Annotated in this window: 40 protein-coding genes and 3 pseudogenes; 19 read left to right on the top strand and 24 right to left on the bottom strand. The window is 61.7% G+C overall.

Annotated elements, in window-relative coordinates:
- Positions 1-177 precede the first annotated feature (177 nt).
- A complete protein-coding gene (locus ABE423_RS12640; protein WP_346486242.1) occupies positions 178-2,541 on the bottom strand; it encodes a DUF3772 domain-containing protein in 2,364 nt (787 codons plus the stop codon).
- 147 nt (positions 2,542-2,688) lie between these two features.
- Complete coding sequence (locus ABE423_RS12635) at positions 2,689-2,937, bottom strand: hypothetical protein (protein ID WP_006399378.1); 249 nt, start codon at positions 2,935-2,937, stop codon at positions 2,689-2,691.
- A gap of 182 nt (positions 2,938-3,119) precedes the next feature.
- Between ABE423_RS12635 and ABE423_RS12630 the strand changes: the two genes are divergently transcribed.
- The 3 genes from ABE423_RS12630 to ABE423_RS12620 all read left to right on the top strand — a co-directional run bounded on the left by ABE423_RS12630 (position 3,120) and on the right by ABE423_RS12620 (position 5,445).
- Positions 3,120-3,614 (top strand): lipocalin family protein, encoded by a 495-nt coding sequence (locus tag ABE423_RS12630; RefSeq protein ID WP_285301785.1) that lies wholly within the window; start codon positions 3,120-3,122, stop codon positions 3,612-3,614.
- Between the two features lie 13 nt (positions 3,615-3,627).
- Positions 3,628-4,836 carry an FAD-dependent oxidoreductase gene (locus ABE423_RS12625; protein ID WP_346486239.1) on the top strand — a complete coding sequence of 403 codons (1,209 nt, stop codon included), beginning with the start codon at positions 3,628-3,630 and terminating at the stop codon, positions 4,834-4,836.
- A 126-nt stretch (positions 4,837-4,962) separates the two neighbouring features.
- Entirely contained in the window at positions 4,963-5,445 is a 483-nt protein-coding gene (locus ABE423_RS12620) for a hypothetical protein (RefSeq protein ID WP_049400799.1), read from the top strand.
- 128 nt (positions 5,446-5,573) lie between these two features.
- Here ABE423_RS12620 and ABE423_RS12615 read toward each other — a convergent pair whose 3' ends face one another.
- Positions 5,574-6,008 (bottom strand): PepSY domain-containing protein, encoded by a 435-nt coding sequence (locus ABE423_RS12615; protein WP_125894255.1) that lies wholly within the window; start codon positions 6,006-6,008, stop codon positions 5,574-5,576.
- A gap of 151 nt (positions 6,009-6,159) precedes the next feature.
- On the opposite strand from ABE423_RS12615, the gene ABE423_RS12610 reads away from it, so the two are divergent.
- Genes ABE423_RS12610 through ABE423_RS12600 form a run of 3 tightly spaced genes read left to right on the top strand, consistent with a single transcriptional unit; the run spans position 6,160 to position 8,425 of the window.
- Positions 6,160-6,450, top strand: coding sequence for a PepSY domain-containing protein (locus ABE423_RS12610; protein ID WP_005411366.1), 291 nt, complete (start codon positions 6,160-6,162; stop codon positions 6,448-6,450).
- Positions 6,450-7,109 (top strand): response regulator transcription factor, encoded by a 660-nt coding sequence (locus ABE423_RS12605; protein WP_125894258.1) that lies wholly within the window; start codon positions 6,450-6,452, stop codon positions 7,107-7,109. Before ABE423_RS12610 ends, ABE423_RS12605 begins: the two co-directional genes overlap by 1 nt.
- Entirely contained in the window at positions 7,106-8,425 is a 1,320-nt protein-coding gene (locus ABE423_RS12600; RefSeq protein WP_125894260.1) for a HAMP domain-containing sensor histidine kinase, read from the top strand. The genes ABE423_RS12605 and ABE423_RS12600 overlap by 4 nt, the downstream gene beginning before the upstream one ends.
- A gap of 163 nt (positions 8,426-8,588) precedes the next feature.
- Here the strand turns inward: ABE423_RS12600 and ABE423_RS12595 are convergent, their stop codons facing one another.
- Positions 8,589-8,909, bottom strand: coding sequence for a DUF6122 family protein (locus tag ABE423_RS12595; RefSeq protein WP_019661547.1), 321 nt, complete (start codon positions 8,907-8,909; stop codon positions 8,589-8,591).
- Positions 8,910-8,952: 43 nt separating this feature from the next.
- A complete protein-coding gene (gene speA, locus ABE423_RS12590; RefSeq protein WP_012512349.1) occupies positions 8,953-10,842 on the bottom strand; it encodes an arginine decarboxylase in 1,890 nt (629 codons plus the stop codon).
- 191 nt (positions 10,843-11,033) lie between these two features.
- Here speA and speE point away from each other — a divergent pair, with 191 nt between their 5' ends.
- Positions 11,034-11,885 (top strand): polyamine aminopropyltransferase, encoded by an 852-nt coding sequence (speE, locus tag ABE423_RS12585; protein WP_032127130.1) that lies wholly within the window; start codon positions 11,034-11,036, stop codon positions 11,883-11,885.
- A 113-nt stretch (positions 11,886-11,998) separates the two neighbouring features.
- Here the strand turns inward: speE and ABE423_RS12580 are convergent, their stop codons facing one another.
- Positions 11,999-12,904: an aspartyl/asparaginyl beta-hydroxylase domain-containing protein gene (locus ABE423_RS12580; RefSeq protein WP_024957655.1), complete on the bottom strand. Its 906-nt coding sequence runs from the start codon at positions 12,902-12,904 to the stop codon at positions 11,999-12,001.
- Positions 12,905-13,340: 436 nt separating this feature from the next.
- Between ABE423_RS12580 and ABE423_RS12575 the strand changes: the two genes are divergently transcribed.
- Positions 13,341-14,000 (top strand): RIO1 family regulatory kinase/ATPase, encoded by a 660-nt coding sequence (locus ABE423_RS12575; protein WP_125894262.1) that lies wholly within the window; start codon positions 13,341-13,343, stop codon positions 13,998-14,000.
- Between the two features lie 132 nt (positions 14,001-14,132).
- On the opposite strand, the gene ABE423_RS12570 is transcribed toward ABE423_RS12575, so the two are convergent.
- Positions 14,133-14,471 (bottom strand): P-II family nitrogen regulator, encoded by a 339-nt coding sequence (locus ABE423_RS12570; protein ID WP_005411374.1) that lies wholly within the window; start codon positions 14,469-14,471, stop codon positions 14,133-14,135.
- Between the two features lie 155 nt (positions 14,472-14,626).
- Between ABE423_RS12570 and ABE423_RS12565 the strand changes: the two genes are divergently transcribed.
- Together ABE423_RS12565 and arr are read left to right on the top strand one after the other, a co-directional pair.
- Complete coding sequence (locus ABE423_RS12565) at positions 14,627-14,878, top strand: accessory factor UbiK family protein (protein ID WP_049421110.1); 252 nt, start codon at positions 14,627-14,629, stop codon at positions 14,876-14,878.
- A gap of 126 nt (positions 14,879-15,004) precedes the next feature.
- Positions 15,005-15,439 carry an NAD(+)--rifampin ADP-ribosyltransferase gene (gene arr / locus ABE423_RS12560; RefSeq protein ID WP_125894264.1) on the top strand — a complete coding sequence of 145 codons (435 nt, stop codon included), beginning with the start codon at positions 15,005-15,007 and terminating at the stop codon, positions 15,437-15,439.
- Positions 15,440-15,700: 261 nt separating this feature from the next.
- Here the strand turns inward: arr and ABE423_RS12555 are convergent, their stop codons facing one another.
- Both ABE423_RS12555 and ABE423_RS12550 read right to left on the bottom strand, forming a co-directional pair.
- Entirely contained in the window at positions 15,701-16,078 is a 378-nt protein-coding gene (locus tag ABE423_RS12555; protein ID WP_125894266.1) for a hypothetical protein, read from the bottom strand.
- 75 nt (positions 16,079-16,153) lie between these two features.
- The gene (locus ABE423_RS12550; protein WP_125894268.1) at positions 16,154-16,756 is read right to left on the bottom strand and encodes a DUF998 domain-containing protein; all 603 of its coding nucleotides are present in this window, start codon (positions 16,754-16,756) and stop codon (positions 16,154-16,156) included.
- 255 nt (positions 16,757-17,011) lie between these two features.
- Between ABE423_RS12550 and ABE423_RS12545 the strand changes: the two genes are divergently transcribed.
- The 5 genes and pseudogenes from ABE423_RS12545 to ABE423_RS12525 all read left to right on the top strand — a co-directional run.
- The gene (locus tag ABE423_RS12545) at positions 17,012-17,872 is read left to right on the top strand and encodes an OST-HTH/LOTUS domain-containing protein (RefSeq protein ID WP_293792092.1); all 861 of its coding nucleotides are present in this window, start codon (positions 17,012-17,014) and stop codon (positions 17,870-17,872) included.
- A gap of 474 nt (positions 17,873-18,346) precedes the next feature.
- Positions 18,347-18,703 carry a hypothetical protein gene (locus tag ABE423_RS12540; protein ID WP_125894272.1) on the top strand — a complete coding sequence of 119 codons (357 nt, stop codon included), beginning with the start codon at positions 18,347-18,349 and terminating at the stop codon, positions 18,701-18,703.
- 200 nt (positions 18,704-18,903) lie between these two features.
- Positions 18,904-19,566: a DUF1629 domain-containing protein gene (locus tag ABE423_RS12535; protein WP_071227692.1), complete on the top strand. Its 663-nt coding sequence runs from the start codon at positions 18,904-18,906 to the stop codon at positions 19,564-19,566.
- Positions 19,567-19,607: 41 nt separating this feature from the next.
- A complete protein-coding gene (locus ABE423_RS12530; RefSeq protein ID WP_125894274.1) occupies positions 19,608-22,283 on the top strand; it encodes an XVIPCD domain-containing protein in 2,676 nt (891 codons plus the stop codon).
- 206 nt (positions 22,284-22,489) lie between these two features.
- Positions 22,490-22,702: pseudogene (locus ABE423_RS12525) on the top strand (magnesium chelatase domain-containing protein); the annotation flags it as partial.
- A gap of 57 nt (positions 22,703-22,759) precedes the next feature.
- Here the strand turns inward: ABE423_RS12525 and ABE423_RS12520 are convergent.
- The 5 genes from ABE423_RS12520 to ABE423_RS12500 form a co-directional block, all read right to left on the bottom strand.
- The gene (locus ABE423_RS12520) at positions 22,760-23,974 is read right to left on the bottom strand and encodes an FtsX-like permease family protein (protein WP_125894276.1); all 1,215 of its coding nucleotides are present in this window, start codon (positions 23,972-23,974) and stop codon (positions 22,760-22,762) included.
- An 11-nt stretch (positions 23,975-23,985) separates the two neighbouring features.
- Positions 23,986-25,305, bottom strand: coding sequence for an ABC transporter permease (locus tag ABE423_RS12515; protein ID WP_125894278.1), 1,320 nt, complete (start codon positions 25,303-25,305; stop codon positions 23,986-23,988).
- Between the two features lie 55 nt (positions 25,306-25,360).
- Positions 25,361-26,965, bottom strand: a complete 1,605-nt coding sequence (locus ABE423_RS12510) for an ABC transporter ATP-binding protein (protein WP_125894280.1) — start codon at positions 26,963-26,965, stop codon at positions 25,361-25,363.
- The gene (lanKC, locus tag ABE423_RS12505; RefSeq protein WP_346486230.1) at positions 26,962-29,703 is read right to left on the bottom strand and encodes a class III lanthionine synthetase LanKC; all 2,742 of its coding nucleotides are present in this window, start codon (positions 29,701-29,703) and stop codon (positions 26,962-26,964) included. The genes ABE423_RS12510 and lanKC overlap by 4 nt, the downstream gene beginning before the upstream one ends.
- Before the next feature lie 657 nt (positions 29,704-30,360).
- Entirely contained in the window at positions 30,361-30,483 is a 123-nt protein-coding gene (locus tag ABE423_RS12500; protein WP_221740460.1) for a class III lanthipeptide, read from the bottom strand.
- 1,064 nt (positions 30,484-31,547) lie between these two features.
- On the opposite strand from ABE423_RS12500, the pseudogene ABE423_RS12495 reads away from it, so the two are divergent.
- A pseudogene (locus ABE423_RS12495) lies at positions 31,548-32,183 on the top strand (magnesium chelatase domain-containing protein); the annotation flags it as partial.
- Positions 32,184-33,013: 830 nt separating this feature from the next.
- Here ABE423_RS12495 and ABE423_RS12490 read toward each other — a convergent pair.
- The 4 genes from ABE423_RS12490 to ABE423_RS12475 form a co-directional block, all read right to left on the bottom strand.
- Complete coding sequence (locus ABE423_RS12490; RefSeq protein ID WP_346486228.1) at positions 33,014-33,970, bottom strand: reverse transcriptase family protein; 957 nt, start codon at positions 33,968-33,970, stop codon at positions 33,014-33,016.
- A complete protein-coding gene (locus tag ABE423_RS12485) occupies positions 33,948-34,241 on the bottom strand; it encodes a helix-turn-helix transcriptional regulator (RefSeq protein ID WP_065197327.1) in 294 nt (97 codons plus the stop codon). Before ABE423_RS12485 ends, ABE423_RS12490 begins: the two co-directional genes overlap by 23 nt.
- 51 nt (positions 34,242-34,292) lie before the next feature.
- On the bottom strand, positions 34,293-34,526 hold the full coding sequence (locus ABE423_RS12480; protein WP_346486226.1) for a hypothetical protein: 234 nt from the start codon (positions 34,524-34,526) through the stop codon (positions 34,293-34,295).
- 826 nt (positions 34,527-35,352) lie between these two features.
- The gene (locus ABE423_RS12475; protein WP_346486224.1) at positions 35,353-36,399 is read right to left on the bottom strand and encodes an ImmA/IrrE family metallo-endopeptidase; all 1,047 of its coding nucleotides are present in this window, start codon (positions 36,397-36,399) and stop codon (positions 35,353-35,355) included.
- A 279-nt stretch (positions 36,400-36,678) separates the two neighbouring features.
- Between ABE423_RS12475 and ABE423_RS12470 the strand changes: the two genes are divergently transcribed.
- Positions 36,679-37,251 (top strand): recombinase family protein, encoded by a 573-nt coding sequence (locus tag ABE423_RS12470; RefSeq protein WP_346486222.1) that lies wholly within the window; start codon positions 36,679-36,681, stop codon positions 37,249-37,251.
- On the opposite strand, the gene ABE423_RS12465 is transcribed toward ABE423_RS12470, so the two are convergent.
- The 3 genes from ABE423_RS12465 to ABE423_RS12455 form a co-directional block, all read right to left on the bottom strand.
- Positions 37,248-37,949 (bottom strand): hypothetical protein, encoded by a 702-nt coding sequence (locus ABE423_RS12465; RefSeq protein WP_346486220.1) that lies wholly within the window; start codon positions 37,947-37,949, stop codon positions 37,248-37,250. The two genes, ABE423_RS12470 and ABE423_RS12465, sit on opposite strands and share 4 nt — an antisense overlap.
- A 10-nt stretch (positions 37,950-37,959) precedes the next feature.
- Complete coding sequence (locus ABE423_RS12460; RefSeq protein WP_346486218.1) at positions 37,960-38,301, bottom strand: helix-turn-helix transcriptional regulator; 342 nt, start codon at positions 38,299-38,301, stop codon at positions 37,960-37,962.
- A 1,052-nt stretch (positions 38,302-39,353) separates the two neighbouring features.
- Complete coding sequence (locus tag ABE423_RS12455; protein ID WP_346486243.1) at positions 39,354-40,943, bottom strand: recombinase family protein; 1,590 nt, start codon at positions 40,941-40,943, stop codon at positions 39,354-39,356.
- On the opposite strand from ABE423_RS12455, the pseudogene ABE423_RS12450 reads away from it, so the two are divergent.
- Positions 40,863-41,891, top strand: a pseudogene (locus ABE423_RS12450) (ATP-binding protein); the annotation flags it as partial. The gene ABE423_RS12455 and the pseudogene ABE423_RS12450 sit on opposite strands and share 81 nt — an antisense overlap.
- 221 nt (positions 41,892-42,112) lie before the next feature.
- Here the strand turns inward: ABE423_RS12450 and ABE423_RS12445 are convergent.
- The 3 genes from ABE423_RS12445 to yidA all read right to left on the bottom strand — a co-directional run bounded on the left by ABE423_RS12445 (position 42,113) and on the right by yidA (position 46,110).
- Complete coding sequence (locus tag ABE423_RS12445; RefSeq protein WP_121504208.1) at positions 42,113-42,499, bottom strand: hypothetical protein; 387 nt, start codon at positions 42,497-42,499, stop codon at positions 42,113-42,115.
- A 119-nt stretch (positions 42,500-42,618) separates the two neighbouring features.
- Positions 42,619-44,937, bottom strand: a complete 2,319-nt coding sequence (locus ABE423_RS12440) for a TonB-dependent receptor (protein ID WP_346486216.1) — start codon at positions 44,935-44,937, stop codon at positions 42,619-42,621.
- A 339-nt stretch (positions 44,938-45,276) separates the two neighbouring features.
- Positions 45,277-46,110, bottom strand: a complete 834-nt coding sequence (gene yidA / locus ABE423_RS12435) for a sugar-phosphatase (RefSeq protein WP_032127107.1) — start codon at positions 46,108-46,110, stop codon at positions 45,277-45,279.
- A 149-nt stretch (positions 46,111-46,259) separates the two neighbouring features.
- Here yidA and ABE423_RS12430 point away from each other — a divergent pair, with 149 nt between their 5' ends.
- Positions 46,260-46,922, top strand: coding sequence for an exopolysaccharide biosynthesis protein (locus ABE423_RS12430; RefSeq protein WP_346486214.1), 663 nt, complete (start codon positions 46,260-46,262; stop codon positions 46,920-46,922).
- Positions 46,923-47,022: the final 100 nt, after the last annotated feature.

Below are 47,022 nucleotides of genomic sequence, written 5' to 3'. Positions count from 1 at the left end.
GTCGGAGTGCGGGGTGTCAGCCGCATGGATGCGGCTGCCAAGCCTCCATGGATGGATTTACGGCGTCCCCGCACTCCGACACCGTCCCGCCAAACCACGGAATGCACGCTGTTGCTGTTGCCTTTGCTCCGGCTTGTAGCGGGTGCAGGGCGCAGCCCTGCAAAGAAAGCCCTACTCCTACGGATCGCGGGTGATGTGGATGTCGGTCGGGGTCGACAGCGGGATGTTCCGCTCCGCCAGGATCTGCAGCAGGCTGAAGTACAGATCGCTGCGGGTCGCATACACCTGCCGCGGGCTGGCCACGTACGCGAAGCTGTTGATGGTGATCTGGCCACCGGCAATGCTGTCGATGTAGACCGTCGGGGCCGGCTGCTTCAGCACGTTGGTGTGCGCGGTATACGCATCCAGCAGCGCCTGACGCAGGCTGCCGACATCGGTGCTGGGCGGCACCGCGAACTGGATCTGGATGCGGCCCTGGTTGTTGCCCATCGTCATGTTGCGCACAGTCTTGGTGACCAGCTCGGAGTTGGGCACGATCAGGGTGGACTTGTCGCCTACCTGGATCTCGGTCGAACGCAGGCTGATGCGGCGGATGTCGCCCTCCTGGTCGCCCAGCTTCACCCAGTCGCCGATCTTCACAGGACGCTCGGCCAGCAGGATCAGGCCGGAGACGAAGTTCTGTGTGATCACCTGCAAGCCGAAACCAATACCCACTGACAACGCACTGACGAGCAGCGCCAGCTTGGTCAGCTCCAGCCCCATCGCCGTCAACGCCCAGATCACGGCGAGGATGATGCCGACGTAGCGGGCGACGGTACTGACCGAATTGCGTGCGCCCAGGTCCAGTTCGGTCTTGGGCAGATAGGTATCGGTCAGCCAGCGCTGCACCAGCTGGGTGATCGCCAGGCCGGCCAGCAGCACCACAACCGCCAGCACAATCTGCATCGGCTTCAGGGTGGTTCCACCCAACGGAATGCCCGTGGTGAGCAGCGAAGAGAAGCGTTCCACCACCGCGCCGATGTTGCCAAACGGTGCCACCAGCGCCAGCAATGTGATCAGCACGACGATGGTGCGCAGGGCTGCAGAGAGCAGCACGCCGGCCTGCTCCAGCCGCGACACGCTCAGGCCGGTACTGAGCAGGATGGTCTGACCCACCTTGCTGTCGGCGTTGAGCATCCACGTGCTCAAGTCATCGACGAACTTGAACAGCAGCGTCGCCGCCAGCACCACGATGCTGCCGCCGATCAGCTGCTGGTTCACGAATTTGGCGAAGTTCAGGTAGCCCATCAACGTCGCGACGATGGCGGCCACCACCGCGACATTGCCCGCCACGCGCGCCAGCACCAGCCAGCTGCTGCGGCGCACCGGAGTGGCAGCGCCCACGCCATCGGCCTGCGCCTCCAGCTTGGCCTCGGCCTCGGCGGTCTGCCGGCGATGCAGGCGCGCCAGGGTCACCAGCATGGCCATGATCAGGCCCAGGTAAGTCAGCGCAATCAGGCCATCCAGCGCCACCGTGGTGACATCGCTGGTACGCGTGGCCTGATCGAGGGCCACCAGCACCGTGCTCAGCCAGGCAAGCGCCGCCGCGCCCCACGCGTACTTGCGCAGCTTGAGCGCGGCGGTGTCATCCAGATTCAGCAACCGCCACGACGGCCGCTTGGGAACCAGCATGCAGGCGCTGAGTGCCGCAATGAACGCAGCGCGGAACGTTGCGGTCTCCAGCCCGTCGGCCACCACCTGCAGGCGCGGCGCAATCGCATTGATGGCATCCAGCGCCGTCATCAGCACCACCACGGCATAGCCGGGCAGCAGCGTGCCCACCAGCAGCAGCCACATGGCCAGGCCGGAGCGCCGCAGGCGGCCATCGGGCGCACGCTCGGACGCGGCAAAGCGGCGACCCAGCCGGCGCAGCCACAACCGCAGCGGGAACATCATCACCAGTGCAGCCAGCAGGCCCAGCAGCGGCGTGCCCCAGCCATTGGCCCGGACGCCAGCGACGAACGTATCGCGCCCCTGCTCGGCCAACGGCGCGACGCGTGCGATATCGATCGGCAGGCGTTCGGCCACCTTGCTCCACAGTGCTGGAGACAACGGCGAGGCGACCTTCTTCCCCATGTCTTCGGCGCGTTGTGCAGTGCGCTGCTGGTCGATGTCGGCTGCCAGCTGCTGGGCACGCACGGCACTGGTCTTGGCCTGCGCTAAGGACGCGGCCAGTCCGTCGCGTTGTTTGTTGATGCTGCGCCGTTGCGCCGCCAGTTCGGGCGGCTCGGTGGTGCCCTCGGCAGGCGTGCCCAGCTGCGCCAGTTGTTCGTCGAGGCGGACGAGCTGTGGCTGCAGCTCCTTTTCCAGCGCCTCGGCGTCACGCCGTACCTGCGAGGCATTCTCGGACAGCATCGCCAGCGTCTCGATGGCAGCCGCATCACCACGCTTGCGGTCGACCTCCTTCAGCTTCGCATCGATATCTGCCAGCTGCTGCTTCGGCGTGGGCTCATCATCCTGTGCCAGCACCGGCGCGGACAGCAGGAGGGCAGTGCACAGCATCAGAACCCACCAGGGCCCCCGTGCACGGATCGATCGCAGGAAAGAAGACAAGCCAGCCACACCGGTTCGCGCGGACCACCGCGCCTGCGCGCGACTATACGGCAGAGCCGGTCAAGGGCGGATGGGTGGCCCCGGCAGCGTCGAGCATCAGTACTTCAGGCGCAGCTCTTCCACCGTGGGCTGCTGCAGCGCGTACCAGTCCTGGAACTCTTCCTCGGTGATTTCATCGGGCGCATACACCGCCACCGGGTGCCAGTCGTGGTCGGTCGGCAGCGGTTGGCGCGGGCCGGCACGCAGGCTGTAGGCCACGCCTTCGTAGTCGACCAGGTCATCGACCTGCGGCCACTGTTCGCGTGCGAACGCGGATTCACTCTTCAACAGGATCACCTGGTACATCGGCACCTCCACCTCGGTTGGATCAGGAAAACACGGCGCTGGCAGCAGGATACCGCCACGCCGGTGACAACGGGCGCTCCGCCGGGGCGACGGAACGTTCTGGACACGGCCATCGCCCCGGCTTCACCCGCCCATGGCAAGGCCATCGGCATCGTGGAGGCCCACCCCTGCCACGACCACCGATGACCGAGCACCCGCCGCTGAAGACCGTCGCCGACCTCAAACTGCCCCGCTACCTGGGCACCTGGTACGAGATCGCGCGCCTGCCGATGCGCCACGAGCCGGAAGGCTGCACCGACGTGTCGGCGCACTACACCCTGCTCGACAACGGCAACGTCGGCGTCACCAACCGCTGCCGTATGGACGGCGAGGTCGAGGAAGCCACCGGCGAGGCCTGCGCCGTCGACAACGACAGCGCGCGCCTGGAGGTGAGCTTCCTGCCCAAGGGCCTGCGCTGGCTGCCGTTCGCCAAGGGCGACTACTGGGTGATCCAGGTCGCGCCGGACTACAGCGTGGCACTGGTCGGCAGCCCCGATCGCAAGTACCTGTGGCTGCTGGCCCGCGAACCGCAGCTGGACGCTACCGTGCAGGACCATTATCTGGCGGCGGCCCGCCTGCAGGGCTTCGATCTGTCCGAACTGATCCAGACCCCCCATACCGGCCGTCCCACCGCCTGAGCAGCACACGGCTATGGACCTGAAGAGCGGTTACCCCTGGTGGGCGGTACGCAATGGATTGATCCAGGCGTTTCCGCCATTGGAAAAGGACCTGCGCTGCGACGTGCTGGTGGTCGGTGGCGGCATCACCGGTGCGCTGATCGCAGACGAGCTGTCCCATCACGGCCACGAGGTTGCAGTGATCGAACAGCGCGACATCGGCTGGGGCAGCACCGCTGCCAGCACCGCGTTGCTGCAGTACGAGATCGATACCCATCTGCTGGAACTGGCGCAGCGCCATGGTCAGGACGCCGCCGCGCTTGCCTATCGGGCGTGTGCCGAGGCGATTCCGGCCCTGGGCGACGTGGCTCGCGGCCTGAAAGACGTTGATTTCCAGCGCATGGACAGCCTGTACCTGGCCAGCCGCCATCGCGACGTGCCGCGCCTGATGGCCGAAGGTGAGGCACGGCGCGGAATCGGCCTGGATGCCCGCTGGCTGGGCCCGGAGGCACTGCGGAAGCGCTTCGACGTGGACGCCGGCGGTGCCCTGCTCACGCGCCAGGCGGCGCGGGTCGATCCCTATCGCCTGACCTATGCGCTGCTGCAACGCGTGCGCCGGCGCGGCGGCAATGTGCATGACCGTACGGTACTGCACACGCTCACGCCCAGCGCGCGCGGGGTAACCGCCCTCACCGAGGACGGCGCCACGATCCACGCCCGCCACGTGGTGCTGGCAATGGGCTATGCCAACCAACGCTGGCTGCATCAGCGCGTCGCACGCAACCGCAGCAGCTATGCCTTCATCACCGACCCGATCGATGCGGACGTGCTGGGCCGGCTGCGCAACACGATGGTGTGGGAGAGCGCACGCCCGTACCTCTACCTGCGCGCCACCGGCGACCGCCGCCTGCTGGTGGGCGGGCTGGACGACGCCATCGACATCCCCGCCCGCCGCGATAGGCGCGTAGAGCGCAAGGCCGACAAGCTGATGAAACAGCTCCAGCACTGGTTCCCGCGGCTGGATCCGGTGCCCGCCTTCTCCTGGGCCGGCACCTTCGCCGAAACCGCCGACGGCCTGCCTTTCTTCGGCCCGCACGATCAGTGGGGGCCACGGGTGCATTTCGCCATGGCCTACGGCGGCAACGGCATCACTTATTCGATGATCGGCGCCCAGCTGCTGCGGGCCCGGATCGAGCGGCGCAGGCATGCGCTGGAAGGGCTGTTCGGGTTCGGGCGGCTGTGACCTGCAGCCAGGCATGGCCTGGCTCTACCCCAATCCGGCGCCGACAGGCATCATTCAAGCAACCCCTGCTAGCGTCGGCCTGTACCGCCGCGTGTTGCGTGGCCACCTGTCCGCTGGAGCGCCGTCATGATCCGCCCCCTGACCCTGCTGCTGTGCCTGGCCCTGCCGGGAACCGTGCTGGCCCAGTCCGCCGCTGGCGCCACCGCGCCGCAGGCCGCCGGCCTGGACCTGACGCTGCCGCAGGCGCCGATGCGCTACCTCAACGACCCGGCCCTGCAGCAGGACCCGCCGGGCACGTACTACGGTGACAAGAGCGGCCCGCGCGTGCACGACGACGCGAAGATAGCCGACGTCACCGACGACAAGGTCAAAGTGTCCGGCAGCTTCACCACCGGCATCGGCTATTCCAAGAACGGTGGCAACAGCCACTACAACGCCGCCACGCTGAACCTGAGCAAGAACTACACCACCGATGAGGGCAAGACCCACGGGGTCAACGTCAACATCCACGTGAGCGAAGGCAAGGGCCCGGGCTTCTACGGCCCGTACGGCGGCTACTACGGCCGCGGCCCGGGCTACTGGGATTACCCGCCGCCGTTTGGCTGGTAAGCGCCGCGTCGGGCCTGGGCCGACCAAGGTCGGCCGCTACCGCTGCACGTGTCCGGTAGGTGTCGACCTTGGTCGACACGCTTTCTCCCCGTGTGCCGGCCAGCGGCCGGCACCTACCGGCACGCGAATCAATCCAGCCAGCCATCGCGCTCGCTGTGCAGGATGCGGCCGTCATAGCCGCTCAGGCGCACCTCCACTTTCTGGTTGCGGGCATTGCGGGCTTCCAGCGACCAGGTCGCACCATCGCGTTCCAGCGAATGGATCTCGCGCAGGCCATGCGCCTGTGCCCGTGCCAGCACCTGCTCGGTGGTCAACAGCGCGCGGCCGCTGTGCTCGTCGAAGATCTCGCCGGTCTTGGGGTCAACGTAGACCTCGCTGAAGCGGCCATCGGCGCGGCTCACGTCAGCCTCCCACAGACCATCATCGCGTTCGATCTCGTGGATCTGGGTGTAGCCGGCCTTGCGCAGGGTCTGTTCGACCTGGGCCATGCCCAGCGGTGCAGCCTGTGCGGCCGGTGCGATGGCCAGCAGAGCAACAGTGGCGAGGGTGAGCGACTTCAACATGGGGGTTCTCCTGTTCGTGTTCGTGGCCGGACCATCCCGGCAGCGCCACAATGCCCCCCGTGGTTAACAGCTCCTTAGCCGGCACTGTTAGCCAGCTGTTAGTCACCCCCTCCACACTCGCGCCTGTTCCTACAGCCCTCCCTGCGCCCCGATGCTCTCCACCCTGCCCCTGCTGCTGGCCCTGGCCAGCGCCCCGACCGCCGCCGCACCGGCACAGGACCCGGCGCAGCAGGTCGCGCGCCGCGCCGTGCAGCAGGGCCGCTACGTGCCGCTGGAAAGCGTGGTGCGCGATGCGCTCAAGCGCTTTCCGGGCCAGCTGCTGGAAGTGGAGCTGGACGATGGCGTCTACGAAGTGGAGATCCTGCGCGGCGACGGCGTGGTAGTGGAGCTGGACTATGATGCGCGCAGCGGAAAGCTGCTGAAGACGGAGCTCGACGACTGATGCGCATCCTGTTGGCCGAAGACGATGCCGCGCTGGCACAGCGCCTGGTGCCCCTGCTGGAGCAGGCCGGCTACGTGGTGCACGTGGTCGCCGACGGCCGCCAGGCCGAGGAGATCGGCCAGATCGAAGATCTGCAGGCCGCCATCGTCGACCTGGGCCTGCCCGGGCTGGACGGACTGAGCGTGATCGAGCGCTGGCGCGGCAACGGCCGCAGCTTTCCGGTGCTGGTGCTGACCGCACGCGGGCGCTGGCACGACAAGCTGGCTGGGTTCGATGCCGGTGCCGATGACTATCTCACCAAGCCATTCCAGGCCGACGAACTGGTGCTGCGCCTGCGCGCACTGATCCGTCGCAGCCACGGCCACGCCAGCCCGCGCCTGCACTGCGGCCCGCTGCAGCTGGACGTCAACGCCGGCCGCTTTGAACTGGATGGGCAGGCGCTGTCGCTGAGCCCGCAGGAGTTCCGCCTGCTCAGTTACTTCATCCACCACAGCGGCCAGGTGATCGGCCGCGACCGCCTGGGCGAACAGGTGTTCGACTGCGGCCATGACCCGGACTCCAACGCACTGGACGTGCTGCTCGGGCGGGTGCGCCGCAAGCTCGGCATCGACCTGATCCAGACCGTGCGCGGCCAGGGCTGGCGGCTGGCCGCGCCATGAACCGGCAACCCTCGCTGCGACGGCGCCTGCTGCTGGCTGGCGGTGTCGGCCTGCTGCTGGTCTCGCTGCTGGCCAGTGCACTGCTGGGCGAGCTGTTCAAGCGCAGCGCGCGCGATCGCTTCGACCATGAACTGCAGCAGGACATGCTGACCCTGCTGGCGCAGGCCGAAGTGGATGCGGACGGACAGCTGCGCCTGCGCCAGGAACCGAATGACGCACGCTTCCAGCGCGTGTTCTCAGGTGCTTACTGGCAGATCGCCGGTGCCGATGGCCGTGTGCTGCTGCAGTCGCGCTCGCTGTGGGATGAAACCCTGCCCGTCACAGCCAGCGGGCCGGCCACGCGCAATCTGAGTGGGCCGCTGCAGCAATCCCTGCGCGCACGCGTGCAGCAGGTGCGCCTGCCACGCGCCAACGAACCGTTCGTGGCCGTGGTTGCCACCGATCGCAGCGCGCTGGATGCAGACGTTGCCGCGTTCCGCCAGCGTACTGCCATCGCGCTGGGTGTGTTGGTCGCGGCGTGGCTGGCGGTGCTGGCCAGCCAGGTGCACTTCGGATTGCGTCCATTGCATCGCCTCGGTGCACAGCTGGAACGGGTGCGGCGCGGCGACGCGCAGCGCATCGATACACAGGGGCTGGGTGCGGAGGTCGCACCGCTGGGCGAGGAGCTCAACGCGCTGCTGGAGCATCAGCAACGCATGGTCGCGCGCGCGCGCACCAGTGCACAGGATCTGGCGCATGCGCTGAAAACCCCGCTGAGCGTGCTGGCCACTGAGGCCGACGGCGACGGCGCGGACTGGCGCGCCACCGTACGCGAGCAGAGTGCGCGTATGCAGGCCAGCGTCGACCGTTACCTGGCCGCAGGGTTGGCCGCCGACCATCGCCAGCGCACCGACGTGGCGGCAGTCGCACAGGCGATGTGCCGGCTGATGGCACGCGTGCATGGCGAACGTGGCATCACGTTCACGGCGGCTGGTATCGATCCGGCACTGCAGTTCGCCGGTGCCAGTGCGGACCTGGAGGAGATGCTGGGCAATCTGCTGGACAACGCCGGCAAGTGGGCGAAGCAACAGGTGGACGTCACTGCAGACACCATCGAAGGGCAGTTGCGCATTGAGGTACGCGACGACGGCCCCGGGCTGGCCGCAGACGCGCTGGAACAGGTCACCCAGCGTGGCGTGCGCCTGGATGAGCGCGAGGGCAGCAGTGGGCTGGGCCTGGCGATTGTGGGTGATATCGCTGCCAGTTATGGCGGGCGGTTGGCACTGGAGAATGCGCAGCCGGGATTGCGGGCCACGTTGTGGTTGCCGGTGGCGTGAGGCGGCCAACCTGACGGCGGGTAGTGCCGGCCGCTGGCCGGCAACCACGTGATCACCGGGAACGCCCTGCGGAAGCCGGCCAGCGGCCGGCTCTACCAAGCGCCAATCCGACCGATCGCCGTGCACCGGGCAGGCGCCGACCAAGGTCGGCATCCACCCAGCATCAACGGTGATGCATCCACCAGCAATCAATCGCGTCCAGCACGATGTGGATGATCAAACCGATACCGAACAACCGCGTTCTCTTCGGCACGCACAGGCCTGCATACACGGCAATCGCGGGTGCGGTGTGCAAAGGATGGAAACCGATGCTGCAGCGGTTCGGTGCATAGATCGGATCGGCCAGCAGGTGGTCCAGATCGATGATCCAGCCCAGCAGCATCAGCAGCCACGCCGAGGCGAAGCGCTTGCGCCAGAACAGCCATGCCAGCAGGGCTGGCACGGCGGCATGCAGGAACAGGTGGAAGATCGCGCGCGCGCTCATCGGGGCCGGTAGCGCCGGGCCATGCCCGGCGTTCCCGTTGACCTCAGACCAGCGGTTCGTCGGACAGGTAGGTGTAACCGGTCAGGCCGGCTTCCAGCGCCTCCGACAGCTCCTGCGCACGTTCCGGCGACAGCTGCGCCTCGGCCACGCGCTGCGCATAGGTCGCACGCAGCTCGTCCAGGCGGTAACCCACGTAATCCAGCATCACGTCGGTAGTATCACCACGGCGCTGCTGGGTGATGGCGTAGCCATCGGCATCGGCCAGCACTTCCACCGCGTCGGTATCGCCGAACAGGTTGTGGATGTCGCCCAGGATTTCCTGGTAGGCGCCGACCATGAAGAAGCCGATGCGGTAGCTCTCGCCCGGCTTCATCTTGTGCAGCGGCAGCGAGCTGTCCAGGCTCTCGTTCTCGACATAGGTTTCCACCATGCCGTCCGAGTCGCAGGTCATGTCGGCGATGATGCCGCGACGGTCCGGGGTTTCGTCCAGGCGCTCGATCGGCACGATCGGGAACACCTGGTCGATCGCCCACACGTCCGGGATCGATTCGAACACGCTGAAGTTGACGAAGTACTTGTCGACCAGGCGCTCGTTCAGTTCATCCAGCACCGGGCGATGGCTCTTCTCGTCGTAGCTCAGGCGCGCACGCACGCCATGGGCGATGGCGTAGAACAGATCGTCGATGCGCGCACGCTGCGGCAGGTCGATCTGGCCCAGCGCATAGCTGGCCAGGCCTTCGGCGTGGAAGTGCTGTGCTTCCTGGAACAGTTCCACCGCCGGGCGCACGTCCAGCTCGTCGTGGATCTCGCGCAGGTGGCGGATCGCGGCCGGCTCGTCGTCGTGCTGGTCCGGCACGCGGCCTTCCTGCGCCTCTTCCACTTCCGAGACATTGGCGATCAGCACCGCGTGGTGCGCGGTCATCGCGCGGCCGCACTCGGTGACGATGCGCGGCGGAGTCAGGCCGAACTCTTCGCAGGCATTGGCCAGCGGCTGCACGATGTTGCTGGCATAGGAATGCAGGCCGTAGTTGATCGAGCAGAAGCTGCGCGAACGGGTGCCTTCATAGTCCACGCCCAGGCCACCGCCCACATCGACGTGAGTGATCTTCGCGCCCAGGCGCGACAGCTCCACGAAGTAGCGGGTGGCTTCGCGCATGCCGTTGGCGATGTCGCGCACGTTGGAGATCTGCGAGCCCATGTGGAAGTGCAGCAGGTTCAGGCAGTCGGCGTACTCGGTGTCACGCAGCGACTTCCACAGGTCCAGCAGCTGGCGCGGCGACAGGCCGAACTTGGCCTTGTCGCCACCGCTGTTCTGCCACTTGCCGGCGCCCAGCGAGGCCAGGCGCATGCGCACGCCCAGGCCCGGCTTCACGTCCAGCGCCTTGGACTCTTCCAGCACCAGCTTCAGTTCGGAAGGCTTTTCGATGACGATGAAGGTCTGCAGGCCCAGCTTGCGGCCGATCAGGGCCAGGCGGATGTACTCGCGGTCCTTGTAACCGTTGCAGACGATCAGGCCACCCGGGCGCGACAGCGCCAGCACGGCCATCAGCTCGGGCTTGCTGCCCGCTTCCAGGCCGAAGCCTTCGCCGTGGTGGCTGGCCAGGGTGCCGGCCACGCCGCGGGTCTGGTTGACCTTGATCGGGTACACGGCGGTGTAGCCGCCGCTGTATTCCCAGTCCTGCTGGGCCTGGCCGAAGGCCGCCTGCAGCTTGCCCAGGCGCTGGCCGAGGATGTCCGGGAAGCGGACCAGCAGCGGCAGCTTGGCGCCGGCCGCACGGGCCGCATCGACCACCTTGGGCAGCGACACCACCGGGCCGTCCGCCCCGGTCGGTCTCACCACCATGTGCCCGGCCTGATCCACGTCGAAGTAACCGTCCGCCCAATGCGGGATCGAGTAGGTCTTGCGGGCTTGGTCGAGGGACCAATCGGTCATTTCAGTCGGCCTTGTTGGCAATAAAAGGGGGGGCATGATAACGCCTATATGCCCACAGGTTCGTTATCATGCGCGCCCGCGCCCGTGACAGGTTCCAACCTGAACGGGCCGATCCGTCCGGATGTGGCATCTGTGCCACGCGGCCCTGCCCGCCAGCCCGGCTTCACCTCTCCGAACAGGACTGTTTTCAAATGACTGACAGCAACAACTGGTACATCGAGCACTTCGAGCGCACCGGCTCGGCCATCGGCTACCGCATCACCGGCAAGCTGGACGAGGTGCAGTCGCCGTTCCAGAAGATCGAGATCTTCCAGACCACCGACTGGGGCAACCTGATGACCATCGACGGGGCCATCATGCTGACCAGCAAGGACAACTTCTTCTACCACGAGATGATCAGCCACCCGGTGCTGTTCACCCACGCCGCGCCCAAGCGCGTGGTGATCATCGGTGGCGGCGACTGCGGCACCCTGCGCGAAGTGCTCAAGCACACCGGCGTGGAGAGCGTGACCCAGTGCGATATCGACGAGCAGGTCACCGTGATGGCGCGCAAGCACTTCCCGGAACTGTGCGATTCCAACGACGACGCCCGCGCCGAGCTGCTGTTCGACGACGGCGTGGCCTACATGGCCAACTGCCCGGCCGGCAGCGTGGACGTGGTGATCGTCGATTCGACCGACCCGGTCGGCCCGGGCGAAGGCCTGTTCAACAAGGCCTTCTACGAGAGCTGCTTCAAGGCCCTGAAGGACGACGGCATCCTGGTGCAGCAGTCCGAGTCGCCGCTGATGCAGCTGGACCTGATCAACGAAATGCGCACCGAGATGGGCAAGGCCGGCTTCGGCTCGTTCAAGACCCTGCCGTTCCCGCAGCCGTGCTACCCCACCGGCTGGTGGAGCGTGACCATGGCGCGCAAGGGCGACAGCAGCTTCGACTTCCGCCAGGCCGACTCAGCCGCCAAGACCTTCAACACCCTGTACTACACCGCCGCGCTGCACACCGGCGTGCTGGTGACCCCGCCCTTCGTGCAGGCGGCGCTGAAGTAAGGCGTGCCGACCAACGGTCGGCACCCACCCAAAAGAAAACCCGCGCTGGCAACAGCGCGGGTTTTTTCATGGTCCGGTAGTGCCGGCCGCTGGCCGGCAACCGCATGTAACGATCAGAGCGCCCAGATACCGGCGATCACCGCCACCACCAGGCCCCACTTGATCAGCTGGTAGGCCACCACGCTGCGCTCGCGCAGCGCCTTGGCCTTCAGGCGCACCTTGTAAACGCTGCCGAACGCCTTGTTGACGCCACCAGTCGGGTCACCCGGCAGGTTCGGCGAGGCACCACCGGCCAGCAGCGTGGCCGCCACCGCGCGGTTGAACAGGCCCGGCAGGCCGAAGCGCAGCGGACGGGCGATGTCGCAGAACAGGATCACGCGGTCATCCGGCGTCTCGTTGTGCGCGTGGTGGATGTAGGTCTCGTCGAACATCATCCACTCGCCGTCGCGCCAGCTCTTCTTGATGCCGTCCACTTCGATGTAGCAGCCGTCGTTGTTGGGCGTGGCCAGGCCCAGGTGCAGGCGCAGCGAACCGGCGAAGGGGTCGCGGTGCGGGCGCAGTTCGCTGCCCGACGGCAGCTGCGCGAACATCGCCGCGCGCACGTCCGGCAGCGACTCGAGCAACGCCGTGGTCTTGGGGCACATCGCCTTCGCCGACGGGTGCGACGGGCCGTACCACTTCAGGTAGAAGCGCTTCCAGCCACGGCGGAAGAACGAGTTGAAGCCGGCGTCGTTGAACGTGCTGGACGCAGCGATCTTCTGTGCATCGCGCAGCGCCAGCGCCTCGTCGCGGATCATCTGCCAGTTCTGGCGCAGCGGCTCCAGCTGCGGAAACTCCTTGGCCGGGTCCAGGAACGGCGTGGTCGGCACCTTCGAGAACATGTACATGACCACGTTGATCGGGGCCATGAAACTGGAGTGGTCCAGCAGCTGGCGCGACCAGCGCGCGCGGACCTTGCCACGGAAGTGGATGTACAGCACGCAGGCGACGAACAGCGCTGCAATGACGATTTTGATGATCAAAACACTTTCCTCCAGCCGCAGCCGGAACGGGAATCAGGGCGATGCACGGCCGGACGGCCAGCACCGGTGGGGACCGCGGCAGGGGACGGGGACGTGCCAGGAAGGGGCGGCCGCCGATGTCGCGAATTAACAGCTTATGGTCGGCAGGCCGTGCGTCGGGGTCAAGCTGGACGTGCGTGACGTTCAGCGGGCCGCGGATGAACGAAATAGAGCGAAACGCAACCTATTGATTTTGAAAGAATCATCGGCCAAGTGAGACATAATTGTCCGATTGGGCGCGACGAACTGTTCCAGCCACGACCCCGACATTTCTCCGACAAATCGTGGAATAGCGAACTGGCGAGTACTAAAATTAACGAAAACTTAGTAACTCCCTGTAACACCGGTTCGCTTGACGCTTTGCGCCACCCACCGGGTCGTCCGAGACCCCGACATGTATCTTCCCGCTCTGCCCCCCTCCTCCTGCGGCGATGACGCCGCCACCCCGCTGCTGCTCAAGCGCGGCGAACGCTTCCTGGCCCCCGACGTCTACCGCACCTGCCTGGACGGGCGCGAGGCGGTCATCAAGGATTACTCCCGCTACCGCGGCACCCCCGTTTCGCTGATTGCACGGCTGATGGTGCGCCGTGAAGCACGCATGCTGCAGCGCCTCGGCGGCTGGAAGCATGCCCCCGCACTGCTCGGCACGCTGGGTGGCTTGGCACTGGGCATGGAGTTCATTCCCGGCCAGACCCTGAGCACCGCACAGGCCGTCGGCAACGACGTGTTCGAGCAGTTGCAGCACGCGCTCAGCCGCCTGCACGCCGCCGGCATCACGCACAACGACCTGCATGGCACCAACGTGGTGGTCAGCAGCGGCGTACCGGTGCTGCTGGACTTCACCTCGGCCTGGCGGGCCCCGCGTTGGCTGCGCCGCGGCCCGCTGAGCCGGCAGATGCGCCGCAGCGACATGAAGAACCTGCTGAAGATCCGCCAGCGCGTAACCGGCCAGGCGCCGAGTGCCGCGCAGGCTGCACTGGTGGCCGACCCGGGTTGGGTCGCCGCCGTGCGGCAGGGCTGGAAGCGGTTCTACAAGTGGGCCAAGCGCCGGTAAATGCTTTGCTTTGGTAGGGGTCGAGCTTGCTCGACCGCTTTACCGCTCCTTGTAGAGTCGAGCCATGCTCGACTGCTCTTCCTGCATCGCGCGAAATGCAGTCGAGCATGGCTCGACTCTACAGAAACCGGGTTACAACGCGTCCGCGTCCAGCTCACCGGTACGAATACGCACCACGCTGCCCAGGTCGTACACGAACACCTTGCCGTCACCAATCTTGCCGGTGCCGGCGGCCTTCACGATGGCCTCAACCACGGCCTCAACCTGGTCATCGGTCACCGCCACTTCCAGCTTCACCTTCGGCAGGAAATCGACCACATACTCCGCGCCGCGGTACAGCTCGGTATGACCCTTCTGGCGACCAAAGCCCTTCACTTCCGTCACCGTGATCCCGGTGACCCCACGCTCGGCCAGCGCTTCGCGCACGTCATCGAGCTTGAACGGCTTGATCACCGCCATGACCATCTTCATCGTCTATCTCCTGTCTTCCGGCGTGGAGGATAGCGCCTGAACGCGGCCCGTGCGAAGCCGCCGCCGCCTGTCCGGGCGATGGGTGCCGGCAGTATCCTTGTGCCCGAATGGCCTGCCCGCGCCGGATGCACGGGCCCACCCCCACGGAGCACCCCATGATCGACCTGAACCACATCGATGACCTCGCCCGTCGCCTCAGCGACCTGGTGCCGCCGGGCCTGCGCGAATCGCGCGAGGAACTGCAGGCCACCTTCAAGAGCGCGCTGCAGGCCGGCCTGGCCAAGCTCGATCTGGTCACCCGAGAGGAGTTCGAAGTGCAGCGCGCCGTGCTGCTGAAGACCCGCCAGAAGCTGGACGCGCTGGAAACCGCCGTGCGCGAGCTGGAAGGGCGCGGCGCCGCAGAATGAAAAAAGGAGGCGCACCGCGCCTCCCGTTTACAGATTATTTCCCGGATGGGGCCTTGCAGCAAGGCCCGCCGGGCGCCCTAGACTCGCCGGCCTGTCGATCCGGCAGGACACGCAGGGGCAGTGCCGATGGCGCAGGACACCGAATGGACACCCGTTTCGCATGACACCTGCGACCAGGTCGCCGGGCCGTTCTACCACGGCACCCGCGCAGACCTCGCGGTGGGCGAGTTGCTGAGCGCGGGCTTCCGCTCCAACTATCGCGACAGCGTGGTGATGAACCACATCTACTTCACCACGATTGCCAAGGGCGCCGGGTTGGCTGCGGAGATGGCCAGGGGCGAGGGGCGGCCGCGCGTGTATGTGGTGGAGCCGACCGGGTCGTTTGAAGACGACCCGAACGTGACCAACAAGAAGTTTCCCGGGAACCCGACGCGGTCGTATCGGAGTGCGCAGCCGTTGCGGGTTATTGGGGAGATTGTGGAGTGGGAGCTTTATGACGCCGAGTTCGTTCGGCAGTTGAAGGCGTTTGTTGCTTCGGGGAGTGGGGAGATCATCAATTGATGGAGGAAGACGCCGACGGGGCACGTCGGCGTCTTCCTATCAACACGCTCGTGTGGCCCTTATCCGCGAATCGTGCCACACGGCATCTCATCCTCCAGTCGTCTCATCGCGGCGACCGCACCGGTATCACCTCAATCCGCAGGCTGTCCCTGGTCAGGGCAACCGATTCCGGATGAATCACCACTCCGCCCGGCTTCCCGTGTCGAACCCGCCGATTCCTTCTGCCGAGGAATCCGAAGATGCCAGCACCACCATCAGCACCTAGCTGGAGCGCATCATCGACCCAATGACGAACGCCGCAGTCAGGCCCGCCCAGGACAGTACCGCCACGACAATCAGCAACACCTTCCGATGCATCGCCTGCGCCTCATGCCGATATGGCGCCTTGCGGTCGTACGGCCTGATCAGCCCGAACAGCTCGCCAGAGACGGTCAGCGCTCCCAGCAGCAACAGGGCAAGCATGCAGAACCCGAACAGCGTTCCAACGCCGCTCACCCGGGCGGCGTCGGTTGCGGCATCGGAATGACCGGCAAGGGCCTCGAAGAACGTCCCCACCCAGCCGGCCAACAGCCCGGCCAGGATCCCGACGAACCCCAGATGGCTGAAAAGATGCACCCAGAAGCGGGCTGGAAGTTTCATCACGAGAGGTCCTTCATCCAGTCAGAAGTAGTGGGCCGGCCACCAATTGAACACATCAACCCGCATGTGTGCCCATCAGTGCTCGAGGTGCGTCTTCAGCTCGTTGGAATCCCTGCGCAGCAGATACAACGCCACCAGGAATGGCCACAGCGAGTTGATCGAAGAGAACAGGCGCTGGGTCAGCCCTCTGAAGCCCTCCGGATCCGCGCCGACCAGGTTCAACCAGAGGTAGACGATGCTCGCAATGCTCACCAAAGCGGTCACGGCGTACGCCCTTCGGTTGGCAGACCACGCGCTCATCTCGATGTGCGACATCGCAGGTGCAATGATGTTTGCGATACCGATGGTGTAGAAGCCGTGCATCGGATGGCCCATGGGCCAGAGCCCGTTGGTCAGCATGGAGACGCCAAAGATCATCCAGCAGATCGCGCCTACGGCAATCCGGCGACCGGACTCCCGCCATACCCCGATGGAGAACGCCACGAAGCCCACGCCGGAGCCGATGGCGGCAATCCTGCCGCAGACGCTTGCGAGCGTTGGCGCCTGCAGCAGCTCGCTGGCGTGTTGTGCAAGCGGGTTGTAGCCCGGCGCGAACACGGCGGCAACGCTGGTCCAGAACAGGAACCACGGAAGCGGGACCAGACCCGCAGACAGAAGAAGTCGATTGCCGCGTAACACGTGCAGTGATCCTTGTTTTGGCCTGCGCCAGTGGGTGGAATCCGTTCAAACGCCGCAGATCCCTCCTGCTGCGGACAGGACAGTTCCGGGTGACTACAGCGGTAGTCAGATTCTGCGTGACGCCCTGCGGGGTCAATAGGCAGAAAGTCACTCATGCCCGCAAGTGATGCAGTCAACAACCTCATCTTTCTGGTCCAGCCTGAGCTTCCACGATTTCTGGCTGTAAAGTCGACGTGTCCCATGCCCAGGTTTGCCATGCCCGCCGTCGACCAGAATGACATTGTCGGTGCACAGCACGAAGTGCAACGGCTTCTTGGCCGTTGCATTCTGCGACTTCAGCAGTGCGAGCAACTGATGAAGTCCATGCTCGCCTTTCAGAAGTTGTTCGGTACGCCGGAAACACTCCCAATGGCCTTGGACAAGCGCAAAGCAGAGATCAGCGGCAAGACAATGGGGGTGCTGGTAGGTCACCTGACTGCCGAATGCGTGGTCAAAGAGGGCAGCGAAGCCCCTGGCGGCCCATCGGGTTACGACAGCAATTCAAGCTTCGTCGCTCTGCACATGGGGCTAGAGTTTCCAGAGCAATCCCATGCAACGCTGCAAGCCGACCTGCACGATCTGGTGAACCTCAGGAACGTGCTCGTTCACCACTTCATTGAGCAATACGATATCCAGACTGTCGAAGGATGCCTGGAGGCACAGGTTGCACTCAGCCGTTCCTACGCTCAGATCGACCCCCAATTTCAACGGCTGCGTGCACTTGCGGCAGATGTTGCGCAAGGAGCGAAAGCCTTTGCGGAACTGGTTCACTCACCTCAGTTCCATGACCTTCTGGTCAATGGCATCGCGCCTGATGGTCAGATCCACTGGCCGCTCACAGGTATTGTCAGTGCGCTGAGACAGGCCTTCCGAGAACGGGCAATCGACGGCTGGGTGAATCTGGACACAGCCGTTCGCTGGGTAGCAGAGCACCACCCGGAACAAACCCCCAAGAAGTACGGCTGTGCCCGATGGCGGCACGTCATTCACGAATCTCGTCAATTCGAACTGCGCCACTTCGCGCACCACGGCCAGCTCGGGGCTTGGTTCCGCGAGCGGCCAGATTCGCCTGGCTAGCCAGGCGCCGCTCTTGGTAGTAGCAGCAATACGCTTTCGCCTACCAAGTACTGTCGCATTTGCCGTTCCCTGCGTCTCTTACGGAAGGTTCTGACGACTCCGTTCCAGAAGTGCCGCACCGCCTAGCACGCCAAGGCTCTCGCGGCTTCCGGCGCTATGCGACAATGCCAAAAGCGTCTCGGGTTTTGGCGGCATTGACCCCATCCCCTTGGCATTCCCAACTACATCAGGCAACTCTGGTATCGCCACCGAAAACGGGTGGCCGGGCCTCGAAAACCCGTTTTGTTGGGAAGTAGTTTGCGCTTGCCAGCCGGCACCACCGCGCGTGGTGCCGGCTGGCAATCCGTCTGCCGGCTATGGCGGGCGGGGCGTGGGGGTCTTGTACCCGCCGGTTCCCAACATCCGGTTTTCGAGCCACGCTCTGCCCGCCACCTTTATCGGTGGCGGCTTCTGCCTGCTTGCACGGAGCCCGCCATGACCACGCCGCCCTCCCCTCCCCCGCGCCCGATCCAGGAAGCGCCGTCACGCGCTTCGGCCCCAGACCGCAACAGCCTCATCGCCATCCTGCACGCCATCGGCGCGGGCGCTGCGGCCGACGGCCAGCCTTGGCCCGAGCGCCATCACCTGCGCAGCCGGCAGATGGCGTTGTCCGACGCCGACTGCGCGCTCACCGGCCAGCGTATCGTGCAGGAGATCCTGCTGGCGGCCGAGCGCACGCGCCAGAACGGCGAGCCGGAGCAGTACGTGGGCGACCGGGTGATGGAGGGGCTGGTGATGGCCGACCTCGCGCTGACCGCCTTCATCCACGAGCGGATGCGACCAAAGGACTGAGCGTGCGTATGGCGCGGCGTTTTCTGTCTGTGTGCGGAGTGACGAATGAATCGCAGCGCCCTCTTCTGCATTGTTCCGAACTTTCCCGGGATTCACGCGAATCGGACACCTCGGGCACCGTTTCGGCGCAACTTGTGGCTGCACTGAAGCCCAGCTAGCATCGGTCCAACGGCTTTCCCGTTCTGCCCCCGCATCCATAGATGGACGCCCCCGTGACCGAATCGACCGCCACTGAAGTTTCAGCCGAAGCCGCATCTCACAAGGGCGAATTCTTCCTGATCGACGCCGGCCTCCTGGGCAACAGCAGGGTTCCAGGCATAGAGATCGCCAACGAAGAGAAGCTGATCGATCCAGGGATGAATGTCGTCTCGCGTCCTGATGGAACGCCAGGCCAGTATCCGGAGCGCCCCCACCTGATTCATGTGCCCCAGAAGGGAGCAATGCCACGCGATCTGGAAGAGCTCGCTGGCATCTGGATTGTGTCGGAACCGTTGAAGCAGCTGTTTGAACGGATGGACCCCGAAGCGTTTGCCTTTGTGGCCTGCGACTTCAGCCTTGCCGACGGCAGCCCCGGCCCTCGGTACTACCTGGGCAATGTGCTGCGCAGGCTCGATGCCCTGGATGAAGCCGCTTCCCGCGTGAGGATCAAGCTCGATCACAATTATCAGACCGGCGAGGACGAGAAGCTTTACAGCCTCGTTGGAGGAGCCAGCCTGGTGTTCAAACAGGACGTTGTGGGCGATGCCCATATCTTCCGCCAGGATCGAATGGGCGCACCGCCCATCTGCGACCGCGCGATGTTTGATGCATTGGCTGCGGCCAACTTCTCCGGCGTACGGCTGCGTGATGTAGCCGATCTCTAAGACGAGCTCCTTCAAACGGATTCTTGAACGAGGTGGTGCGCATGGCCGACACGCCGGTTTTTCAGGGACACCATCTGATCGAACAGAATGCGTTCGAGCAAAGCCAACTGCTGAAGTCGCTTGCCAGGAGTGGTCATTTCACGCTCCACGGACCCGACAACATTCTCAACCTGCCCGCGAACCCCGCGCTGGCAACCCGCCTGGGTATTTCGCCACACTCAGGCGGCCCGTTGAGTGCGTACACGGATCAACTGAAGTTCGTTCTCGACGACCTCACGGAAACCTACGATGGCCGAACCCTGCTGGCGAAGGATTCTCCGCCGGATGTGCGCGCTGCCGCCGTCGAGCGTATGGGTGCCCGCATCCAGAACCTGGAATACACCCTTCGCGCCGGCATCCTCAACGGCGACCTGGTCACCAACACGCCCGAGAACATGACCGCGGCGGAAGCCAACGCCAAGATCCGCACCTTCTTCTCCGATCTGGACGGCTACCAGCGCACCCACGCCGCGCAGATTGCGGAACTGAAGACCCTCAACCCCTCCGAGTTGCGCTGGCGCGCTGTCACCCAGTCCGAAGCCAATGTGAAGGCGGCGCTGGATGCCATCGACGAACCCGGCAACTCGACCCTGAGCGAGCGCTGGGGTGGCCGCGCATCGATGGGCACCGCGATTCAGGAGGCCAACCAGGGCGGTCGCCTGCAGCTGACCGAGCACACCGCTGCCCGCGTACGCACTGCGTTCAACCCGGAGATGCCACTGACCATCGTGCGCCCTGGCCCGGCAAGCACGGCCCCGGAACTGGCTGGCTCTGCAGGGCGAGCGGGCGCTGCAGAAGGTGCCGCCGAAGCTGCCGCCGCGCGCGGACAGATTACCGGCGCCCGCGTACTCGGGGCCGCGGGTGTCGCCGCACTGGCCGTGGACTTCGCCATCACCGGCCACCGCGTGGCCGAATTGCGCAGCGAGGGCAACGACGCCGGCGCAAAATCTGCGGCCACCCACTTCGTGGGGCGCACCGCGGGCGGCTTTGGCGGCGGCTTCCTGTTGGGCGCAGGGTACGGAGTCGTTACCGGCTCGTGGACCGGGCCAGGTGCGCTGGCTACCGGACTGCTGGGCGGCGTGGCCGGCGGCTTCGCCGGTGAGTACTGGGCCCAGTACCAGGACAAGAAAGCCGTTTACACCCAGGTGGACCGCAGTGGCAACGAATGGAGCCGCGACCCGGAGGATTCAGAGAGCACCTGGAGCCGCAGCGTGCGCACACCGCAGCCCGACGGAAGCTACCGCGAGATCACGATGGTCGCCGGTGGCCGGCTGGTGGACGAGCTGAACTACAAAGCCGCCAACGACTCATATTCACTGGGCATGGCCAATCTGCCCAGGCCGCAGAACCCCTTCAAGCTCAATGCAGGCGGCGAGAGCACGCCGCCGCGCGAGCCGTTTGAAACCAACCGCCACTACGTGCGCAATCCGCACAACGGCGAATGGAACCTCTCCATCCACTCAATGATTGATGGACGCGTTCCCTTTGACTACAGCGTGCCCGTCGGCCCGGAAAAGTCCGGCCAACTGGAACGGGAATCGCAGCGCATCATTGCCCAGAACGCGGCAAACACGCCCGAGGCGCTCGCCGCCCGTTACCAGGTCGCGTTCAACCAGTACAACTGGCACGAGTTCGCCACCATTGAGCCGGTACCGGAGGTGATCACCAACGCGCTGACCCAGACGCAGCCCCTGCGCGCCTCCAACGGCGAGAAGTACACACAGGACGCCAACGGGCAGTGGCAAACGCCGGGTTTGGTGTATGGCACCAACCCGGCCGAGGGCAGCATCATCGAGGAGCTCAATCGTACGCGCCAGAGCCAGCAGGCCGGCGTACAGGAGCTGACGTCCATGGCCGACATCGCCCGGGCCAACCCCACGCCGACCGAGTACGGCCTGCGCAGCCAGGTGGTGGACGCCTACCGTAGTGCCGGCATTGTGCGCAGTGCCGAAGAGATTGATGACGCCGTAGCCGCCGTTGCCCAGGATCACGCACGCGCCGTGCCCGACTTCGGCACGTTCACGCTGCAGGTACAGAAGGATGGCTCGCTGGCCACACTGGCTGGGAAAGATGACGAGCGCATGCAGATCGTTTCCGTCACCACGCCAGAGGAGATTGCTCAGGCACACGTGCGGCGCACGACCTCAGAACAAGAGCAGCAACCTGCGGGCGTCGCACCGGACGCACCTTCGCCACACGCCTCCAGGCCTGCCACGCAGCACGACGCTGACGTAGACCGAGACCAAAGCTCGGTCCTACGTCCGGATGGCAGCAGGCTGCTGGAGCAGTTGCGCTCGTCGGTAGCCGTGCTGGATGAAAAGAACAACAAGCCGTGGGACCAGAGCAGCGACCGCCTGCTGGCCAGCGCCTACAGGCTTGCGGCAGACGCCGGGTTCAAGCCCGGCGACAAAGTAGACATGGCATTGAGTGAAGCCACCGAAACCCGTGCTGCGGGTACCACGCTGTTCGTGACGCGCTCCGGGCCGGGCGCGTCCTCGGACCCCGCCGCCAACCGGGTGCAGATGCCAACACAGGACGCCCTGGCGATCGCACCGGAGCAGCAGTATGCAGTGGCCAACCGGAGCCTCGACGCTCAGGATCGGGAGCAGTCGCAGCAGCTGGCGCAAGCGCAGGAGCGGCAGCAGGAAGAGAGCCGGCAGGGGCCACGGATGGGCTGATGGCAGCGGTTCTGGCTGATCAACGTCGATCCACTTGATACCGGGCGAGTTCCGGCGCTCACATTGCAGAGACTGGTCGCCGCATAGGAACAAGGCACGCTCCGGGCACCCGTCGGAATCCTCCTAGCTGCGTCGCCAACAAACCCCGATATCCCTGCGCAGAGCGCCTGCCACACCATCAAACATCCCTCCGCAGGAAGCCACACATGAGCCTGGCGCTGGTCCACAGCCGTGCCCGCGCCGGGGTCGACGCCCCGCTGGTGCGGGTCGAAGTGCATCTCTCTGGCGGCCTGCCTGTCACGCAGATCGTGGGCTTGGCCGAGACCAGTGTGCGCGAATCACGCGAGCGCGTGCGAGCCGCCCTGCTCTGCGCGCGCTTCGACTTTCCGCAGCGGCGCATCACGTTGAACATCGCGCCTCGAGCATGTCGCACCTTGGCGTCGTCGGGCTGCGGGCTCGGCTTCACCTAAAATGGGTCAGAGCGAGCGGATCGCCTCTAGGGGCGTGATTGCTGAGGCCTTCAGTGCCGGAACCAGGACCGCTGCTTGGCCTAGCAACCACAATGCTATAGCACTCACCGGCAAGTAGGCTGCCGGTAGCCTTGGCAACTCGTAGAACCGCATTAGGCCAATATTCATCGCGTAGGAAAGGACCAGTCCAACCGCAATGCCGAGACTGACGATCAGAAAATTCTCGATCTGGAAGTAACGCAGAATATCCGATCGCGTGGCCCCTAAAGCACGACGAATGCCGATCTGCTTCCGGCGCTGCTCTACCCAATAGCTGGCCAAGCCCACAATTCCCAATGCAGTGGCCCCAAGAAGGGCAATGATCACTGCGGCAAGCAACCCCATCATGACCTTGGCACCGCGAAAGTGGTCTGACCTGAGTTCAGAGACCGGGCGACTGGCAGAATGGTCAAAAACCACATCAGGTGCAGCCGCCGATATAGCCCTCCCTACTTGGCCAAAGATCTGCGGAAGATCTTCCGGATTGGCTCGCACCAGGTATCTGCCAGCGAGCCGAGGCCCGGCCAATGCTGGAACGATGAGCGACCAGTCATTGCCCAATGCCTCTCCCAATCCCGGTTGAGAGACAGCAAGGTGGTCGACGGTACCTATTACCGTGAATCGGGTATCCATGGCCCAAATGCTTTGGCCGATTGCGCTTTGCTCCGGCCAATAGCGATCGGCCAACTGCCGAGTCACCAGCACCGGGGCGTTGGATGGGACGTACTGCTCGATGGGCGCATACTCGGCCGGCTCCGGCATACGACCAGACACCACATTCAAACCGAGCAACTTCAGCGCCACAGCATCCCCAAGGTAGAAATCCAGAACACCGCCAGAGCGCTCAAGCGCTTCGTCAGTGTTCACACCGGCACGGACTCCAGGATCGCCAAAGGGAACAGCACTAATGGCGCCCACAGCCTCCACACCTGGAATAGCCCGGATAGCGTTCATCACACGGGCGTTGATGTCATGTGCGTCTTCTGCGCTGAATCCGGAGAGCTGGACGATCCCAAGTGACGACTCCTGAACGCCACTATCAAGGTTGAGCGCTCGACTCTTCTCCATGAACATGAAGATTGCGTTGCATAGAACTGCACACGCTAAGGCTATCTCAATGGTGATCAAGAATGTGGCCAATTTGTGCTTCTTCAGCGCCGCCACGATGATTCCAACTTGCATGGCACACTCCTTCAAAGCAGCTTCAGCTGGGTAACCGGCTGGATAAAACTCGCTCGATACGCGGGAATCGCACCCGCCAAGAGGCTTGTGAGCAAAGATAGAATGACTGTGACCAGAAACATTGCGATGTCCAGGTGCACCAGATCTGCGTATGCTACTGGCTGGATGCGTATCATCCACAAGCCAAGTAACGTTAGGAACAAGCCAAGCACGCCGCCCAAAGCACCGATTAGACCGGCCTCGACCAGACACTGCGTGAAGATAGCGACTCTGCTCGCTCCCAACGCGCGACGCAGGCCGATCTCTCCGCCGTGTCTCATGAACTTCGCAAGCAGCAAGCCGACTACGTTTGCGAGGCAGATCAGAAGGAACGCGAAGGCCAAAACCGTCTGCACTTTTACGTCGCTGGGAACTACCTGATTGAAGTCCAGCCATTCCATCAGAGACCTCAACCGGGTGTTGTCGTCGTGCTTGATACGTCCAAGGCGCTTCTGCTCAGCTGCATAGTTACGGAGGAAGCGATCGTATCCCTGAACGCGCTCCGGACCACTCAACTTTACCCATAGCGCGACCGCGACACAGGGCGAGCTCTCGAGAACACCAGGACGATCTGGGGTAGCCCAACAGGTAAACGGTTGGAAGTCGCCCTCGTTGATCTCGAGGCTAGCTGAGAGAGGAAGAAACACATCGTCCGCTACACCGTAGAAGCCGGATGTCTCACCACCAGAGAAGCGCCCACCTCTGATCTTGTAGAACAGTGGGGAAGGACGCCATGGGCCTAGAACACCGATGATCTGAAGATTCGTATCTTTGACTCTTAAGCTCTGACCGACACTGTTGCGGCCGCCGAACAACTGCTGGTTGAGTCGATCTGAGATCACTGCGACACGGCTGCGACGCGCGTCATCCTCAGCACCCCAAGCGCGCCCGTACTGTAGCGGCACGTCGAACATCGCAAAGAATTCTGAAGTTGTTGAGATCGAAGAGATCATCAGCGGTACTCCGCCAGAAAACTCTGACCTAACCTTGACGGGATTGGATACCACCATCGCCTGGCTGTCCGCCTGCTTGGCCGACCATAGATCAAATGCGGTGCGGTAATCCATTACATCATAGGGCTCACGTCCTTTGGACTCTGGGTTCACATCAACTTGAGGGTAATAGATGTGCCCGCTCTTGCCTGGAAGAGGGTCTCCAGACAGGATGTGCATGACTGTGAGGGTTGTCATGCTCGCTCCGATGCCAACCGATATCGCCAGAATCACCAATCCAGTGATGACCTTGTTCCTTGCGGCGTTATGCAGCGCAACTTTCACGTAATAGCCAAACATCTAAGCAACCCTCCTGTGCTGTCCCACCTGTTCTGCGCCGGCCCATGGGGTCCGACTAAGCCTGCTGGACTGCGTTCTCATCCATAGTCCCAGCACTCTCTGACTCAAGCGCAAGAGTTGTATCAAACAGATTTCGGTACTCGATTCCGCCGTGCATGATCATTATCAGTATTTTGCCTTTCGTGATCGTCATGATCATATCCATGGCGATACGTTGGATGCCGGCGTCCAGGTTCGCAAGTGGCTCGTCCAATACATAGAGATCGGCCCTCTTGCTAAGTGCCATGGCCAAGGCAACCTTCTGTTGCTGACCCGCAGACAGCTGGTCAGGATAGGCCTCAAGAATCTCTGAAGAAAATACAGCCAGTGTCTTCAGAAGCTCTACGTCAACCCCAAGGTCCTTTATGGCGAGAGGAGGAAATGCGAGCGGCAGAGTGGATGAGCTGATTCGTGCAGGCAGTGAAAGACTGCCTGCTGTGGGCAGCAGGTGCCTCGCGAGGATGTTGGCAAGTGTGGTCTTTCCAGAGCCGTTGTCACCAGTGACGAGAACCCTCTGCCCCCGATCAATGACTGTGGATACATTTCGAAGAACGCTGGTTTGGCCGAAGCTAAAGGACAAGCGATCGGCTATGACACTTTCTGAATACCTAAATTCAGACGATTTTCGCAACTCAAGAAACCCTGAAACTCGATGAACCGTGGCGCCGTAGCTCTTCAGATCTGCCCAGTTCTTGAAGATGGCAATTAGGGTTGTAGCCGCACGCCAGAATGCGTTCATGAATGCAATGAACGAACCAAATGTCATCTTCTTCTGAAAGACAAATATCGCACCAACGAATATCGAGCAGACATCCGACAGAACCATCGTCAGATCACTTGCGCCTTGAAGTGTGCGCACCACCTTGAATCGACTGTAGCCTGCATCCAAGAGGCCGTGCATGCCTCTATCGAACGAACTCAACGTCTTGCTTGTCAATCCGAACGTCCCCACCATCTTCAGGCTTCCAACAGCTCTGGCAAGGACAACCAGAACCTGGGCTTCCTTTTCCCGCTCCGTAGATGTCAAAGCACTGATGCGTTTGCCGACCACCAAGCTGACAATCGTGGCAATTGGGATGATCGCGGCAAGAACTGCGAAGGCCTTCCATGAGATGTAGAGCAGTGCTATGACCAAGGCCACAAGCATGGAGATCTTGACTGCAACTCCTCTGACCAAGGCAAGCATTGGTACCAGACCATCCTTTACGTCAGATCTGATCCGCGAAATGTAGTATCCCACTCCGTTTCGCAGGAAGTCTTCGTAGCGTTCACTGTAGAAGACGCGCAGAAGTTCCTCACTGACTCGCCTCACAATGCGATTGTCCAATCGCTGCTGCCAAAGCGAAGTCACGTAGGCACCCACGTTGAGCGACACACCTAGCGCAAGATAGCCAAGGATCAGGTACATCAAACGCGAAAAATCGCCCCTCAACGACGCCTCATCAAGAATCGCCTTGATCAGGAGGGGGTGTATCAGACCTTCAAATGCACCAATTGCACAGGAGGTGATCGTCACCGCCACGTACTCATTCCGGTTCTCGCCTAGCAAACGCGAGAAGTCACGCCATGGTGTGTGGCCGCGGCCAGGATCCACCGCAGTGCTGCCGCTCGGCGTACTCATTCTTGTCCTATTCCCCACTCAGGCCCTTCCATGAGGGTAGGGCCCAGCTGATGGCCTGCCTGCACCTTCAAGAAGGGGGCGTCCAAGATGTCCAGACAGAATTCATCGGGATACGGCGAACTCAGTCGATGCAAGGCCCGGATAGCCCCAGCAACACCTGTGGCGTAGTCACAGGAAATGCGAAACAGGTTCTCTCCCGGTATCGCCGCTGTGTCATCGTCGCCAAAAACATAGATGTCGGTCAGCCCCTCATAAGGGCGATTGGCCAGATTCAGGTACTTTGCATCTCCTGAATATACATAGGCATCTACCAGAGTGTCTATCAATCCGGCAAGGCCGTAAATAAGACCCGGAAATCCGGAATACTTGCGGTAGAGATCCAAGGCCAGAGATTCAACTACATCCCAGAGACCGTACCTGATGGCGACTTTTATAATGCCTGCGGTACCCTGCTCCACGTAGGGTTCGTAGGTGGTTAGGCCAGTAGGTGCGGCGGCAAACGTGGTGATACCTGCCTCCAGCTCGTTTCCCTTCGACAGGTCGTAGGCCAGTGCCAACTCTCCTATCGCCCTCCACTTAGAATCGCCGGTCACTTGAGACAGCCGGAGGAAGAAAAGCGCCACTCCGGATTGACCATAGCCGAGTCCTACTCGAATGACGCCGTCGTCCTCCCAATAGATTCCGTTCTCCGTACGAACCGCAGATGATTTCAGCTGCAGACCGAGCTCTAAGGCAGTTTCCAGATAGTTCGTGCCTTGCGAGGCAAGAAAGGCTGCCAGATTCGCCATTCCGATGCCGGCTGCTCCGTAGTAGAACGAGATCTGGCCCTTCGGAACTGAACTTCTGTTGGCCATGTCAATGAAGCCAAGCCCGACAGAATCGTAGCCCATGGCCAAATGGGCCCATCCGATTCCCGCCAGCCCCGTCAGCACACCGGGCGCTGTGTTCGCCTCATGAAGACGTCCTGCATCCGAAAAGTGCCGCTCGAGTACTTCATTGGCCACCTCGGCACCGGCGCGTGTGAGTGCGTAGATTACGCCGGACGAACCAAATCCCAAGCTAGTTGCATTTGTGGAGAGAGCAAAGGGGTCACAAGGAAACAGCGTGTACTTCGAATTCAGTCGATAGTTCATCAGAACGAACCTAGACAACCGTTCTATCAAGTGCTCCACTGGCTCAGAAGAAGCCTCGCGCATACCGTACGGCTCATCTATTGAGGCTCCTACCTGTAGCCTTTCTTCGGCCTCGCGAAGATCGATCCGTCCCTGCGCGAGACCACGAATCACATCGAGCACCGGGGTCCCTTCCCAGCCGATATCCTGGACGAGAATGGGAAGGACGTTGTCGAAGAGGTCGTCTCTGACATACGCCATCGCCACGATCGGAAACATGGAGTACATCATGATCGCCGAAACTGCGTACAGGTCATCCTCGATGCTGCTTACCTTTGTCCTGCTCTTCATCTTGCTTCTGAATCCAGGTGTATGGATGTCGTCGGATTCTCCATGAGACGGTCGGAATGCAGCTTCCAGGTCAATCAACCGCACCTCCAGGGATTCCTTCTTAACCAGAATATTTGGGGGTGACAGATCGCCAATAACCATTCCTGCCCTATGCGCCAGATCAACGACTCTGAAGAGATTAATGAAGATCGTTCGATACATCCCATAGAACTTCTCACTGTCTGCCACCGTTGGGCGCACCGTCATCAGCGGCGAGAACTGGAGCATGACCTGCCGCATGTCGAGAGCATCGAAATGCTCCTCAACGAGGTAGAAATTCTCCCAATCCCAGAACGAGTCCAAGACTGCAGGGGCGACTCCCAGCGGACTGAGGATGCTCAGATTCGACATCTCTCTTTTCAGGCGGGTGGTTGCATCTCCGCCATTTTCATAGAGCTCCACATGGGGCCTGGCCTCCTTGATGACGACTTGGCGACCGGTGAGAGTGTCCTTTGACAGGTACACTCCACCAGTGTTCGAGAAGCCCAGCGCGCTCTCGATCAAGTAGCGACCGTTGTTCAAGACCATCTCCCCTGTTTCCTCTTCCTCGGCAGGGAAGGGATCCTGAGCCCACTCAGGAGTCTCGAAGTACGGGGTCCGATGATCAGGGACATGGTCTCCTGACGGTGAAACAAGCATCGGGATCATTCTTCCCATGAAGTCCAGACGGTTCACTTGGATGATGCCGCCGTACCGGTAGTAGATACAGCGGCTGTCTTTGTAGCGCTTGTCGGACAGGATGTAAGATCCGACATTCGCCCCCACCTCTTGGTACATCAGCTCGATGAGTTCTTTGAACTCAGTCTCCGTATGTGGGTAGACCGTAATGAACTTCCCAGATCCACCTCGGGGCCAACGCTTGGATGTCATCATCCTCATCGTGCGGCAGTCGTTGGCGAACTTAAACTCCACATCACGCTGAAGCAGAAGCTCAGCAACACGCTGAAGAATCTGCTTGCAGTTATCTTCGATTGCTGACAAATGGATCTTCCAACCCTGAGCTGGAAGCGACCGCGAGCCAGACCTCGCGAGTGGCAAGACATGGGACCACACTCCGATCCGGCGAATGCCCCAGCCTTGCCCATGCGCCACTAGAAGCTGATCAACAATCGACACTAGCTCATCGCTCGGCCTGTAATGCTCGTAGTTCGGCTCGTAGAAGCGCTCGTCGCTGCTGATGAAGTTGACCTTGTCAACATGCCGCAGCTCGCGCAGCGTAGGTTTTCTGGAAGACATCACGCGCTATCCTTGGAGATGATCGGCCCGCAGTCTCCAACCGAGCACTGGCAGCCGGCATTGTCATGGGAGGGCGCCAGATATCCGGCGCCCTCCTCTAGGTCAACTACTGCAGTTTCTGCTCCTCCGTGGGGCCGCAGCATGAATGGGTCGAACTGGTAGAGCTGTTGCCCATCAGGCTTAACGAGGTATCCAGAGACAGGCGCTGCAGATTCAGTACACGATTCATTCTTTCTCTCCTTAGTGACTCAAGGTAGCGTCACTCTCCTTGGCTCATCGTCCCTGGATGAGCGCGCCCCCTGAGTTGGCACTTACTCACGACAGCTGGCGGATCACACGATCAGCTGACGACTCTTGTGTTAACGCTCTCCTTCCACAGGCGTGGCGCAGCAGCTGTGCTGGGAGCTGGTACAGCTGTTGGCAAGCGCAGACACGGTGCTTTCCACAAGCAGTCTCTGCAAGTTGAGAACTCGATTCAATGAAGGATCCTCTTTCTGATAGGAGATTCGCCGATGAGTCACTCTCGGCCATGTCGCTGGGTCGATAGCGTCGATGATGAATCCCTTGCGGTAGATCGATCAGATTGGTGTGGCAATACATGTGGTGTAGCCGGGACACCTAGGAAGCCGGCGGCGACACGTCATGCAGCAACAGCTATTACAGCCGCGGATCCTCTACGTTGCCATCACAGCAGCTGTGTGTGGAGCTGCTGCAGCTATTGCCCATCAGGCTGACATTGGTATCGAAGGCCAAACGCTGCAGATTCAGTACACGATTCATGACATTCCTCCTTGGTTGACTACGAATTTCCGATCAACCCCAGCCAAAGGTTGGGTAATCGGCGGCACACTGCGCATCTGAATGATCAGACGCGCAGATTGGTACGCGGAGAAGGATGGATAAGACCACCCCGGGGAGAAATGTTCCTGATCCCAGGAGATGGGGCAATTGAGCCTCTGAACTCACTCCATCACTTCTTCGCCATAGAAATTCCTCTCATAATTTTCATCGTGCACCGCCAACGGCAGGGAATGGCAGCACACATCATTGCTCCACATGTACTCACCAGAACCGGAAACTGATCCTTAGAGACTCACAGGCTGAGAACCGATTTCTCAACATGTTGAACGAGCGACTTACTTTCGGCCCGCCAGAGATACTGCATACCAGCGGCATCCAATTGCCAGACGCCGCACCGACATTACTGTCGCAATCTCCCTGATAGGCAGATAAGAACAAGGCATCGAACTTTTGGATTTCTACCGTTCTTCTCCGGATCACGATGGACTCAGTGTTGGATACTCTTCTGTCACCGACATCAATGAAATGACAATTGATTCTTCCTATCGGCGCTCCATTCCTTTCTCGCAGACTTGCAAACACCGTGATGTAAAGGGCTTTGGTCAGATCTTGAATTTCATATTCACCCATCAGCCGCGCATTGGGACATCTCATTTTCAGCCATATGCGTCACTTTGGCGGGAACAACTGTTGACGATTAGCGCTACTCGCCTTTTGGTCACGTGGACCCGTTTCTATGAGGCAACGCTTTGGAGCCGGAACTTGGAATTCCCCGAATCCATGATGTTCCATCAACCAAAGAAGATTCGCCTGTGCGTTCGTACACGATGATTCGGGCTTGCCCGGGACCCGACTACTGACTCCAACTTCCCACATCTCGATCAACGCCTACTTCAATGTCCAAAGTGACGGGCGTCGCTGCGTTGCCCATCACAACTTTCATTCAACGTTAGGGCATTTCCTAGCCGCGTCTGATGCAGTCCCCGATGGCTGACCGCCGATTGCTGTTGCACTATTCAATGTCTTTAAACGGGAAACCACACATGGGCCTGGCGCTGGTCTACAGCCGTGCCCGCGCCGGGGTCGATGCCCCGCTGGTGCGGGTGGAGGTGCATCTCTCTGGCGGCCTGCCTGTCACGCAGATCGTGGGACTGGCCGAGACCAGCGTGCGTGAGTCCCGCGAGCGCGTGCGCGCCGCCCTGCTCTGCGCGCGCTTCGACTTTCCACAGCGGCGCATCACGCTGAACCTCGCACCCGCCGACTTGCCCAAGGAAGGCGGCCGCTACGACCTAGCCATCGCGCTGGGCATTCTGGCGGCCAGCGGCCAGGTCGATCCGCAGTCGCTGCTGCAGTACGAATTCCTGGGCGAGCTTGGCCTGACCGGTGAACTGCGGCCGGTGGCCGGCGCGCTGCCGGCGGCGATTGCGGCGGCCGAAGCCGGACGCATCCTGGTGGTGCCGCCGGGCAATGCCGCAGAAGCTGCTCTGGCCGAGCACGCCGATGTGCGGGTGGCCCGTACCCTGCTGGAGTGCTGCGCCGGATTGGGCAATCCGCGCCTGCTGCCGCCCGTGGAACGCGTGGACACGACGCCATTGCCGCTGCCGGATCTGGCCGACGTGCGCGGGCAGGCGCATGCGCGGCGTGCATTGGAAGTGGCCGCAGCGGGTGGGCATCATCTGTTCCATTTGGAAGCCATTACACCCCTTGTTGAAAAGCAGCAAATTGGAGAATTTGCAGCGTTGCTCACTCGGCTCTAAATATTCGTTGTGGCAGTTCCGCCACCCGCTGCTGAGGCTAGACCCGCAGTCAGGCCCCCCCCCCAATAAAGGGAAGAAGCATCCAAAATTTGTAGACGAACATGACGCACAAAGAAACAATTTCAAACTATTCGAGGTATCGCGGAATACTGCAGGTTGAACCTGCACCATGGAACACGGCAGAGCCCAAGAAGAAGAATTCTTGCGTGGAGGGGTGGAGGCAGTTCCTATCCGAACTCAGCAAAGACTCATACCTGTGGACCTTGTCATTCATGCGTCCCTATTCCGACTCCCAATGCATCAAGGCTCTTTGGGAAGCAACGAAGTACATCAACAGAGAGATGTGGGGACCTAGATGGTCGAAGAAGAGGGCTGGCATGCATGCTACGGTCGTCGCGGAAAGGCACCAACTCAGCCAGGAACTGAGAGGCAGGCTACATTTCCACGTGCTGGTGCACGACTTGGAGGATGTATGCGAGGAACGTCTTAGGTCCGCAGTGATTCGCACAGCAGAATGGCTTCGTGACGAACACGGACAGACGATGTCTGCGGCGGAGAGAACGGATGTCCGAAAGGTGACCGACAGCGACGGTCTTGCGTCCTATTTGGCTAAGGACATTGGCTCATGGCCGAACGAGCGGGGTAACAGCGTGTTCTTCATTCGCCCGTCGGGCCTCGAAGGTGTCGTAGTCGAGAACATGACGTCAAAGCAGCTTCAGCGCCTTCACTAAGCCCAAGATTGCTCGCCTGTCCTAGACTGCTGCTGTCAGCAGTCTTCTGAGCGCATCAAGCCTACCCTTCAGCATTTGGCCCTCATTTGGATGAAGTCGTTGCAGGCGAGCAACTTGCCCCGCCACACTGCTCAGGCGCCTCAGCAGCTCATCTGAAGGCCCGGCTAGTGCCATCCGTTCCAGGCCATGCACAGCCCCCCGTATCGCGTGTCGTTCCTTTTTCGTAAGGGCGACTCGGGTATTAGTCTGAAGCTTTGTCACTAGAACAGGGCCATTAGCCCACTGAATCTGCTGCTTTGCTCTTTTGGGGCGATATCCGTTCCGCCCCATCATCGTATAGACGCGAGATATGCAAGCAGCAAGCTCCTGTCTACTGAGCTGATTCACGGACGACACCGATACGTCGTCAACATATCGGGAATAGCGAATGCCCTCACGAAGCAGCTCCTCATACAAAGCATGCTCTTCGCGCCAAAAGGCCAGATTTGCGAGATGGGAACTCGTTACGGCACCCTCAGGCAATGCCCCGTTCAGCGTAGTCAGCTGAGTCAGCAGTTCGCTCACCTCAGTAGAGAAGCCGAAGAATCCTCGCCAGATGCCAAGCACGGCCGGTGAACTGGTGGCCGGAAAGAAGCCGGCTACGTCCTCACACACGACCACCGACGCTCCAACGTGCAGACGAGCATTTGCAACTGCGTCCTTCCCTTTGAGACTTCCGGTGAGGTAGTCCGGGAACCTGACTTGGTCCAGAATCCGCTCTTTAATCCGGACTTGGACACCTTTCAGCTTCACCCTGGCGTCGACAGGACGTCTCACAGAGCCATCAGCTTTTACGATTGGCTTTGCCAATCTGTAGCTATTGTCGGCATCTTTGGCTATCTGCAGTAGTTTGTCGGCTGGCACGCCGAGCGTGCGAGACAGCGCCGCGAGGCTTTGGATGCTCCCATGAAGGTAGCTAGGGGGGGGCACTCGGCTCATTCAGCAGGTCCAATGCCACCATGGCCAACTGACCGGCCAGCTCGGCATTGAGACCAGCAAGCTCGCCCTTCTCGGCACCCAAGAAGAACAGAATCTCTGTCGGGATACCCAACGCACTGGCTATAGAAGACACAGTAGATAGCGTGGGGTCTCTCTTGGAGTTCTCCAGAAGCGACAGATATGAAACCGAACATCCTGCGCGCTGCGCCAGTTCCGCTTGGCTTAGCTGACGACGAATGCGACACATGCGTATCGCGCTCCCGATGTTCATAAGAGGAACCTCCAGAAAACATGAAAGGCTTGTTGTGCATCGCCTATTCCTTCACTTCATCAGTTCGGACACGTTCGTCAACAACCGAACTAAGTCCGCGATTAGCGTAAGAACCCGAAAGCCCAATGTCTCCTTGGCCTTCAATTTCTCGATGTCGTTGCTCTTTTCAAGCAGGGCAATGACAGCGTCAATTTCCGCGATAACACTTGTATCGAGTTGGCCTTGATGAGCGTCACGAATACGTTTGAGTACTGCAACGCTGTTCTCTGTCGTGCGAGCGTCCAATGGACTCTCCTTCAATCCGGGCGACATTGCCCGTGCCCATAGCAAGAAGCCGGAAGGGGCCAACCCGATACAACAAGCCAATCACCATTAAACGCTCTGTAACGTGCCCACCAACTTGCACATCACTTCGTACGACGAATCGGGCCTAGGCTCGAGACGTGTGCACAGCGCATAGCTCCATGAATGGACATGAAGCGTTCTCACTTCATCGAGAACCGATTAGCTAGCTCTTGCTTTCAGCGAACAGAAGGAGGAACTCATACCACCGAGAACATCAACCGAGCGATGTCACTCGGCCTAGGACCCAAGATAGGGGCTCAGAAGGGTCCTGTCAATATTTTTTGACTGTCAGTCAATACGCACAGCTGGGCGGGCTAGCGATAGCCAGTCTGGCGAAGCACGTCAACCAACGATAGGCATCCAATGCCGAAGTGGGCGCAAGCATTGGGAATCTTAGGCTTTGAAGCCTTCCCCATCGTTTCGTAGGTGACGACGCTTCTCCCCGCCGAAAGAGCGTATGCGACCACCCACGGGTCCGCACCGGACCTGTCTCGCTCATGGTCTGCCAAGTTCGGGAAAGCGATGAGAACATCCCTCAGTGCGGTCTGCACATCTGCGCTGGCAGGTACAAACAGCTTTTCCTGACTTTTCGTCCAAGCCGATAGCTCGTCTTCCTGTCGGTGGAGTTCATGCCTGACTTCGTCAATAGCAGCCACGTGCCCCTGGTCGACCAGGTTCTCCAGCCACCCCCAAATGGGCTGGAACAGGTCCGGGGGATATCGGCGAGTCCAAGGCTCTATGAGTGCACTCGTATCAAAGCTATAGCTCATCGAAGTGTCTCCGGCATCCCTACCTCCGCCTGAATTTTCGGCAGATGCAAAAGCTTGGTCCCTAACATGCGAGAGAGTTCAGTCCCTGTAATGAGCTCACGCTGGTACGCATCAACCACCAAGCGGGTGAATACTCTCCCGTTGTGATTCACCACACGCCGGAAGTACTCAACGAACCCTCCGTCGTCGCTCGAGGCCCCTTCCATTGCCCGCTGTTGTTGAGCTCGCCAATGTCCATAGAAGTCAGGGGATGCGGCACGCCCAATCACTAGACGACGAAGCACAACCTCTGAAGAGGTACCGAACTGCCTTGATAGTTCAATTAAGGAGGAATCATCCCACTCACCTTCTGCGTTCCGCCGCGGTCCCTCAACGACGGTCCGTGAGCTTAGGAGCGCATCCATGGGCACCAATGCGGCGCCGGCAATGTGGTTGCAGAAGACCTCAATGCTCTCCTTCAAGGGCGAACGCGTTCCAGTTCCATCCACAAGGTCACAGAGACTGTCTTGTCCCAGTGCAAGGTGGCCGAGCTCATGAAGCAGGGTAAAGGTGCGACCTGCCGGTGCATCACCCCCGTTGACAATGACGACTGGCAGCGGGAAAGACGCCAACGCGCATCCCCTCATCACGCTCACCGGAATACCGGAGGCTTGCATGATGAGAACACCCACTCGTTCAATCGCCTCCCGCCAAGTCTTCAACGCCGTGTACTTGTCGCGCCAAAGTCGGTTGCCGGGAGCCGGGACATCCAGCCAGCGCCTGAGCTTGGAACCAACGACTTCAGGGTCATCCTTAAGAGATGCCCTAAAGGTGAACTCAGGCAATGGGACCTCAAGCTCCTCAGCCAAGTCCAACGCATCCTGACGCTTAAGCTCGGCCAGTCGGAGCTCTAGCTCCAATGCGACCCCCATTCCCGATTCACTAGCCTCCGGAAGAGTTCTGAAGTCGACTTGTCGCCGTCCTTTCTCGGGCGGAGGCTCAGGAAGGAAGAAAGTTGCTGTTGGCCTTTTCAGCCTGTCCGCGATGTCGCGCAGCTGAGCCATGGACGGCTGCTCGATTCCTTCTTCCCAAGCCAATACACGCTCTTCCGCTTGACCAATAGCTCCCGCCAAGCCGGAGACGGTCAATCCAGCCGCTTCTCTGGCCCAAGTCAGCAACGCGGGAGTAACGAGTGCAGGTGGCGTTCTCATGTGTGCAGCATAGCCTTCCATGGCGGCGTGGAGTTCTCAATTTGTATACCTCATGGGACTACCGAACCACCGTTCCACAACTCATCCCAAAATGATATTCTCACAACCTCTAAGAGTTTCTGGACAACCAAGATGGAAGTCGTCGGCTACGCACGTGTCAGCTCAGCAGGCCAGTCTCTAGACGTGCAACTGGAGAAACTTTCGAATGCAGGATGCACCAGGGTCTACCAAGAGAAGCGCTCAGGACGCCAAGCCGAAAATCGCCCTGCACTTCAAGACGCCCTTGACTATGTGCGAGATGGCGATGTCCTAGTCGTTTCCCGCCTCGACCGCATCGCGCGTTCCGTACTGGACCTCGCCAGAATAGCTGACCACCTTAAGCACAAGAACGTCAGCCTCCGCGTCCTCGACCAGGGTTTGGATACAAACTCCTCTGAGGGCAAGTTGATGTTCAATCTCTTGGGGGCGTTTGCAGAGTTCGAGGCCGACATCCGCGCCGAACGCCAACGTGATGGCATTGCTCTCGCTCAAAAGAACGGAACCAAATTCGGACGCAAGAAGGCGCTCACTGAAGCCCAAGAGGCACGCATTAGGAAGATGCGACTGGAAGAAGGCTTCAGCATTGAACAATTGGCTGAGAGATTTGCAATTGGTCGAAGTAGCGTCTATCGAGCCTTGCAAGCTGCTCGCGAACAAGAGACCTAGCTCTTCTTAGTCCATCCCGGGACGGTGGCCGACCACACCCTGAACTCAGCGGACACGTCGTAGATGTCTTGGAAGAACTCAGCCACTACCCTGAGCGACTCAATCATATGATGAGTTAGAAGCGACATAGCCTGGTCTTCCCCGCCCGCGTACGAAACGAGCTGGGCTAGTGAAAGCTCACTGGTTCTGTCCGACTCGGAGTGGAAGAAGTCGTCATTGAACCATGCCCTCACCACGGCAGACGTGTTCAAGTTCGCGCCATCAACAGCCATCGACATCCTGCCCTCGAAAGCACTGTTCTCCCACCGCAGGCGATGTTGTCTCAAGCAAGGCCGCAAGTTCTCCACCGCCCCAAGCGAACGCAGCGAAAGAAGTTTGGTGAAGCAGAGAGGGTCTTTCTCAAGAAAGAAAGGCCGCATCTCCATGGCAAGCACCTTGACGTCAGAGTGCCTAGGCTTTCTCGAGGCCAATAGTTGCCCATTATTGAATGCTAGGCCAATGTCACCGATGGTCTGGCGCGCCTCGATAGAGCGCGTGAAACGCAGGAAGGCACGCTTCAGCCGACTGAAATCATCATCAGTCAGGGCAACTTGGCAGTCCACAGGTGCCACTAGGCGGGGGTGGGGCGGCAGCGCCTCTCCCGTCAGAGTACGAATGTAGTTGCCATGCTCATCGACGCAACGAATCTGAATCTTCACTCGGACTCCTCTATGCAGACGATGAGGGCTTCCCTGCACGACCGGCCCGCAACTCAGCAGCCAACTTTCGTTGCTCGGCTGGTGATAGCGTCGCAGCAAGAAGGATGATGTCACCTAGTACTTCGGTGTCAGCAAGAAGGTAAGCAAGTGGCACCCCCAACTCCTTCGCCAACCTACCAGCGGTCGCGAAATCTGGCTCAGAAGTTCCCAGCTCGTACCTTGTCACCCTACTGGACACGACATCCTCCGCCAACCCAATCCGCCGCCCAAGCTCTCGCTGCGAGATGCCCAATGCCAAGCGCGCGTCCTTCAAGCGCTTGGTGAACAGACTGCGAAGTTTTGGGAGCGCCATAAGCCGAGACGGAGCCATCCTGTAGCGGTCTACAGGATGGCCATCTCGAGCACTGCCGTATGCTACATTATCTGTAGCACGATGCCCGCTGGAGCATTGTTAGTTCTTGCGAGAACGGGCAACTGATAAGTCGCCGAAACCCTTGCAGGACAGGCATTCCCAGGGTTCTTGTGCTTGCTAAGGTGCATGTGTTTTAAGCAGCCAGAGCTACCGTGACTGGAGCGAGCTATCACTCAATGCGAGAGCCCCGCTCCGGACACGTAAGGACCCAAACTGGCGAGCTACCGGAAGTCTCACCGTCTCTTTCCTAGTCCAGCCATCAACAAGGATGCTTTCCAGCGATGAACCAACCTCTGAACCGTTCGGCCCCTGGGCAACCGAAGCGCATATCAATTGGCATTGCCATTCTGTCCGCTGCTCTCGTCAACGTAACAGCCTGCGCGCGTGACTCAGGGTCACATTCCCTCGATGAGATTGCCGCCGATTTGCCCAGCTACCTCGCACGCTACCCCGGAGTTCAACGAGGGCAGACGAGCTCCTGCATCGAGTTAAAGGTCGACTTAGTGCATGCCGTCAGGAACGGAAGTATCGATGCATCCGGCGGGCTCATTGACCGCACGACTGACCCTAGCCGACTGAGAAATGGTCAAGTCATCTACTTTGAAGGGCTCGCCAAGAATGTAATCGTCCCAATCAAGACTGCCAACGAGACTCTGTTCTCAGGGACCTTACAGACCGCTAGCTCAACAGATGGCCTACTCTTCCGTTCGTCGGGGCAAGCAACCAATGCAAGAGTGAATGAGGGCTCTCTGATGAAGGGCGGGGCTTCTTCCCCGATGATGGACAATAGAGGCGCTTACGTCTGTGGGTTTGGCGTGGCAGTCGTCGGTGGTCGCTTGAATGGAATTGCGGTTACGGATGCCATTGAGTTCACGCCACGATGAGTGCGAGGTCCAAACAAGTTTGGCTTTTCGTCGACTTGTGACCGAAGTACCTACCGGCCATTAGGCCCTTAAGGCAGAGAGTCGAGCTCTCTGCCTTATCGAGTAGACCTAGGCAGCGGGGGGCAGGTCCGCGATGTGGGCACTGTTCCTGCCTATTGGCAACACCATTCTTCGCCGACCATCCTTGAATGTGAGGAAGAGCTTGGGAGAATTGTTACCGTCCTTCGTAACAGTTGGTTCCCCTTTACCCACAGCCATGACGTCAATCCGACTCAGAAGGCGCGAGATGTGCTGCCTAAGCCTGACCCGGAGAAGATAGAGTTGCTGCGTCTGCGCTGACGCCATCTCGTCGTACAGGCGCAATAAGTTCTGAGCAAATGTGCCGGGGTCGTCAACGGTCATTCCAAGAGCCGCATCTTCCGTTTGGAGCTCTTCGGCGCGTTTCCTCTGCTCATCCGCCACCCCTTCCAGTGTAGCAATCACATTGACAAGGGTCCTAATGTTGGTGGGGGCCTGCAAAACAAGCTCCTCGGATAGACTCGCGAGTCGCCGTTCTGACTCGGCCAGCTCCAACGAAACTCGCGCGAGTTCAGTACGGATTTGCTGCCGACGCTGGTTGGTGTCCACACCAGCGAGCACAGCTGCCAAATCAAGCTGCCGCAGGGCGTAGAGAACGTACATCTCCACGTCAGCGTAGTTCCACGACCTGTATTTGCAATCCTTGCCACGGCGCCCCTTGGAGCATACAAGGTAGCGCCCGCCCTTGCGTCCGGGTCCCTTGTTCGCCATGGACATTGGAGCGCTGCACCAGTGGCAGTACACAAATCCAGTGAACAAGTTCGTCAGCGTCTCCCCCTGCCGACCAACGAGTGAAGCAATCGGAGCGTACTGCCTCGCGTTCACTCGCAGGAAGAGGTCTTCGTCAAGCACCTTCGGGTAGTAGTCCGGCACCTCGTCGCCGTCAGGTACTCGCTTCTTTACACCCGTCGCCGAGTCGTAATACATGCGATGGGGCTGATAGAAGCCTATGAGGGAGCGATTACGAAGAATCTTTGAGACGGATGAGTTTTGCCAGCCCTCATCAGGATTTCGGAAGCTGACAAAGCCGTTGGTGTTGAGGTACTTCACGATGCGTCCGCGCCCAAGACCGGCATCGGCCAACTCGTATATTTTTCTGACTGCGTCGACGCGTTCCGGGATGGGTTTGAACGAGCTAGTCGCTTCATCGAACTTCAGCCATTCCGGGGCTCTGCGACTAACGGGCTTGTTCGCAGCATTCCTACGCTTCGCCTGCCACGCTGCCTTCACTCGCCTGGACTTCGTTTCAGACTCTTCATTGGCGCGATGCATGACACTCAGCGCCATGACCAGCGGCGCGAGCCCCGACTCCTTATCCAGCACCTGCGCCCCGTCATCATTAAGCGGGACAATCCTGATGCCTTTGTCAATCAGAGACACCAGCAAAGACAGTGCATCCATCACCTTCTGGCGAGAGAGCCTGTCCAGCGACTCAACCAAGAGGTACGAGCCCTTTGGCACTCGGCCAGCGTCTACCTCTGCAATGAACTTCCCCAAGCCGTTGCGCAGGTTGGCGCCTCGATAACTGGAGACGCCCAAGTCTTGGAATGCACTGCTCTCCGTGAGCGTCAAGTTCTTCTCGCGTACAAACGCATCGATAGCTGCTTGCTGTCTTTCCAAGCTATGCCCGTCACTTTGTTCGGGCGTAGAGAAGCGGATGTACGTGTAGGCCAATGTCATGGGGTGTAATGTGCCACACATCGCTTGTTGATCGGCAGCCCTGGCTGCGGCAAGACACTGCTGGCCTCGCGCCTGCCCAGCCTGTTGCCGGATACCGAAGAGACTGAGGCGCTGCAGCTGGCCGCGATTGCATCGGTGAGTGGCGAAGGACTGGACCCACGACGGTGGCGGCAGCGACCCTTTCGGGCACCGCATCACAGTGCCAGTGCGGCGGCGCTGGTAGGTGGGGGCAACCCGCCCTGCCCCGGTGAGATATCACTGGCCCACCATGGAGTCCTCTTCCTTGATGAGCTTCCAGAGTGGAACCGCAGCGCGCTGGAGACCCTGCGCGAGCCGCTGGAGTCCGGCCACATCCGCATCGCCCGTGCGGCACGCAGCGTGCAGTACCCCGCGCGATTCCAACTGGTGGCTGCGATGAATCCCTGCCCATGTGGCTGGGCCGGCGACCGCAGCAATCGCTGCCTGTGCAGTGACGAGCGCATCAACCGCTATCGCGCGCGGGTATCCGGCCCGTTGCTGGACCGTATCGACCTGCATATCAGCGTGGCGCGCATGGACGCGGTGGAGCTGCGGGAGAGTACGCCGCTGGGTGAGCCCAGTGCTGCGGTACGTGCACGGGTGGAAGCCGCGCATGCCCGGCAGCAGGCGCGTGGCGGGCTCAATGCCCATCTGCCACCGGCGGCGCTGCGTGCCTGTACGAAACTGAGCGAGGGCGATCAGGATCTTTTGGAGCAGGCGATTGAGCGCCTGCAGCTTTCTGCGCGGGCGATGCACCGGATTCTGCGGGTGGCGCGCACGATTGCGGATCTGGCGGGTTGCGAGGTGATCCAGACGGCGCATCTGGCTGAAGCGATCGGATACCGGCAGCTGGACCGGGGAAAGCCTTAGAAGCACCGGTTGGAGAGGACGTTGGTAGAGTCGACTGTTAGTCGACTCGCGCGCGAAGCGCGGTTTTCTGAGGAGCCGATGAGTAGAGCAGTCGACTGACAGTCGACTCTACCAAGAGCAGGTCATGGCAGCGGATGGGTCAATGCCAGAGCAGGTCACGGCAGCGGGCAACCAAAGCGGGTCATGGTCGCCCGGCGACGCCAAGGGCGTCTCCCCGCACATCACGCCGCGGAATCCACGCGCCCACGCTTCGCCAGCAACGCCACCCGACGGCTGACCAGCGCGTGCAGCTCCGCCAGCTCCGACGCCCGGTCAGCCGTCATGTTCCCGCCGAACAACACCCGCGACAACGCCGCCTCGTCGCTGTCGTGCGGGTGCTGCCACCGGTCCCGGTACACCTTCTGGCACACCAGCCAGGCCAGCCGCAGCCCCCCACCGGGCAACGGGCGGACCACACGCTCGTAGACGTGCCAGAACTGGTACTCGGCCTGCAGGTCGATCACAGGCGCCACGGACAGCGCCTGCCGGGGCCGTCCATGACTCCGTATGCCGAACAACGGTGATCGCGGGTTGTACTGAGCCATGCCGACAGCATGACCCAGCAACATTGTGGGAACCTTGCGTCGCCGCCAGAAAATCCCTGTTGATTGCGCAAGGCGGGTTTGTGGACGGATCTGGGCACCTGCCTGGGGACCGCCAGGTGCATCCACGCATGGCGTGGATCTACTTAGAACGCCATCGAGGTACTGAACATCAGCTGCCGGGGGGCGCTGCGCTGCAGGGTCTGGTAATCCCCCGAGAACGACGAGCCGGCGATGGTGGCGGTGCCGATGTTGTGGCGGTTGAACAGATTGCTCACGTCCAGCCGCAGCTCCAGGCCCGGCACGGCGCTGTCCGCACCGAGGCGGTAGGCGGCATAGGTGTTGACCTGCCAGAAGGTCGGCACGCGGATGTCGTTCTCGTAAGTGAAGGGCTGGCGCAGGTAGGAGGTGCTGGTGGCACCGAAGCGCCAGTCACCGAAGTGGGCGGACAGGTCGCTGACCAGCGAGATCTGCGGGTAGCCCGGCTGGGCGTTGCCCTTGATCGGGTACACCGTGTCGCCCACCACGAAATCGCTGTCGTAGTACGAACGGGCCACGGCCACGCCCTGGTAGAACTGCAGGTGGTCGGTCAGGTCGGCGGTGATGCCGAGGTCGGCGCCGATCACGTGCATCTTCGGCATCAGCCGCACCGTGTTGATCTGCGCGAACTGGGTACCAATGGCCGCCGACAGCAGGCGGTTGCGGATGTCGTTGTAGAACACGTCACCGGTGATCGTCAGCCGGTCGAAGCGATGCGACGCGCCGACGGTCAGATTCCAGTTCTTCTCCGGGCGCAGCGTGCCGGCCACGCGGTCGAACTCTTCCTGGTCGGTGATGGTCCACGCGGAGGCGGTGTAGCCGATGTTGCCGCGCTGCGCCACGCGATAGCCGTTCATGGTATTGGCCAAGTCGATGAAGGCGTCGGTGGATTCGGTCGGGCTCCAGAACAGCGAGACGTGCGGCAGGAAGTTGCTCTTCGCGCGCAGCGTGCCGTTCACCGGGCGATCCTTGGCATCACCCAGGCCGCCACCGCTGGTGCGGAAGTCCACGGCCTTGAAGCCGACACCCAGCTTCAGCGTGTCGTTCAACACGATGTCGTCCTGCAGGTAGAACTGGCGCGAGCGGGTCACCCAGCTCGATGCGTTGTCGGTCTTGAACGCAGGTCCGTACACATCGAACGGACCGGTGGCCTTCAGCGGCGGGCCCTCGCCAAGCAGCGGCTGCTGGTACCACTCGGTCTTGGCCGCGGCCTTGCTCTTCTCCTGCCAGAAACCGGCGGTGAAGGTGTGCGCGCCGGTCTCGAACTGCAGGTTGACCATGCCACCCAGCCGATTCACACGCGGCGTCTGCACCTGTTCGGAGAACGGTGCGCCGTTGGGCGACGGCACGGTCGGGTCGGTCAGCGTGGCCTGGGTGTGGCTGTTGGCGTTGTACAACTGCACGTTGCCGCTCAGCGCCGGGTTGATCTGGAAGCGATGGTTGATCGAGGACACGCGATCGCGGGTGATCTGGCCGGTGTCGTACGGGATCAGTTCGGACAGCTCACCGCAGGTGTAGGCGCCGCAGGACTTGTCCGCATTCTCCGGCGAGGCTACGTACCAGGCCCACGCGTAGTCCGGATAGAAGATGTCGGCCTTCCAGCCCAGCTTGCGGATCATGTCGAAGGAGATGTTGTTGTAGCCCCAGACCTTGGCCTTGCTGTCGGACAGGAACACGGTGAAGTCACCCCAGGCGACATCCTGCTGCAGCTTCAGGTCGCCGCGCAGGAAGTTCTGGGTGCCCTCGCCCTGGTACTTGTCTGCAGACACACGCTGCAGGTCGACCAGCACTTTCGGGCCATGCTCGCCGAGCTGGCCACTCTGCCCGGACACGGTGGTGACCAACGTGTTGTTGCTGCCCACGCCCTGCTTCACGCGCAGGCTGGGCGTGTCCTGCAGCTCGCGCAGGCGGTATTCCAGGCTGCCGCCGTTGACGCTGCTGGAGAACACGCTGACCGGTGCGCCACCGGGGCTGACCGTGATCGCGCCGATGCCATCGGGCACGCCCACGTTCACCACGCTGGTGCCGGTGAGCGAGAGGAAGCCGTTGTCGTTCAGTGGCACGCCTTCGAAGGTGATGCCCATTTCATTCATGCGGAAGCCGCGCACGAACAGGCTGGTGGCCGAGATATCCAGGCCAAGCCCATCGGTGGCGGTGTAGCTGGCGCCCGGTACCTGCTTCAGCATGGCCAGGCCATTGTTGCCGGTGACCATCGCGTCGAGGTCTTCAGCCTTGATGATGTAGCGGTTGGGGCCGACCACCTGGGTAGGCGCAACGGCCGCGCCGCGTGGCGTGGCGATGACCTGCAGCGCGTTCAAGGTGGTGGGGGTGTCATGTGTGGCATCGTGCGTTTCTGCGGCGTACGCAGGTGCGGTGATGGCCGTGATGATGGCCAGAGCGAGGCGCGTCGTGGGTGGGGTGTTCATGGGCAGATCCAGGTGCAGGGAAAGAGCGGCGCAGGCGCACGCCCAGCACGTTGCAGCACCGGTGTCGGCGCCCTGGCTGGCGGTGCGATTGCGTTGAGGGAGTGACGGCGCGGTGCGCGCCGGTCAGCAGACGAGGACGATCATCTGCCGTGGGATTCGATGGGGTGATTTCGACGTGCGAAATTCTTGCATCGCACTGCCGCATTCGCCATTGCGCGGTGGTACAGCGCGGATGGCGATGGGGATGGGGGGGTTATACGTGGGTATAGCCTGGGTCGGCGCATACGGTGTGCGTGCGCCAACCAAGGTTGGCACCTACCAGGGCGTAGGAACGCGCTGTTACTGCAGGACGAAACGCTCAATGGCGCGCGCCACGCCTTCGTCGGCGTTGCTGGTGGTCTCGAACCGCGCCACCGCCTTCACCGCGTCGATGGCATTGCCCATCGCCACACTGGTACCGGCGTACTGCAGCATGGTCAGGTCATTCTCCTGGTCACCGATGGCCATCACGTTGGCGCGGTCGATGCCCAGGTGCTCGGCCAGCTTCTGCAGGCTCGGGCCCTTGCCGGCGCGGTGGTCGAACACTTCCAGGAAGAACGGTGCGCTCTTCAGCACCGCGAAGCGCTCGGTCAGTTCGCTGGGCAGGCGCGCGATGGCGGCATCCAGCACGTCGGGCGCGTCGATCATCATCAGCTTGATGAAGGACATCGACGGGTCCATGTCTTCCACGCGGCGATAGGACAGCGGCATCCGCGAGAGATGCGAGTCGGCCACGGTGTAGTAGCTGATGTCCTGGTTGGGCGTATACATGCGCCGGCTGTCCAGCGCCTGGAAGTGCACACCCAGGTCTCGGGCCACCTGCTCGCAGAACAGGAAGTCGTCGAAGCTGAGCGGATACTCGACCACGGTTTCGCGCGTGCCGATGCGCTGCACCAGGCCACCATTGCAGGCGATGCAGTAGTCGTCGTCGCCTGTGATGCCCAGCTCGTGCAGGAACGGTGCCAGGCCCGGAACCGGGCGGCCACTGGTCAGCACGATGTGCACGCCCAGCGCGCGCGCCTGCGCGATCGCCTGCTTGGCCCGCGCGGTGAGGGTGTGGCTGGGGTCCAGCAGGGTGCCATCCATGTCGATGGCGACCAGTTCGATGGTCGATTGCCTGCGGCCCATGTCCATTGCGTTCAACTCGTGCGGGGCACGCCAGTTTACCCCCTCATGCCCGGTTCACCTCTTTGCCCACGTTGGCCGGGATACTTCGGGAGCCTGTGCGTCCCCCACCGCAGGACGGCCCATTGACCGCCCTTCCCTGGAGAACCTTGCGACGCATGACCTACCGTGCCCCCCAAACCAATGACAGCGCGCCCCTGGCCGAGCAGATCGAGCAGATGATCGACGAATTGCCCGGTGAGCAGGTCAGTATCGGCACCCTGCTCAGCGCGCTGGGCGATGAAGGCCTGCTGCTGATCGTGATCCTGCTCTCGGCCATCTTCATCATTCCGGTGTCGATTCCCGGGCTGAGTACGGTGTTTGGTGCCTCGATCCTGCTGATCGGCCTGAGCCGCGTACGCAACCGCCCGCTGTGGGTGCCGCAGAAGCTGGCACGCCGCGAGATCGCCACCGACAAGCTGAAGGCCAACCTGGGCCGTGCGCTGAAGTGGGTGCACCGCATGGAGCGCCTGTCGCGGCCGATGCGGCTGGCGGTGATGGTGCGCTCGAAGAAGATGATGCGCCTGAACAACCTGATGCTGGTGTTCGCGACCCTGCTGCTGATGGCGCCGGCCGGGCCGATTCCGTTCAGCAATACCTTGCCGGCGCTGGCGCTGATGTCGTTTGCGATTGGCTTCATCCAGCGCGATGGTGCGGCGGTGGCCGCTGGTTATGGTTTCGTGGTGGCTACGGTGGTGTATTTCGGCGTGCTGCTGGGTGGCGTGGGGTTTGCTGCCGAGTCGGTGTTCAGCGGGCTGCGCGCGGCACCTTCGGAAGTGTAGAGCCGGGCCCAGGCTCGGCGGCTTATGGCTTTTTGTAGAGTCGAGGGGGGGTCGCCGGGGGGGGGGGAAATAGCTGGGGGGGGGGGGGGGGGGACGACGG

The sequence above is a fragment of the Stenotrophomonas sp. TWI1409 genome (assembly GCF_039673015.1).
In the GTDB taxonomy this organism is placed as follows: Bacteria; Pseudomonadota; Gammaproteobacteria; order Xanthomonadales; family Xanthomonadaceae; genus Stenotrophomonas; species Stenotrophomonas maltophilia_A.
Note: the sequence above shows the minus strand (reverse complement) of the source record. Positions and strands in the feature narration are given on the sequence as shown.

Excerpts from the sequence above, each read along its gene's own strand:
- ABE423_RS12640 (WP_346486242.1), bottom strand. The coding sequence starts at position 2,541 with ATGCTGTGCACTGCCCTCCTGCTGTCCGCGCCGGTGCTGGCACAGGAT.
- ABE423_RS12635 (WP_006399378.1), bottom strand. The coding sequence starts at position 2,937 with ATGTACCAGGTGATCCTGTTGAAGAGTGAATCCGCGTTCGCACGCGAA.
- ABE423_RS12630 (WP_285301785.1), top strand. The coding sequence starts at position 3,120 with ATGACCGAGCACCCGCCGCTGAAGACCGTCGCCGACCTCAAACTGCCC.
- ABE423_RS12625 (WP_346486239.1), top strand. The coding sequence starts at position 3,628 with ATGGACCTGAAGAGCGGTTACCCCTGGTGGGCGGTACGCAATGGATTG.
- ABE423_RS12620 (WP_049400799.1), top strand. The coding sequence starts at position 4,963 with ATGATCCGCCCCCTGACCCTGCTGCTGTGCCTGGCCCTGCCGGGAACC.
- ABE423_RS12615 (WP_125894255.1), bottom strand. The coding sequence starts at position 6,008 with ATGTTGAAGTCGCTCACCCTCGCCACTGTTGCTCTGCTGGCCATCGCA.
- ABE423_RS12610 (WP_005411366.1), top strand. The coding sequence starts at position 6,160 with ATGCTCTCCACCCTGCCCCTGCTGCTGGCCCTGGCCAGCGCCCCGACC.
- ABE423_RS12605 (WP_125894258.1), top strand. The coding sequence starts at position 6,450 with ATGCGCATCCTGTTGGCCGAAGACGATGCCGCGCTGGCACAGCGCCTG.
- ABE423_RS12600 (WP_125894260.1), top strand. The coding sequence starts at position 7,106 with ATGAACCGGCAACCCTCGCTGCGACGGCGCCTGCTGCTGGCTGGCGGT.
- ABE423_RS12595 (WP_019661547.1), bottom strand. The coding sequence starts at position 8,909 with ATGAGCGCGCGCGCGATCTTCCACCTGTTCCTGCATGCCGCCGTGCCA.
- speA (WP_012512349.1), bottom strand. The coding sequence starts at position 10,842 with ATGACCGATTGGTCCCTCGACCAAGCCCGCAAGACCTACTCGATCCCG.
- speE (WP_032127130.1), top strand. The coding sequence starts at position 11,034 with ATGACTGACAGCAACAACTGGTACATCGAGCACTTCGAGCGCACCGGC.
- ABE423_RS12575 (WP_125894262.1), top strand. The coding sequence starts at position 13,341 with ATGTATCTTCCCGCTCTGCCCCCCTCCTCCTGCGGCGATGACGCCGCC.
- ABE423_RS12570 (WP_005411374.1), bottom strand. The coding sequence starts at position 14,471 with ATGAAGATGGTCATGGCGGTGATCAAGCCGTTCAAGCTCGATGACGTG.
- ABE423_RS12565 (WP_049421110.1), top strand. The coding sequence starts at position 14,627 with ATGATCGACCTGAACCACATCGATGACCTCGCCCGTCGCCTCAGCGAC.
- arr (WP_125894264.1), top strand. The coding sequence starts at position 15,005 with ATGGCGCAGGACACCGAATGGACACCCGTTTCGCATGACACCTGCGAC.
- ABE423_RS12555 (WP_125894266.1), bottom strand. The coding sequence starts at position 16,078 with ATGAAACTTCCAGCCCGCTTCTGGGTGCATCTTTTCAGCCATCTGGGG.
- ABE423_RS12545 (WP_293792092.1), top strand. The coding sequence starts at position 17,012 with ATGCCCGCCGTCGACCAGAATGACATTGTCGGTGCACAGCACGAAGTG.
- ABE423_RS12540 (WP_125894272.1), top strand. The coding sequence starts at position 18,347 with ATGACCACGCCGCCCTCCCCTCCCCCGCGCCCGATCCAGGAAGCGCCG.
- ABE423_RS12535 (WP_071227692.1), top strand. The coding sequence starts at position 18,904 with ATGGACGCCCCCGTGACCGAATCGACCGCCACTGAAGTTTCAGCCGAA.
- ABE423_RS12530 (WP_125894274.1), top strand. The coding sequence starts at position 19,608 with ATGGCCGACACGCCGGTTTTTCAGGGACACCATCTGATCGAACAGAAT.
- ABE423_RS12520 (WP_125894276.1), bottom strand. The coding sequence starts at position 23,974 with ATGCAAGTTGGAATCATCGTGGCGGCGCTGAAGAAGCACAAATTGGCC.
- ABE423_RS12515 (WP_125894278.1), bottom strand. The coding sequence starts at position 25,305 with ATGTTTGGCTATTACGTGAAAGTTGCGCTGCATAACGCCGCAAGGAAC.
- ABE423_RS12510 (WP_125894280.1), bottom strand. The coding sequence starts at position 26,965 with ATGAGTACGCCGAGCGGCAGCACTGCGGTGGATCCTGGCCGCGGCCAC.
- lanKC (WP_346486230.1), bottom strand. The coding sequence starts at position 29,703 with ATGTCTTCCAGAAAACCTACGCTGCGCGAGCTGCGGCATGTTGACAAG.
- ABE423_RS12500 (WP_221740460.1), bottom strand. The coding sequence starts at position 30,483 with ATGAATCGTGTACTGAATCTGCAGCGTTTGGCCTTCGATACCAATGTC.
- ABE423_RS12490 (WP_346486228.1), bottom strand. The coding sequence starts at position 33,970 with ATGAGCCGAGTGCCCCCCCCTAGCTACCTTCATGGGAGCATCCAAAGC.
- ABE423_RS12485 (WP_065197327.1), bottom strand. The coding sequence starts at position 34,241 with ATGAACATCGGGAGCGCGATACGCATGTGTCGCATTCGTCGTCAGCTA.
- ABE423_RS12475 (WP_346486224.1), bottom strand. The coding sequence starts at position 36,399 with ATGGCTCAGCTGCGCGACATCGCGGACAGGCTGAAAAGGCCAACAGCA.
- ABE423_RS12470 (WP_346486222.1), top strand. The coding sequence starts at position 36,679 with ATGGAAGTCGTCGGCTACGCACGTGTCAGCTCAGCAGGCCAGTCTCTA.
- ABE423_RS12460 (WP_346486218.1), bottom strand. The coding sequence starts at position 38,301 with ATGGCGCTCCCAAAACTTCGCAGTCTGTTCACCAAGCGCTTGAAGGAC.
- ABE423_RS12445 (WP_121504208.1), bottom strand. The coding sequence starts at position 42,499 with ATGTTGCTGGGTCATGCTGTCGGCATGGCTCAGTACAACCCGCGATCA.
- ABE423_RS12440 (WP_346486216.1), bottom strand. The coding sequence starts at position 44,937 with ATGAACACCCCACCCACGACGCGCCTCGCTCTGGCCATCATCACGGCC.
- yidA (WP_032127107.1), bottom strand. The coding sequence starts at position 46,110 with ATGGACATGGGCCGCAGGCAATCGACCATCGAACTGGTCGCCATCGAC.
- ABE423_RS12430 (WP_346486214.1), top strand. The coding sequence starts at position 46,260 with ATGACCTACCGTGCCCCCCAAACCAATGACAGCGCGCCCCTGGCCGAG.